The 54,963-nt window shown below is 69.9% G+C and carries 59 protein-coding genes and 1 tRNA gene (1 of these 60 running past the window's edge); 29 read left to right on the plus strand and 31 right to left on the minus strand.

What is annotated here, in order from left to right; genetic code table 11:
- Positions 1-126, minus strand: partial view of a TenA family protein gene (locus AB0I15_RS23275; RefSeq protein ID WP_358098993.1) — the beginning only. 480 nt of this gene lie to the left of the window's left edge; the window shows 126 of its 606 coding nt (coding positions 1-126); it begins with the start codon at positions 124-126; its stop codon lies off the left edge, out of view.
- 23 nt (positions 127-149) lie between these two features.
- On the opposite strand from AB0I15_RS23275, the gene AB0I15_RS23280 reads away from it, so the two are divergent.
- Entirely contained in the window at positions 150-794 is a 645-nt protein-coding gene (locus tag AB0I15_RS23280; RefSeq protein WP_358098996.1) for a GPP34 family phosphoprotein, read from the plus strand.
- Between the two features lie 54 nt (positions 795-848).
- On the opposite strand, the gene AB0I15_RS23285 is transcribed toward AB0I15_RS23280, so the two are convergent.
- On the minus strand, positions 849-2,123 hold the full coding sequence (locus tag AB0I15_RS23285; protein ID WP_358098999.1) for an LCP family protein: 1,275 nt from the start codon (positions 2,121-2,123) through the stop codon (positions 849-851).
- 244 nt (positions 2,124-2,367) lie between these two features.
- Here AB0I15_RS23285 and AB0I15_RS23290 point away from each other — a divergent pair, with 244 nt between their 5' ends.
- Together AB0I15_RS23290 and AB0I15_RS23295 are read left to right on the plus strand one after the other, a co-directional pair.
- Positions 2,368-3,714: a hemolysin family protein gene (locus AB0I15_RS23290; RefSeq protein WP_358099001.1), complete on the plus strand. Its 1,347-nt coding sequence runs from the start codon at positions 2,368-2,370 to the stop codon at positions 3,712-3,714.
- Positions 3,711-4,721 carry a hemolysin family protein gene (locus AB0I15_RS23295; protein ID WP_358099004.1) on the plus strand — a complete coding sequence of 337 codons (1,011 nt, stop codon included), beginning with the start codon at positions 3,711-3,713 and terminating at the stop codon, positions 4,719-4,721. Before AB0I15_RS23290 ends, AB0I15_RS23295 begins: the two co-directional genes overlap by 4 nt.
- A 294-nt stretch (positions 4,722-5,015) precedes the next feature.
- On the opposite strand, the gene AB0I15_RS23300 is transcribed toward AB0I15_RS23295, so the two are convergent.
- Positions 5,016-5,098, minus strand: a tRNA-Leu gene (locus AB0I15_RS23300).
- A 199-nt stretch (positions 5,099-5,297) separates the two neighbouring features.
- Here AB0I15_RS23300 and AB0I15_RS23305 point away from each other — a divergent pair.
- From AB0I15_RS23305 to pknB, 7 genes are all read left to right on the plus strand, one after another.
- Positions 5,298-6,038 carry a DUF3662 and FHA domain-containing protein gene (locus AB0I15_RS23305; protein WP_358099007.1) on the plus strand — a complete coding sequence of 247 codons (741 nt, stop codon included), beginning with the start codon at positions 5,298-5,300 and terminating at the stop codon, positions 6,036-6,038.
- A gap of 17 nt (positions 6,039-6,055) precedes the next feature.
- Positions 6,056-6,526, plus strand: a complete 471-nt coding sequence (locus AB0I15_RS23310; RefSeq protein WP_358099009.1) for an FHA domain-containing protein — start codon at positions 6,056-6,058, stop codon at positions 6,524-6,526.
- A complete protein-coding gene (locus AB0I15_RS23315; RefSeq protein WP_358099012.1) occupies positions 6,523-7,821 on the plus strand; it encodes a Stp1/IreP family PP2C-type Ser/Thr phosphatase in 1,299 nt (432 codons plus the stop codon). The genes AB0I15_RS23310 and AB0I15_RS23315 overlap by 4 nt, the downstream gene beginning before the upstream one ends.
- Positions 7,822-9,210 carry an FtsW/RodA/SpoVE family cell cycle protein gene (locus AB0I15_RS23320; protein WP_358099015.1) on the plus strand — a complete coding sequence of 463 codons (1,389 nt, stop codon included), beginning with the start codon at positions 7,822-7,824 and terminating at the stop codon, positions 9,208-9,210.
- Positions 9,207-10,667, plus strand: coding sequence for a penicillin-binding protein 2 (locus AB0I15_RS23325; RefSeq protein ID WP_358099018.1), 1,461 nt, complete (start codon positions 9,207-9,209; stop codon positions 10,665-10,667). The genes AB0I15_RS23320 and AB0I15_RS23325 overlap by 4 nt, the downstream gene beginning before the upstream one ends.
- A 21-nt stretch (positions 10,668-10,688) precedes the next feature.
- Entirely contained in the window at positions 10,689-12,062 is a 1,374-nt protein-coding gene (locus AB0I15_RS23330; RefSeq protein ID WP_358099021.1) for a protein kinase, read from the plus strand.
- Between the two features lie 83 nt (positions 12,063-12,145).
- Entirely contained in the window at positions 12,146-13,993 is a 1,848-nt protein-coding gene (pknB, locus tag AB0I15_RS23335) for a Stk1 family PASTA domain-containing Ser/Thr kinase (RefSeq protein ID WP_358099024.1), read from the plus strand.
- A gap of 218 nt (positions 13,994-14,211) precedes the next feature.
- Here the strand turns inward: pknB and AB0I15_RS23340 are convergent, their stop codons facing one another.
- The 3 genes from AB0I15_RS23340 to AB0I15_RS23350 are packed head-to-tail and all read right to left on the minus strand — an operon-like array spanning position 14,212 to position 15,597.
- Positions 14,212-14,784, minus strand: a complete 573-nt coding sequence (locus AB0I15_RS23340; RefSeq protein WP_358099027.1) for a gamma-glutamyl-gamma-aminobutyrate hydrolase family protein — start codon at positions 14,782-14,784, stop codon at positions 14,212-14,214.
- Positions 14,781-14,939, minus strand: a complete 159-nt coding sequence (locus tag AB0I15_RS23345) for a hypothetical protein (protein WP_358099030.1) — start codon at positions 14,937-14,939, stop codon at positions 14,781-14,783. The genes AB0I15_RS23340 and AB0I15_RS23345 overlap by 4 nt, the downstream gene beginning before the upstream one ends.
- 1 nt (position 14,940) lies before the next feature.
- On the minus strand, positions 14,941-15,597 hold the full coding sequence (locus AB0I15_RS23350) for a class E sortase (RefSeq protein WP_358099033.1): 657 nt from the start codon (positions 15,595-15,597) through the stop codon (positions 14,941-14,943).
- 99 nt (positions 15,598-15,696) lie between these two features.
- Here AB0I15_RS23350 and AB0I15_RS23355 point away from each other — a divergent pair, with 99 nt between their 5' ends.
- A complete protein-coding gene (locus tag AB0I15_RS23355) occupies positions 15,697-15,942 on the plus strand; it encodes a cell division protein CrgA (protein ID WP_138694473.1) in 246 nt (81 codons plus the stop codon).
- A gap of 35 nt (positions 15,943-15,977) precedes the next feature.
- Here the strand turns inward: AB0I15_RS23355 and AB0I15_RS23360 are convergent, their stop codons facing one another.
- Positions 15,978-16,862, minus strand: a complete 885-nt coding sequence (locus tag AB0I15_RS23360) for a rhomboid family intramembrane serine protease (protein ID WP_358099036.1) — start codon at positions 16,860-16,862, stop codon at positions 15,978-15,980.
- Positions 16,863-17,067: 205 nt separating this feature from the next.
- On the minus strand, positions 17,068-17,604 hold the full coding sequence (locus tag AB0I15_RS23365) for a peptidylprolyl isomerase (RefSeq protein ID WP_358099039.1): 537 nt from the start codon (positions 17,602-17,604) through the stop codon (positions 17,068-17,070).
- Positions 17,605-17,868: 264 nt separating this feature from the next.
- Here AB0I15_RS23365 and AB0I15_RS23370 point away from each other — a divergent pair, with 264 nt between their 5' ends.
- Together AB0I15_RS23370 and AB0I15_RS23375 are read left to right on the plus strand one after the other, a co-directional pair.
- Positions 17,869-18,261 carry a hypothetical protein gene (locus AB0I15_RS23370; protein WP_358099042.1) on the plus strand — a complete coding sequence of 131 codons (393 nt, stop codon included), beginning with the start codon at positions 17,869-17,871 and terminating at the stop codon, positions 18,259-18,261.
- 87 nt (positions 18,262-18,348) lie between these two features.
- Entirely contained in the window at positions 18,349-19,425 is a 1,077-nt protein-coding gene (locus AB0I15_RS23375; RefSeq protein WP_358099044.1) for a hypothetical protein, read from the plus strand.
- 5 nt (positions 19,426-19,430) lie between these two features.
- Here AB0I15_RS23375 and AB0I15_RS23380 read toward each other — a convergent pair whose 3' ends face one another.
- Positions 19,431-19,871 carry a hypothetical protein gene (locus AB0I15_RS23380; RefSeq protein WP_358099045.1) on the minus strand — a complete coding sequence of 147 codons (441 nt, stop codon included), beginning with the start codon at positions 19,869-19,871 and terminating at the stop codon, positions 19,431-19,433.
- A 123-nt stretch (positions 19,872-19,994) separates the two neighbouring features.
- Here AB0I15_RS23380 and AB0I15_RS23385 point away from each other — a divergent pair, with 123 nt between their 5' ends.
- Together AB0I15_RS23385 and AB0I15_RS23390 are read left to right on the plus strand one after the other, a co-directional pair.
- Positions 19,995-20,666: a response regulator transcription factor gene (locus AB0I15_RS23385; protein ID WP_358099047.1), complete on the plus strand. Its 672-nt coding sequence runs from the start codon at positions 19,995-19,997 to the stop codon at positions 20,664-20,666.
- Positions 20,663-22,024: a HAMP domain-containing sensor histidine kinase gene (locus AB0I15_RS23390; protein WP_358099050.1), complete on the plus strand. Its 1,362-nt coding sequence runs from the start codon at positions 20,663-20,665 to the stop codon at positions 22,022-22,024. Before AB0I15_RS23385 ends, AB0I15_RS23390 begins: the two co-directional genes overlap by 4 nt.
- Here AB0I15_RS23390 and AB0I15_RS23395 read toward each other — a convergent pair.
- The 11 genes from AB0I15_RS23395 to AB0I15_RS23445 form a co-directional block, all read right to left on the minus strand.
- A complete protein-coding gene (locus tag AB0I15_RS23395) occupies positions 21,947-22,963 on the minus strand; it encodes a GNAT family N-acetyltransferase (protein ID WP_358099052.1) in 1,017 nt (338 codons plus the stop codon). The two genes, AB0I15_RS23390 and AB0I15_RS23395, sit on opposite strands and share 78 nt — an antisense overlap.
- 9 nt (positions 22,964-22,972) lie before the next feature.
- A complete protein-coding gene (locus AB0I15_RS23400) occupies positions 22,973-23,356 on the minus strand; it encodes a hypothetical protein (RefSeq protein WP_358099055.1) in 384 nt (127 codons plus the stop codon).
- A 115-nt stretch (positions 23,357-23,471) separates the two neighbouring features.
- The gene (locus tag AB0I15_RS23405) at positions 23,472-24,044 is read right to left on the minus strand and encodes a PadR family transcriptional regulator (protein ID WP_358099058.1); all 573 of its coding nucleotides are present in this window, start codon (positions 24,042-24,044) and stop codon (positions 23,472-23,474) included.
- Positions 24,045-24,090: 46 nt separating this feature from the next.
- Positions 24,091-24,885, minus strand: a complete 795-nt coding sequence (locus AB0I15_RS23410; RefSeq protein WP_358099061.1) for an MBL fold metallo-hydrolase — start codon at positions 24,883-24,885, stop codon at positions 24,091-24,093.
- A 60-nt stretch (positions 24,886-24,945) separates the two neighbouring features.
- Positions 24,946-25,587, minus strand: coding sequence for a response regulator transcription factor (locus tag AB0I15_RS23415; RefSeq protein WP_358099064.1), 642 nt, complete (start codon positions 25,585-25,587; stop codon positions 24,946-24,948).
- Positions 25,588-25,627: 40 nt separating this feature from the next.
- Positions 25,628-26,797 carry a histidine kinase gene (locus AB0I15_RS23420; protein ID WP_358099067.1) on the minus strand — a complete coding sequence of 390 codons (1,170 nt, stop codon included), beginning with the start codon at positions 26,795-26,797 and terminating at the stop codon, positions 25,628-25,630.
- A gap of 106 nt (positions 26,798-26,903) precedes the next feature.
- Positions 26,904-27,446 (minus strand): hypothetical protein, encoded by a 543-nt coding sequence (locus AB0I15_RS23425; RefSeq protein ID WP_358099070.1) that lies wholly within the window; start codon positions 27,444-27,446, stop codon positions 26,904-26,906.
- 39 nt (positions 27,447-27,485) lie between these two features.
- Entirely contained in the window at positions 27,486-27,914 is a 429-nt protein-coding gene (locus tag AB0I15_RS23430) for a thioesterase family protein (protein ID WP_358099073.1), read from the minus strand.
- A gap of 3 nt (positions 27,915-27,917) precedes the next feature.
- Positions 27,918-28,562 carry a TetR/AcrR family transcriptional regulator gene (locus AB0I15_RS23435; protein WP_358099076.1) on the minus strand — a complete coding sequence of 215 codons (645 nt, stop codon included), beginning with the start codon at positions 28,560-28,562 and terminating at the stop codon, positions 27,918-27,920.
- Between the two features lie 29 nt (positions 28,563-28,591).
- Positions 28,592-29,038: a hypothetical protein gene (locus tag AB0I15_RS23440; protein ID WP_358099079.1), complete on the minus strand. Its 447-nt coding sequence runs from the start codon at positions 29,036-29,038 to the stop codon at positions 28,592-28,594.
- A gap of 58 nt (positions 29,039-29,096) precedes the next feature.
- A complete protein-coding gene (locus tag AB0I15_RS23445; protein ID WP_358099082.1) occupies positions 29,097-30,899 on the minus strand; it encodes an NAD(P)/FAD-dependent oxidoreductase in 1,803 nt (600 codons plus the stop codon).
- Between the two features lie 138 nt (positions 30,900-31,037).
- On the opposite strand from AB0I15_RS23445, the gene AB0I15_RS23450 reads away from it, so the two are divergent.
- The 4 genes from AB0I15_RS23450 (at position 31,038) to AB0I15_RS23465 (ending at position 33,728) form a co-directional block, all read left to right on the plus strand.
- Entirely contained in the window at positions 31,038-31,613 is a 576-nt protein-coding gene (locus AB0I15_RS23450) for an XRE family transcriptional regulator (protein ID WP_358099085.1), read from the plus strand.
- Positions 31,614-31,684: 71 nt separating this feature from the next.
- Positions 31,685-33,028 (plus strand): hypothetical protein, encoded by a 1,344-nt coding sequence (locus tag AB0I15_RS23455; RefSeq protein WP_358099088.1) that lies wholly within the window; start codon positions 31,685-31,687, stop codon positions 33,026-33,028.
- Positions 33,029-33,111: 83 nt separating this feature from the next.
- On the plus strand, positions 33,112-33,462 hold the full coding sequence (locus AB0I15_RS23460) for a winged helix-turn-helix domain-containing protein (RefSeq protein ID WP_358099091.1): 351 nt from the start codon (positions 33,112-33,114) through the stop codon (positions 33,460-33,462).
- Positions 33,462-33,728 (plus strand): hypothetical protein, encoded by a 267-nt coding sequence (locus AB0I15_RS23465; RefSeq protein WP_358099093.1) that lies wholly within the window; start codon positions 33,462-33,464, stop codon positions 33,726-33,728. The genes AB0I15_RS23460 and AB0I15_RS23465 overlap by 1 nt, the downstream gene beginning before the upstream one ends.
- Here the strand turns inward: AB0I15_RS23465 and AB0I15_RS23470 are convergent.
- From AB0I15_RS23470 to AB0I15_RS23490, 5 genes are all read right to left on the minus strand, one after another.
- Positions 33,712-34,167 carry a protein-tyrosine phosphatase family protein gene (locus tag AB0I15_RS23470; RefSeq protein WP_358099096.1) on the minus strand — a complete coding sequence of 152 codons (456 nt, stop codon included), beginning with the start codon at positions 34,165-34,167 and terminating at the stop codon, positions 33,712-33,714. The two genes, AB0I15_RS23465 and AB0I15_RS23470, sit on opposite strands and share 17 nt — an antisense overlap.
- Before the next feature lie 57 nt (positions 34,168-34,224).
- A complete protein-coding gene (locus AB0I15_RS23475) occupies positions 34,225-34,719 on the minus strand; it encodes a DUF6653 family protein (RefSeq protein WP_358099099.1) in 495 nt (164 codons plus the stop codon).
- Entirely contained in the window at positions 34,716-35,312 is a 597-nt protein-coding gene (locus tag AB0I15_RS23480) for a TetR/AcrR family transcriptional regulator (RefSeq protein ID WP_358099102.1), read from the minus strand. The genes AB0I15_RS23475 and AB0I15_RS23480 overlap by 4 nt, the downstream gene beginning before the upstream one ends.
- Positions 35,313-35,344: 32 nt before the next feature.
- On the minus strand, positions 35,345-35,926 hold the full coding sequence (locus tag AB0I15_RS23485; protein WP_358099105.1) for a cadmium resistance transporter: 582 nt from the start codon (positions 35,924-35,926) through the stop codon (positions 35,345-35,347).
- A 445-nt stretch (positions 35,927-36,371) separates the two neighbouring features.
- On the minus strand, positions 36,372-36,995 hold the full coding sequence (locus tag AB0I15_RS23490) for an NAD(P)H-binding protein (protein ID WP_358099108.1): 624 nt from the start codon (positions 36,993-36,995) through the stop codon (positions 36,372-36,374).
- Between the two features lie 98 nt (positions 36,996-37,093).
- On the opposite strand from AB0I15_RS23490, the gene AB0I15_RS23495 reads away from it, so the two are divergent.
- Positions 37,094-37,681 (plus strand): TetR/AcrR family transcriptional regulator, encoded by a 588-nt coding sequence (locus AB0I15_RS23495; protein WP_358099111.1) that lies wholly within the window; start codon positions 37,094-37,096, stop codon positions 37,679-37,681.
- On the opposite strand, the gene AB0I15_RS23500 is transcribed toward AB0I15_RS23495, so the two are convergent.
- Positions 37,671-38,123 carry an Lrp/AsnC family transcriptional regulator gene (locus tag AB0I15_RS23500; RefSeq protein ID WP_358099114.1) on the minus strand — a complete coding sequence of 151 codons (453 nt, stop codon included), beginning with the start codon at positions 38,121-38,123 and terminating at the stop codon, positions 37,671-37,673. The genes AB0I15_RS23495 and AB0I15_RS23500 overlap by 11 nt on opposite strands.
- A 62-nt stretch (positions 38,124-38,185) precedes the next feature.
- On the opposite strand from AB0I15_RS23500, the gene AB0I15_RS23505 reads away from it, so the two are divergent.
- From AB0I15_RS23505 to katG, 5 genes are all read left to right on the plus strand, one after another.
- Positions 38,186-38,998 carry an AzlC family ABC transporter permease gene (locus tag AB0I15_RS23505; protein WP_358099117.1) on the plus strand — a complete coding sequence of 271 codons (813 nt, stop codon included), beginning with the start codon at positions 38,186-38,188 and terminating at the stop codon, positions 38,996-38,998.
- An 8-nt stretch (positions 38,999-39,006) separates the two neighbouring features.
- Positions 39,007-39,336 (plus strand): AzlD domain-containing protein, encoded by a 330-nt coding sequence (locus AB0I15_RS23510; RefSeq protein WP_358099120.1) that lies wholly within the window; start codon positions 39,007-39,009, stop codon positions 39,334-39,336.
- An 86-nt stretch (positions 39,337-39,422) separates the two neighbouring features.
- On the plus strand, positions 39,423-39,743 hold the full coding sequence (locus tag AB0I15_RS23515) for a hypothetical protein (protein WP_358099122.1): 321 nt from the start codon (positions 39,423-39,425) through the stop codon (positions 39,741-39,743).
- Positions 39,744-39,810: 67 nt separating this feature from the next.
- A complete protein-coding gene (locus AB0I15_RS23520; protein WP_358099125.1) occupies positions 39,811-40,242 on the plus strand; it encodes a Fur family transcriptional regulator in 432 nt (143 codons plus the stop codon).
- Positions 40,243-40,266: 24 nt separating this feature from the next.
- Positions 40,267-42,498, plus strand: coding sequence for a catalase/peroxidase HPI (gene katG / locus AB0I15_RS23525; RefSeq protein ID WP_358099128.1), 2,232 nt, complete (start codon positions 40,267-40,269; stop codon positions 42,496-42,498).
- A gap of 80 nt (positions 42,499-42,578) precedes the next feature.
- Here katG and AB0I15_RS23530 read toward each other — a convergent pair whose 3' ends face one another.
- The 5 genes from AB0I15_RS23530 to AB0I15_RS23550 form a co-directional block, all read right to left on the minus strand.
- Positions 42,579-43,178, minus strand: a complete 600-nt coding sequence (locus tag AB0I15_RS23530; protein WP_358099131.1) for an ATP/GTP-binding protein — start codon at positions 43,176-43,178, stop codon at positions 42,579-42,581.
- Entirely contained in the window at positions 43,159-43,560 is a 402-nt protein-coding gene (locus AB0I15_RS23535) for a DUF742 domain-containing protein (RefSeq protein ID WP_358099134.1), read from the minus strand. Before AB0I15_RS23535 ends, AB0I15_RS23530 begins: the two co-directional genes overlap by 20 nt.
- Positions 43,557-43,988, minus strand: a complete 432-nt coding sequence (locus AB0I15_RS23540; RefSeq protein ID WP_358099137.1) for a roadblock/LC7 domain-containing protein — start codon at positions 43,986-43,988, stop codon at positions 43,557-43,559. The genes AB0I15_RS23535 and AB0I15_RS23540 overlap by 4 nt, the downstream gene beginning before the upstream one ends.
- Positions 43,985-46,408: a nitrate- and nitrite sensing domain-containing protein gene (locus AB0I15_RS23545; protein WP_358099140.1), complete on the minus strand. Its 2,424-nt coding sequence runs from the start codon at positions 46,406-46,408 to the stop codon at positions 43,985-43,987. Before AB0I15_RS23545 ends, AB0I15_RS23540 begins: the two co-directional genes overlap by 4 nt.
- Positions 46,409-46,756: 348 nt before the next feature.
- Positions 46,757-49,069, minus strand: coding sequence for a peptidase M6 (locus AB0I15_RS23550; protein WP_358099142.1), 2,313 nt, complete (start codon positions 49,067-49,069; stop codon positions 46,757-46,759).
- 322 nt (positions 49,070-49,391) lie between these two features.
- Here AB0I15_RS23550 and AB0I15_RS23555 point away from each other — a divergent pair, with 322 nt between their 5' ends.
- The 4 genes from AB0I15_RS23555 to AB0I15_RS23570 all read left to right on the plus strand — a co-directional run bounded on the left by AB0I15_RS23555 (position 49,392) and on the right by AB0I15_RS23570 (position 54,737).
- Entirely contained in the window at positions 49,392-51,644 is a 2,253-nt protein-coding gene (locus AB0I15_RS23555) for a penicillin acylase family protein (RefSeq protein WP_358099145.1), read from the plus strand.
- A gap of 161 nt (positions 51,645-51,805) precedes the next feature.
- Positions 51,806-52,726: a hypothetical protein gene (locus tag AB0I15_RS23560; RefSeq protein ID WP_358099148.1), complete on the plus strand. Its 921-nt coding sequence runs from the start codon at positions 51,806-51,808 to the stop codon at positions 52,724-52,726.
- 101 nt (positions 52,727-52,827) lie between these two features.
- The gene (locus AB0I15_RS23565) at positions 52,828-53,904 is read left to right on the plus strand and encodes an ATP-binding cassette domain-containing protein (protein WP_358099151.1); all 1,077 of its coding nucleotides are present in this window, start codon (positions 52,828-52,830) and stop codon (positions 53,902-53,904) included.
- A complete protein-coding gene (locus AB0I15_RS23570) occupies positions 53,901-54,737 on the plus strand; it encodes an ABC transporter permease (RefSeq protein WP_358099154.1) in 837 nt (278 codons plus the stop codon). The genes AB0I15_RS23565 and AB0I15_RS23570 overlap by 4 nt, the downstream gene beginning before the upstream one ends.
- Positions 54,738-54,963 lie beyond the last annotated feature (226 nt).

Genomic DNA, 54,963 nt, shown 5'->3' on the forward strand with positions numbered 1-54,963 from the left:
CTCCAGCCACGACCGGAACACCGGCTCGGGCAGGTCCCCCCGCCCGATCCCGGCCACCGTCGGGTGCTCGAGCTGGGCCCGCAGCAACGGACGGCCGATGGCGTGCAACTTATCCGCGATCGTCATGGCTGGGAGGTTAGTGTCGAAGCATGAGTGTGACGATCGCCGAAGAACTCCTTCTCCTCGCCCACGACGAGGAGAAGGGAAGGCCGCTCATCAACTCCATGCAGCTCGACCCGGCGCTCGCGGGGGCGATCCTGGCCGAGCTGGCCATCAACGACCGGGTGGAGCTGTCGGAGAAGAAGCTCACGGTCAAGGACCGCACCCCGCTGGGCGACGACGAACTGGACGCCACGCTGGAGCGCATCGTGGCCGACGGCAAGGACAGGAAGCCCACCTGGTGGGTCCAGAAGCTGCAGTCGCACAAACTGCGCCACCGCCTGCTCGAACGGCTGGCCGACTCGGGCGTGCTCACCGAGGAGCGCGGCAAGGTGCTGGGCATCTTCCCCACCAGGCGCTGGCCGGAGTCGCATCCCGGGGTGGAGGCCGACATCAGGGAGCGGGTGTCCGCCGTCCTGGCGGGCGCCGATCCCGACGCCCGCACGGCCGTCCTGATCGCCATCACGCAGGCGGCCGGCCTCACCCGGAAGATCTTCCCCGGCGCGAGCAAGCAGCGCGTCAAGGAGATCACCGAGGGCGCCTGGGCCGCCGACGCGGTCGCCCAGACCATCGCCGCCATCAACGCCGCCGCGATCATCACCGCGAGCACGGTCGCCGTGGTCGCCTCGAGCTGACAGCCGGGCGGGCACCCGCGACCGCGGGCGCCCGCCCGGGGCGGCGTCGCCGTCTCAGGCGGCGTCGAGGATCTCCTGCGGCACCGGCTTGTCCTCCTTCAGCGCGTTGAACAGCGCCAGCGCCTTCGTCCGGTCCCACTTGACCGCCGTGCCGCCACCCGGGATGACCTCGTTCCCGCCGAACGGCACCACCGTCGTCACCGGGCTGTCACCCATGGCCAGCCCCAGCGACAACATGTTGAACGCCCCGGTGCTCGAATCCACCTCGACCGCGTCCGTGGCGCTCATCGCCAGCGGGATCGAGGTGAACGGGTTGATCAGCACCCCGGGGCTGGCGGCCTTCTTCACGACCGCGCCCAGGAACTGCCGCTGCCGCTTGGTCCGCTCGAAGTCGGGCAGCGCGCCGCCCTTGCGGGTGCGTACGTAGCCCAGGGCCTGGGCGCCGCTGAGCACCTGCGTGCCCTTCTTCAGCTTGAGCCCGGCCTTCGGGTCGTTCACGGCGGCCCGCACGTTGATCTCGACGCCGCCGATGGCGTCGACGATGTCCACGAACCCGGCGAAGCCGATCTCCATGTAGTTGTCGACGTACACCCCGGTGACCGTCTCGACGGTGCGGACGAGCAGCTTGGGCCCGCCGATCGCGTAGGCGGAGTTGAGCTTGTCGCGCCCTCTGCCCGGGATGGTCACCGCCGAGTCGCGCGGCAGGCTGACCAGCGTCGGCTTGTCGCTGCCGTCGGGGATGTGCAGCAGCATCATCGAGTCCGTACGCTGCCCCGCGGCCTTGCCGGTGGCCAGCTTCTTGCGCTCGGCGGCGGTCAGCCCCTTGCGGCTGTCGGAGCCGACGAGCAGCCAGTTGGTGCCGGGGGTGTCGGCGGGACGGCCCTCGTAGTCGTCCAGCACGCCGTCGATGCCCGCCAGCCGCGAGTCGATCCAGAAGAACATGCCCACGGCGGCCACTAAGAGCACCACCAGCACCCCGGCGACGATCGTCGCGATGGTCTTGCCCGACCACTTCCTGCGAGGCCCCCTGGGGGGTTTCTCGGACGACCGCTCCGCCCGCGACTTCAGCGGCTTGACCGGGCTGCTGCCGGCGCGTTCGCGGCCGTAGACACGCGAGCTCCCCTTCGGCGCCTCACCCTGTGGGGCGGCCGGCGGCGGCTCGGGAACCTGGGAGGCGGCGGGCAGCTTGTGCGTCGGCGCTCCCGGCCCCCCTGCCGGGATCCGGTGAGCCGGCGCGCCCCCAGAGCGCGGGCCGTCACCGGGTCGAGGTGGCAGCGGTCGGCCATCGCCTGGTGAGCGCATGGCCCGCGTCCGGTCGTCCTCAGACACTTCGCCTTCTTCCCTTCGGTTTGTCATAAACGCTACGTCGAACCCCCCAGCAGTGAAGACGTTCCACCAAGGTTTTCCCAGGGAAAAGTACGCGGAACCAGCGGAGAGTCACTGCGGAAACATAGATGCCACCAGCGTCGTTACGGTTAGGGACGACAACTATCGAAGGGAAGATCGTGTCCGCTCCGGACCCGTGGAGTCTTTGCCCGTGCTTCGGCACGGGTTCCTCTGAGGGCTCACTACGGTGAGCGCTTATCTCGGGCTACTGGCCCTCATCCTCCTCACCGCGGCGACCGGCTACTTCGTCGCCCAAGAATTCGCCTTCGTCGCCGCCGACCGCGGGCTCCTGCGCGAGCAGGCCGCCGGGGGCGACGCGGCCGCCGAGAAGGCTCTCAAGGTCGCCTCTCGCCTGTCCTTCATGCTCTCCGGCGCCCAGCTCGGCATCACGGTCACGGCACTGCTGGTCGGCTTCCTGGCCGAGCCCGCGATCGCCTCGCTCGTACGCCCCTGGCTGACCGATCTCGGCCTGTCCGGCGGCATGGTCACGGGAGTCTCCGTGGCCATCGGCGTGTTCGTGGCCACCGTCGTCCAGATGGTGCTCGGCGAGCTGGCCCCGAAGAACCTCGGCATCGCCAAGCCCGAGGTGGTGGCCAAGTTCCTGGCCGGCTCGACGCTGGCCTACCTGGCGATCGTGGGCCCGGTGGTGCGGCTGTTCGACTCGGCGGCCACAGGGCTGCTCAGGCGCGTCGGCATCGAGCCCGTGGAGGAGGTGGAACACGGCGCGACCCCCGAGGAGCTCTCCCGCATCATCGCGGAGTCGACCCAGGCCGGCGAGTTGCCGCCCAGGCTGTCGGAGCTGCTCGAGCGCGCGCTGGAGTTCGGCGACCGCACGGCGGAGGAGATCATGGTCCCGCGTCCCCGCGTGGTGACCCTGCGGGCCTCCCAGCCCGTCTCCCACCTGCTCGGTGTCATGCGCGCGTGCGGCCACTCCCGCTACCCGGTGCTCAACGACGACGGCGACGTGGCGGGCGTGACAGGGGTCCGTGAGCTGCTCACCTCCGGCAAGGAGGAGGGCGCGATCTCCGACATCATCCGCCCGGCCCTCCTGGTCCCCGCCTCGGTGCCGGTCCCGGCCGTCCTCGACCGCATGCGGGTGGCCAAGGACGACATGGCCTGCGTCATCGACGAGTACGGCGGCCTGGCCGGCGTCATCACCGTCGAGGACCTGGCGGAGGAGCTCGTGGGCGAGCTGGTCGACGAGAACGACCCCGAGCCCGCCGGCGCCGTGGAGCACCCCGGCGGCGTCTGGGACGTCCCCGGCCGCCTCAGACTCGACGAGGTCGAGCGCGCGACCGGCGTGGCACTCCCGGAGAGCGACGACTACGACACCCTGGCGGGCCTGGTCCTGGCCAGGCTGGGCAGGATGCCGGACGAGGGCGACACGGTGACGGTCCCGATAACCCCGCACTCCGACCCGTTCACGGAGGACGACGAAGAGCACCTGGCGCAGCTCACGGTCATGTCGCTCAACCGCCGGGTCCCCGAATGGGTCCGCCTGGCCCCCGTCCAGCACGCGGAGGCCGCCCGATGACCATGATCATTCTCAGTCTCGCCCTCCTGGCCCTCAACGCCCTCTTCGTGGCGGCGGAGTTCGCCTTCGTCTCCTCCAGGCGCCATCGCCTGGAGGAGATGGCGTCGGGCGGCAACCGCCTGGTCAGGCTGGCGGCCAAGTCGGCGGTGGGCGGCAGCCGCCGGCTCTCGCTGATGCTGGCGGGCGCCCAGCTCGGCATCACCCTGTGCACGCTGGGCCTGGGCCAGGTGACGGAGCCGGCGATCGAGCACTATCTGGAGCCGGTCTTCGCCGCCGTGGGCCTGCCGGAGGCCCTGCGCCTCCCCATCGCCCTGACCTTCGCGCTGGCCCTGGTGACGTTCCTGCACATGGTCGTGGGCGAGATGGCTCCCAAGTCGTGGGCCCTGACCCACCCCGAGCGGGCCGCCCTGATCCTCACGTTCCCGTTCCGGGCCTTCACGACGCTGATGCGTCCGCTGCTCTCGACCCTGAACGGCCTGACCAACGTCATCCTGCGCCTCTTCGGCGTCCAGACGCGAGACGAGCTGGCGACGACGAGGACCCCCCGCCAACTGGCCCTGCTGGTGGGCGAATCCGGCCGGATGGGCCTGCTGGACCGTGCGGAACACGACCTCCTGACCAGGGCCCTGAGGCTCAACAGCCAGGGCATCGAGCACCTGATGGTGCCCCTCGACCAGGCGGTCACGGTGCCGCCTTCGGCCGGGGCGGAGGAGATCAAGGCCGCGGCGGCGCGGAGCGGGCACCTGAGGCTCCTGGTGACGGGGGCCGACGGCGTACAGGGGGCTCTGCACGCGAGAGACGCCCTCCTGAAGCCGGCCATGACGGCGGCGGAGCTGTCGAAGCCCGTCCCGAGGCTCACCTGCACGACCCAGGTCCCGGAAGCGGTCACGGCCCTCCAGGAGGCCAGATCCCATCTGGCCCTGGTGACGGATCACGACGGAAAGGTCATAGGAATGGTGAGCCTGACCGACCTCTTGAACGAACTACTGGACACAAGAGCGGCATAGATTGTGACCTAAAACACATAGGTCCCGGGTGGGGGCAAGTCAGCAGAAAGCACCTTGCAACCATCCGGGCCTACTGTCCGAAGGCGGCCACAGCCGTTACCAACAGGTTCTTGAAAAGAAAGACGGGACCCCTTGCGATCCGCCCGTCACTTCGCCAATGTGGCAGAGCACAATGCGGTAACCCCCATGAAGCCGTGCGGGGGGTTCCGGGGGGGTATCCCCCGGGCAGACATGACGAAGGGACCCGAGGGAGCAAACCTAAGGTCTGCGACCAAGAGTCCCCAGTCACCGAGGTGGGCGAGGAGGGATTTGAACCCTCACGTCCTTTCGGACACACGGACCTGAACCGTGCGCGTCTGCCGTTCCGCCACCCGCCCTTGTGGGTGCGGAAAGAACATTAGCACGGAACAGCCACTGGTACTGAACCCGGATACGATCGCATAAGACACGGGAGCGGAGGAGCTGGGCGCGACTGCTGACGAGCGCCAGAGACGCCGCGTCGTGGAACGAGCGGGAACCGGGCGCGAGGAGCGTCTGGGGGCCGCGATCATATGCACGGAGGAAGGGAGGTACCCGGTGGGAGTCCTTCAGCGCTTCGAGCGAAGGCTCGAAGGCTTGGTTGAGGGAGCCTTTGCGCGGGCGTTCAAATCTGACCTTCAGCCGGTCGAGGTCGCCAGCGCGGTTCAGCGGGAGATGGATGAGCGTGCGGCGATCGTCGCTCAAGGTCGCACGCTCGTGCCCAACGACTTCGTGGTCGAGCTGTCCACGACCGACGCCGAAAGGCTCGAGGTCTACGCCGACAGCATCAGCCACGAACTGGCCAACCTCGCCAGGGAGTACGCCAAAGAACAGGGCTACTCCTTTGTGGGACCGGTCCGGGTCCGTTTTGAGACCGCCGGTGACCTGGCTGTGGGTCTGTTCCGCATCCGATCCGGCGTCATCCGCGGCGCGACGGTCGAGCAGGACGAGATCCGCCAGCCGGCGAGCGACCTGCCCCCTTCGAGGCCTCATGCTTTCAACGGGCGGCCCAGGCTGCTCGTCTCCACTCAGGACGACCCGCAGGGCGACCGCTCCTACGAGCTCACCACTCCGGTGACCTTGCTAGGCAGGGGCACCGACTGCGATCTTCGTCTCGTCGATCCGGGCGTTTCGCGGCACCATGCGGAGCTGCGCGTCGAGGGCCAGCTCGTGGTCCTCGTCGATCTCGGATCAACGAACGGCACTTTTGTCAACGGCCAGCCGGTACGCAGGATCGAGCTCCAGAACGGCACGCGAGTGACGTTGGGTCGCACGACTCTGGTTTTCCGGCGCGATTAGAGGTAAACAGACGGTCCATGTCCGAGCTCACGCTGCTGCTGATCCGGCTAGCCTTCCTGGCGGTGCTGTGGTTTTTCGTCATTGCCGCAGTCGGCGTGATCCGGACTGACTTGTTCGGTTCACGCACGGCCGTCGCGAGTGCACGTAAGGCCGCGAAACCCGCGAAACCCGTGGCCAAGCCCAAGAGCAAGAAGGGCGAGCCACGCCAGCTCATCGTCACCGGTGGCCCCCTCCAAGGCACCACCATCGACCTTACGGAGATGCCCATCACCATTGGCCGGGCCAATGACGCCACGCTGGTAGTCACCGACGACTACGCTTCCAGCCGGCATGCCCGGCTCTTTCCCCAGGACGGTCAATGGATCGTGGAAGATCTTGGGTCCACCAACGGCACGTATCTCGACCGCTCGAAAGTCACCCGCCCGACCCCGGTGCCGCTCGGAGTTCCGATCCGCGTCGGCAAGACAGTCATTGAATTGCGCAAATGACCATCGCACTCCGCTACGCCGCCCGCTCGGACGTCGGCCTCCTCCGCGAAGGAAACGAGGACTCGGCGTACGCTAGCGGCCGCCTGCTCGCCGTCGCCGACGGCATGGGCGGGCACGCACACGGCGAGGTGGCGAGCTCTGTCGCCATCGCCGCCATGGCCTCTCTGGAAGAGGCCCAACAGGGGGGTGACCTGCTCAACGCCATCGAGGCAGCGGTACGCGACGCGAACCGCAAGCTGCACGAGATGGTGGGGCGGGATCCCAGCCTCAAAGGCATGGGCACGACTCTTACGGCCATGCTCTGGCACGGCACCCAGGTCGCCCTGGTGCACGTGGGCGACTCACGCGCCTACCTGCTCAGGCGCGGGGAGCTCTACCAGATCACGCATGACCACACACTGGTGCAGCAGCTCGTCGACGACGGGCGCATCACACCGGAAGAGGCGGCCACGCATCCGCAGCGCTCGATCCTGCTGCGCGCGCTCGACGGCAGTGGCGAGGTCGATCCCGACCTCACGCTCCGCGAGGCGCAGGTGGGCGATCGCTACCTGCTGTGTTCCGACGGCCTGTCAGGCGTCGTGAGCGCGGAGACGCTGCATGCCACGCTCACCAACATCGACGACCCGGAAGAGGTCGTCCGCCAGCTCATCGACCTGGCGAACAGAGGGGGCGGACCCGACAACATCACCTGCGTGCTGGCCGACGTGCTGGAGATCGCCGATGGGCAGCAGGTGCCCGTCGAGGCCGCAGTCGTCGGCGCAGCGGGCATGACCCGGCTGCACGGGAGTCCGCAGGAAACCTCGCCGGGGCGAGCCGGCGCGGTGACCGCACCCCAGCCGGTGCTCACCGATGACGAGTTCGAGGAGCCGGTCGCCCAGGCGACCCGGCGCCCGGGCAAGCGTCGTCGCGTGTGGCCCGTGCTGGTCACCGTGCTCGGTGTAGGCGTCGTGGTCGCCGGTGTCGGCGGCTACTTTGGATACCAGTGGACTCAGGACCAGTTCTTCGTCGGCGCCAGGGGCGGCGAAGTGGTCGTGTTCCAGGGCGTTCAGAAGGAGGTGGGGCCGTTCTCGCTCTTCCACGTCTCCAAGTCCACGGGCAGGCAGCTCTCCCAGCTGTCGGAGGCGGACCAGGCGCTCATCAAGAGCGGCATTCCCGTCACCACCGAGGCCGAAGGGATCACGAAGATCAACGGCTTGAAGTTCTCCCAAGACTCCAAGGACGACGGCGAGACCCCCACGGAGGCGTCCGCGTCTCCCAGCCCGTCCGCGTCCACGACCAAGACGAAACAGCAGTAGATGAGCGAAGCCGCCGTCACCCCCGTCCCGATGCCCGCAAAGCGGCGCGGGGCCCAGCTGATCATGCTCGCGCTCGCGGTGCTGATCGTCATGGGCGCCTACGCCAACGTGGGGCTGGCGCTCGACGGCACGATCCCCGCGGGCATGCTGACGTACGGGCTGGGTCTCGGCGGCCTGATGCTGGCCGCCTACCTGGTGCTCGCCAAGTTCGCCCCTTGGGCCGACCCTCTGATCCTGCCGCTGGTGACGCTGGTCAACGGCGTCGGCCTGGTGGTGATCTACCGCCTGGAGAACTCCGGCGCCCCGAACATGGCCGGCGCCTCGGCCACCAACCAGATCATCATGACCGGCATCGGCGTCGTGCTGTTCGCCGTGACGCTGCTGGTGCTGCGTGACCACCGGACCCTGCAGCGGATGACCTACACGGCCGGTCTGATCGGCGTGGTCCTGCTCATCTCGCCGCTGGTGCCCGGGCTGGGCAAGGAGATCAACGGCGCGCGCATCTGGATCGGGTTCGGCTCCGCCACCATCCAGCCGGCGGAGTTCGCCAAGATCGCGCTGGTCATCTTCTTCGCCGGCTACCTGGTCGCCAAGCGTGACGTGCTGGCGCTGGCCGGGCGGCGGCTGCTCTTCATCGATCTGCCCCGGGCCCGCGACCTCGGCCCCGTGCTGATCACCTGGGCGGTCGCGATCGGCGTGCTGGTCCTGCAGAAGGACCTGGGATCGTCGCTGCTGCTGTTCGGCGGGTTCGTGGTGATGCTCTACGTCGCCACGCAGCGCACGTCGTGGGTGCTGATCGGCGTCCTGCTGTTCGTCGGCGGCGCGTTCCTGGCCGGGCAGATCTTCTCCCACGTGGGCGACCGCTTCGACGTCTGGCTCGACCCGGGCAACCAGGCCTACTACGACCGCACCTTCGGCGGCAGCTACCAGATCATGCAGGGCCTCTACGGCCTGGGCGCGGGCGGCATCCTGGGCACCGGCCTGGGCCAGGGCCACCCCGAGCTGATCCCGCTGGCCTTCTCCGACTTCATCTTCAACGCCACGGGTGAAGAGCTCGGCCTGACCGGGCTGATGGCCATCCTGATGATCTACGCGTTGATCGTCGAGCGCGGCCTGCGCACCTCGCTCGCGGCCCGCGACCCCTTCTCGAAGCTGCTGGCGGGTGGCCTGTCGTTCACCCTGGCCTGGCAGGTCTTCATCATCGTCGGCGGTGTCACGAACCTCATTCCGCTGACCGGCCTGGTGACTCCGTTCATGTCACAGGGCGGTTCCGCGCTCCTGGCTAACTGGATCCTTATCGCGCTGCTGGTACGAACGTCAGATGCCGCCAGACGCCCCCCGCCCCAGGCGATCCAGAACGAAGGACTGACGCAGGTGTTCCAGCGATGAACGGCACTCTGAAGCGCGTGGCCGTGGCCGCCCTGGCCATGTTCGCGCTCCTGATGGTGAACGTGAACTACCTCCAGGCAGTGCGGGCCGAGGAGCTCCGCGGCGACTCTCGCAACACCCGCAACTACTACGACCGCTACGCCATCGAGCGCGGCCGCATCACGGCCGGCGGCAAGGTGCTCGCCCAGTCGGTCGAAACCGACGACAACCGGTTCAAGTTCGTCAGGAAATACACCGAGGGCAAGCTCTACGCGCACGTCACGGGCTTCTTCTCGCCCGAGAGCGCGAGCGCGATCGAGGCCAGCGAGAACAAACTGCTCGACGGCTCCAGCGCCGACCTGCTGCTGCGGCGTAGCATCGACCTGTTCACCGGCGAGCCGACCAGGGGCGCCAGCGTCGATCTCACGATCAACCCGAAGGCCCAGAAGGCCGCCTACGACGCGCTGCGGCAGAGCGGCAAGCGGGGGGCCGTGCTCGCCCTCGACCCGAAGACGGGCGCGATCCTGGCGATGGTCTCGCTGCCGACCTACGACCCGGCGGAGCTGTCGGGCACGGAAAAGGGACCGGTCTTCAAGCGCTATGACGAGCTGGCCAAGGAAGACAGCCAGCCGCTGCTCAACCGCACCATCGGCCAGACCTACCCGCCCGGCTCGACGTTCAAGGTCGTGACGATGGCGGCCTATCTGGAGGACGACTCCTCGCGCGGGCCGCAGAGCACCGTGGCGGCGCCGCAGCGGCTGCCGCTGCCCAACACGAACATCAGCCTGCCCAACTACGGCGGCTCGGCCTGCGGCAGCGGCCAGGTGACCCTGGTGTTCGCGCTGGAGAGGTCCTGCAACACGCCCTTCGGCAAGATGGGCATCGACCTGGGCTACGAGGCGATGAAGGATCAGACCGAGAAGTTCGGCATGGGCGAGCAGATCGCCGTGCCGATGTCGGTGGCGCAGAGCGACTTCGGGCCGAAGGAAGACCAGGCGGCGGTGGCGATGGCGGCGATCGGGCAGCGCAGCAACCGGATGACGCCGCTGCAGATGGCCATGATCGCGGCGGGCATCGCCAATGACGGGACGGTGATGAAGCCGTACCTCGTGAACAAGATCACTGACGCCAAGGGCGACGCGGTCGATGAGGCCAACCCCACCGAGTTGACGGATGCGGTCAGTTCCGAGACGGCGGGCAAGTTGCGCGAGATGATGGTGAGCGTCGTTCAGAACGGCACCGCGAACCTGGCGCAGGTCCCTGGCGTCCAAGTAGCGGGTAAGACGGGCACCGCGGAGACCTCGGACGGCAAGCCTCCGCACGCCTGGTTCATCTCATTCGCGCCTGCCGACGACCCGAAGGTGGCCCTGGCGGTCATCGTCGAGTCGGGCGCGGCGAACGTCGGCGCGGAGGCCACCGGCGGCCACACCGCCGCGCCGATCGCGAAGGCCGTGCTGGAGGCGGTGCTGAACAAGTGAGTGACGGTAACCTGCTGGGTCATGCGGCTCCGTAACCGCTACCTCCTGCTCTCCCGCATCGCCACGGGCGGTATGGGAGAGGTGTGGCGTGCCCGCGACGAGTTGCTCGGGCGCGAGGTCGCGGTGAAGATCCTGCGCAGCCACATCTACGCCGACCCCACGTTCCGCGAGCGGTTCCGCAACGAGGCGAGGCTCACCGCGGCGCTGGCCGACCCGGGGGTCGCGCAGATCTTCGACTACGGCGAGCAGAGCGAGCTGGCCTACCTGGTGATGGAGCTGGTGCACGGCGAGCCGCTGTCGGCCATCCTGGCCCGCAACGGCGCGCTGGGGCCCGAGGTGGCGCTCGACGTGGTGCACCAGACCGCCAAGGCGCTGCACGCGGCCCACTCCGCCGGGATCATCCACCGCGACATCAAGCCCGGCAACCTGCTGGTCACCCCCGAGGGGACCATCAAGGTGACCGACTTCGGCATCGCGCGGGCCCTGGAGGCGGCGCCGGTGACGCAGACCGGCACCGTGCTGGGCACGGCCCAGTACGTCAGTCCCGAGCAGGCGCAGGGCTTTCCGCTCACGCCGTCGACGGACCTCTACTCGCTGGGCGTGGTGGCCTACGAGTGCCTGGCGGGGCGCACGCCGTTCCGGGCCGACAGCCAGGTGGCGATCGCGCTGCTGCACCTCAACGAGCAGCCGCCGCCGCTCGGCGTGGACGTGCCCGCGCCGGTGCGGGAGCTGGTCATGGCGCTGCTGGCCAAGGAGCCGGCGCAGCGCCCGGCCTCGGCGCTGGAGACCGCGGACCGGTCCTACGTGCTGCGCGAGTCGCTGGCCGGCGTCGATCCGGGCGCCGGCGCCGAGCTCAGCATGCTCACCGACCCCGGAGGCTTTCGCGTACGCGAGCCGGCCCCCGAGGACGAGCGGCAGACCGACAACCTCGACCCGGCCACGGCGATGCAGGAGCGCACGGTCACCGGCCGGCGACGCAAGGGTGCGAGAACACTGGCCCTGGTGGCGACGGCGGGTTGCGTGGCCGCGGTGGGGCTGGCGGCGGTCACGTTCGCCAACCGGCAGAGCCCGGCACCGGCGCCTGACGTGGCCGAACCGTCCACGCCGCCCGAGTCGGCCGCTTCGACGCCGGAGCGGATCCGGCCGACGAAGACCAAGACACGTACGCGGCAACCTCCACTTGTTCCGGTGAAGTCGCAGAGGCCGATACCCTCACGGTCGGCTACGGTAAGCAAGTCGGCTACTCCCACCAAGAAGCCGACACCGAAACCGACCCGTACCACCCGGACCCCGACACCCACTCCGACCCCAACGCCCACCACTACCCCGACAACTCCGACACCTACCGCCTCGCCGGACCCGGGTGACACAAACCCGCCTAAGGAGGAGACGTGATGCGCTATGGGGTCGATGATGGACACCGGCGGCCCCCCGAGCAGGCCGGTACCCAAGATGAACGGTAAGGGACAGTGCAGGAAATGACTCAGCCTCGGCTACTCGGAGGTCGTTACGAGCTCGACGGTGTCGTCGGGCGCGGCGGCATGGCCGAGGTGTATCGCGCCCGAGACATCCGGCTGGACCGCATAGTCGCGATCAAGACCCTCCGGTCCGACCTGGCGCGAGACCACACCTTCCAGGCCCGCTTCCGCCGTGAGGCGCAGTCCGCGGCCTCACTGAACCACCCGGCCGTCGTCGCGGTCTACGACACCGGCGAAGACGTGTCCGAGGGCGCGCCCGTGCCCTACATCGTCATGGAGTATGTCGACGGCAGGACGCTGCGCGACCTGCTGCGCCAAGACCGGCGGCTGCTGCCTGAGCGCGCCACCGAACTGGTCGACGGCATCCTGCGGGCGCTGGACTACAGCCACCGCGGCGGCATCGTGCACCGCGACATCAAGCCGGCCAACGTGATGATCACGCGTGCCGGCGACGTCAAGGTGATGGACTTCGGCATCGCGCGTGCGATGGCCGACTCCGCGGCCACGATGACGCAGACGGCGCAGGTGATAGGCACCGCCCAATACCTGTCGCCCGAGCAGGCGCGGGGCGAGCGGGTCGACGCGCGCAGCGACATCTACTCCACCGGCTGTGTGCTCTACGAGCTCCTGACCGGCCAGCCGCCGTTCACCGGCGACTCCCCGGTCGCGATCGCCTACCAGCACGTGCGCGAGGAGCCGATCCCGCCGTCGCAGATCGATCCCGAGATCCCGGCGTGGGCCGACGCGATAGTGCTGAAGGCCATGGCCAAGGATCCGGCGCACCGCTACCAGAACGCGTCCGAGATGCGGGCCGACATCCAGCGGGCGATGTCCGGCATGCCGGTCGACGCCCAGACGATGGCGATGACCGGCAACCACCACCAGGGCACGCGCATGATGACGGCGACCCAGGCGGCTCAGGGCCCGGCCACGCAGCGCGCCGGCGCGATCCCCCCTTACGAGTACGACGGTGACGGGGGCGGCCGGGGTGGCCGGCGCAGGGCCGGCGGCGGTGGCAACAATGCCGTCAAGACGGCGCTGTGGATCATCATCCCGCTGCTGATCATCGGCGCGTTCGTCACGGTCGGCTACGTGGTGTTCAGTGGCAAGGACACACCGGCCGACACGCAGGTCACGATCCCGTCCCTCGCCTCGCAGGAGAAGAAGTTCGCGGAGGACCAACTCACGGGCCTCGGGCTGAAGGTCCAGGTCGTGCAGGAGTTCAACTCCGACGTGGACAAGGGCGCCGTGATCAAGACGGTGCCCGACGAGGGCCAGAAGGTCGACAAGGAGTCGACGGTCCAGCTCTTCGTCTCCAAGGGCACCGAGAAGGTCAAGGTGCCCGACGGTCTCATCGGGCTCTCGCAGGCCGACGCCACGGCGCTCCTCGAGAAGGCCGAGCTGCGCCCGGCCATCAAGACCAAGGCCTCGAGCCAGAAGCAGGGCACGGTCATCGACACCAGGCCCAAGGCCGGCGAGTCGGTCGAGAAGGGCGGCACGGTCACCCTCTACGTGCCCATGGAGCTGGGCGAGGTGCCCAGCGTGATCGGGCTCACGGTGGCGGACGCGAAGGCCCAGCTCAAGGCCGCGGGCTTCAGGACCAAGGTCCAGGAGCAGCCCAGCGACCAGGCCGCGGGCACGGTCATCCAGCAGAACCCGGGTGAGGGCACCCCGCAGGTGCCGAACACGACGGTCACGATCGTGGTGTCCAGCGGTCCCGAGGACACGGCGCCGCCGCCCACGACCGATTTCCCGACGGAGGAGCCGCCGCCGGACGACCAGACGGACTTCCCGGACGAGGAGCCGACGGAGGAGAACCCGATCGGTGACGAAGGCCTCGGCGGCTGAGGTCCACTGAGGTCCACTGAGGTCCACTGAGGTCCACTGAGGTCCACTGAGGCTCACTGAGGCTCACGTACGAAAGAAGGGCCGCCCTTCCCCCTCGGGGGACGGGCGGCCCTTCTCGTTCTGCCGCACGAAATGCCGCTCCACACAGAGAACGCCCCCGCCGCTCGGGGGCAACGGCGGGGACGCTCACCTGTACGTCGCTCTACGCGAGTCGTTTGTTACACGATTCCGCGCAGCCAATTCCGCAGCAGCCGGTGTCCGTGTTCGGACAAGACGGACTCGGGGTGGAACTGGATGCCTTCGATGGGCGCCGAGCGGTGGCGCAGGCCCATGATGACGCCGTCTTCCGTGCGGGCGGTCACGTCGAGCACCTCGGGGACGGTCTGCGGCAGCACGGCCAGCGAGTGGTAGCGGGTCATCCGCACGGGCGAGGGCAGCGTCTCGAACACGCCCTTGCCGTCGTGGACGATGGCGCTGGTCTGGCCGTGGAAGAGCTCGGGGGCGCGGGTCACGGTGGCGCCGTAGGCGATGGCGATGGCCTGGTGGCCGAGGCAGACGCCGAGCAGCGGCCGGTGGTGCTCGGCCGCGTGGTGCACCAGGGGGACGCTCACGCCGGCCGCCTCGGGCGTGCCGGGGCCCGGGCTGATGAGGACGCCGTCGAAGCCGTCGGCGTCGCTCACGCGTACGTCGTCGCGTGGGCGGACGTCGCAGTCGGCGCCCAGCTCGCGCAGGTACTGGACGATGGTGTGGACGAAGCTGTCGTGGTTGTCCACGACGAGCACGCGGCTCATTTCCTTACGGTCACCTCGTCCAGCGTCACGGCGGGCTCGAGTAGCGGGAACACGGCATACCAGAGTACGGCCACCGCCACCGCGACCAGCGCGGCGGCCGTCAGGAACCGGGTGCGCGGGGGGCCGGGCAGCTTGCGCCAGAGCCAGGCGTACATGTCACTCCTTGCGTGGTTCGCTCTTTTTGAGCACGCCGTAGACGATGAGCCGTTCGGCGGCCGAGTATTCGGGGTGGCAGGTGGACAGCGTGATGAAGGCGCGGAGGGGGCGGATGTCGGGCTTGCCGGGCACGGGGGCGAGCACCTCGATCTCGTCGGGGCGCACGATGTCTTGCGAGGTGACGCGGTAGGTGTAGCGGGCCTCGCGGGCCTCCACGATGATCTCGTCGTCGCGTTCCAGCTTGTCGATCTCGTTGAACGGGGCCGCGTACGTGGTGCGGTGTCCCGACAGCACGAAGTTGCCGATCTGGCCCGGCATGGCGCTGTCGGGGTAGTGTCCGGGGCCCTTCTTCAGGTGCTCGGCGCCGACGCCCTCGACGACGGCGTAGCGGTAGTCGCGGCCGAGCCTGGGGATGCGCAGCAGCGCCAGGGCCGTGCCGAGCTCGATCCGGTCGAGCCGGCCGCGCTCCTTGGCCGCCAGCTCGCGCTGGAGCAGCGCCTGCTGGCTCTGGGTGTAGGCGCCGGTGCCCCAGAGCAGATAGGCGCAGAAGAGCATGAGGATCAGGCCCGCGGTGATGCTCGTCTCCCCCACGGCCCGCAGCGTGGCCCGCATGTGAGAAGCGTATTCGGCCACGATGCGGCCCCTGGGGATCGCCATGTCATGCGCGTGGCGACTATCCTGGACCACGCTTCAACTACGCTTAACGAAGAGCCTGTGGACGATCCGGATGCCCAGGCCCTCAGCAGGAGTTATCCAGTGCCCAAGTCCAAGGCTCGCAAGAAGGCGGTTTACACCCCGCCGCAGAGATCTCAGCAGGTCAAGGTCAGCCCGCGCTGGCTGGCGCCCACGATGGTCGTCGCATGGATCATCGGCATCCTGTGGATCGCGATCTACTACGTCGCACCGCAGGCGCCGTTCTTCAGCGACCTCCAGAACTGGAATCTGCTGATCGGGTTTGTTTTCATCATCTTCGGTGTGGTGCTTTCCACCCGCTGGCGTTAGTTCTTTCCACAGTCTTTTCCACAGCCTGGGGAAGCTCAGGCGACCATGCTGACAATCGCTGGGACGCGGACCAGAACGAGCACCACGAGCAGGACCAGCGCTCCAGCGATCGCCAGCCATTGCCACAGCGACCTGTTGCTCTTCGGGGCGTAGACCAGCGCCGCGCACAGCAGTGTGCCCGTGACCAGGCCGCCGACGTGGCCGGTCCAGCTGATGCGGACGCCGGAGATCGCCGGCAGCACGAACGTGATGGCCAGGTTGAGTGCGATGATCACGGCGATGCCGCGCACGTCGAGGTTGAGCCTGCGCCCGACGATGAACACCGCGCCGAACATCCCGAAGACGGCCCCCGACGCGCCCAGCGTGGTCACGTTGAGCGGGTCGAGCCAGAGGCCCAGCACCGAGCCGCCCAGTGCGCTGAGCAGGTAGAGGGCCAGATAGCGGGTGTGTCCGAAGGCTCGCTCGAGATAGGGGCCCACGACGTAGATGGCCCAGGAGTTGAACAGGATGTGGATCAGGTCGCCGTGGAGGAAGGCGGCGGTGATCAGCCGGTAGTACTGGTCGAGCACGGCCACGCCGGGAGACCACATGACCAGCTCTTCGGTGATCCTCCCGCCCGTGAGGTATTGGGCGCCGAAGACCAGCACGTTGATGACCAGGAGCGCGTACGTCACGACAGGCGTTCGCACCACGTTGCCGCCGAAGGCGGACGTGGCCTGGCGGATGCCCTTGTTGCCCTCGGCGACGCACTCGGGGCACTGGAAGCCGACCGCGGCGTCACGCATGCAGTCGGGGCAGATGGGACGCTCGCAACGCTGGCAGCGGACCCAGGTTTCCTTGCTGGGATGCCGGTAGCACGTGGGCACCGACTCAGCGGGCTGCTCGGGCTGAGGGGGCGGGCTGGGCGGCTGGCTGGTCATGACCGAAAGCCTATGGCTTGCGTGGGCGTCCCGCGTGGCCCTGTGGCGCCCGCTGAGACGGCCGGACGGGCTCTCCCACGTGCCCAGGCGCCCCCGAGGGCGCTCTCACACGGCACGGAAGCGCTGCCCGCCCCTGCGGGCGCCCCCCGCGCCCTGCACGGCCCTGTGGGGGTGCACGGCGGGGGGAGTGCCTCGCGTCGGCGGGTCAGGCCGGGACTCGGTCGAAGGTGACCGACTCCAGGATGACGTCCTCGGCGGGGCGGTCGCGTCGGTCCGTACGGGTCTTGGCGATCTCGTCCACGACCTCCTGACCCTCGATGACCTCGCCGAAGATGGTGTGCTTGCCGTTGAGGTGCGGCGTCGGCACGACCGTGATGAAGAACTGCGAGCCGTTGGTGCCCTTGCCGAAGCGGATGCCCGCGTTGGCCATGGCCAGCAGGTAGGGGCGGTTGAACCAGAGCTCGGGGTGGATCTCGTCGTCGAACTCGTAGCCCGGCCCGCCGATGCCCTGGCCGAGCGGGTCACCGCCCTGGACCATGAAACCGGAGATCACCCGGTGGAAGATCGTGCCGTCGTAGTAGCGGTCGGTGCTCTTTTCCCCGGTGCCCGGGTGAGTCCATTCGCGGGTGCCCTCGGCGAGCTCCACGAAGTTCCGCACCGTTTTCGGGGCTCTGTTGGGAAAGAGTTCCACCTTGATCGTGCCGCGGTTCGTCTTCAGGTTAGCGATCAGCTTCTCAGCCACGAGACAGCTGCCCCCCTCTATGCACAGGGTTGGTTTTGTGATGTTTTGAGGTCTATGGCCGTTCGGCCCCTCGGAGCCATCCTCCCACGGCCCGCCATGATTGAGCCGCCTTGTCCAGGGAAGCAGAGGCTCGGGGCCCCAACGACAGGGGAGGTTGTCGTGTCCCTGACACATAGAAGACGCCGCGTGGCCATAGAGGTTCCCGCCACGTGGATGAGCCGTATGAAGGCTCGGGCTGTGCAAACAGGCCACCGTATGGCGCCGATGGCCGATCACGCCAAGGTGGTCGCCGCACAGCGCATCGAAGACGCCCGATACTGGGCGGCGCCGCGGCTGGAATCCGCGGCGCACGGGTTCGAGGATCAGGTCGCCCCCAAGGTCAGCTCGATGCTGACCACGGCGGCCAGGAGAATCGATCCCAAACCGTCACGATCGCGTCGCTGGCCGATGCTCGTGCTGTTGAGCGGACTTGCGGTCGGGACGATCGGCTACATGTTCTACCGGCGCAACGCTCAGCAGTGGACCGAGCACATGAAGGACTCGGCCTCCGACGCTTCACGATGGGTCGACGAGAAGGCGGACCGGGCCTCCCAGGCCTCGGATCGCATGGCGGCCGACGTGTCGCGCAAGGCGGATGAGGCATCTCGGAAGATGTAGCGAGTTCGCTGAGAAGCGCGCCCCCGACGTGTTCGGGGGCGCGCTTCTCGCGTTGACGTGAGACCAAGCGCTTGCTAGAAACCGGGCATGGCGCTGTCACCGCTCGACGACTACCCCATTCACCAGGCCCCGCAGGTCATGCGGCACGTGGCCACCAGCGACCGCAACTTCTACGACCGCTACTACTTCAACTGCCACGCCAGGACCGACGAGCTGATGCTGATCGTCGGCCTCGGCCAGTACCCCAACCTGGGCGTCACCGACGCCTTCGCCTGCGTACGCACCCCCGGCCTGCACCGCGTCGTCCGGGCCTCCCGCGAGCTGGGCCTGGACCGGATGGACACGCGGGTCGGCCCCTTCCGCGTCGAGGTCGTCGAAGGGCTCAGGCGGCTCAGGGTGATCCTGGAGCCGAACGAGCATGGCCTGTCCTTCGACCTCCTGTGGGAGGGCACGATCCCGGCCACGCTGGAGCCCCGGCACTTCCTGCGGTGGCAGGAGCGGGTCATGTTCGACTCGGTACGCCTGGCGCAGACCGGCCAGTGGTCCGGCACCATCAGGATCGGCGACGAGGAGCACCCGGTCACCCCCGACCGCTGGATGGGGACGAGGGACCGCTCCTGGGGCATCAGGCCGGTCGGCGAGTCGGAGCCCCCTGGCATCCAGGTCAAGAACGCCGGCACGTTCTACTGGCTGTACGCGCCGATGCGCTTCGACGACCACGCCATCCTCTGCATCGTCCAGGAGGACGAGCGGGGCCGCCGGATGCTGGAGGAGGCCGTACGCGTGTGGTCCGACGGGCGGGAGGAGGAGTATCTCGGCAGACCGGACTATCACCCGGTCTACGCCCCCGGCACCCGTGACGCCGTCGAGGCCACGATCACCTTCTCCCCACCCGGCGGCAAGCCGATCGAGGTGCGCTGCACGCCGCTGCTGCCGGTTCACCTCATGCTCGGCACCGGCTACGGGCTGGAGCCGGAGTGGCGGCACGGGATGTACCAGGGCGCGGAGCCCGTCGTGCAGGGCGTGACGTACCGGTTGCCCGACGACGCGGCCCGGATGTGGGGCATGGTGGACGCCGTCGGACGCTTCGAGTACGACGGGCTCGTCGGCTACGGGCTGTACGAGTACTGGGCCCTCGGCCCGCACCCGTCATTCCCGGCGTGAGCCTCCTACTCGGGCTTCTCGCACATGATGCTGACGGTCTTGGCCTGGGCGCCCTCGGCCGGGACCGTGACGGCGATCGACGGGCCGGCCACGCCGGGCTCGGCGGGCAGGACGGGCAGGGCGGGCACTGCCTCCGTGAATTCCCCCTCCGGGACCGGGAGCGCCTTGCCCGTGACCGCTTCGGGCAGGTCACCGTCCGGGACGGACTCGATGTCCACCTTCTCGCCCGGCTTGATCAGCTTCACCTTCCCGTCACGCGTGGCCACCCGGCTCTCCGCGTCCGCCGGCAGCGCCTTGGCGAGGGCGACGACCTTGCCGTCGCTGGTCGTGCAGATGACCTCGGTGCCGGCGGGGACGGGGGCCTCGTCGGCCAGGGCGGAGCCGGCCAGACCGGTGATGGCGAGTACGGCGGCCGCACCGAGCACCGCGAGACGACGCTTGAACATGAATTCTCCTCACAGAGGTCGATCGAACGTCTCAGAGCGTGCTCCCCCGCACCTGAAGTGATCCTGAAGACGACCTAAATGATCTTCAGGTTGGCTTTAGGTGATCTGAGGCACTCTGGGAGCGTGCGAGTGCTATTGGTGGAGGACGAGGAGCGGCTGGCCGATCTGGTCAAGGGCGGGCTGGCCGGCGAGGGCTTCGCGGTGGACGTGGCGCACGACGGGCGCGACGGGCTGTGGATGGCCACCGAGAACGCCTACGACGTGATCGTCCTGGACGTCATGCTGCCCAGGCTCAACGGCTACGCGGTCTGCTCCAAGCTGCGCGAGGCCGGCGACTGGACGCCGATCATGATGCTCACGGCCAAGGACGGCATCTACGACGAGGCCGAGGCACTGGACAACGGGGCCGACGACTACCTGGCCAAGCCGTTCTCCTACGTGGTGCTGCTGGCCCGGCTCCGCGCACTGGTACGGCGGGGCGGGCGCGAGCGGCCCGTGTCGATCACCGTCGGCGACCTGGTGATCGATCCGGCCGGACTGCGCTGCCGCAGGGGCGAGGTGGGGATCGGGCTGACGCCGAAGGAGTTCGCGGTGCTGCACGCGCTCGCGCGCCGGCCCGGCGAGGTGGTCTCCAAGAGCGAGCTGCTGGCCCAGGCCTGGGACTTCTCCTACGACGGCGACCCGAACATCGTCGAGGTCTACATCAGCGCCCTGCGCCGCAAGATCGACCTGCCCTTCGGCAAGACGACGCTCATGACGGTCCGCGGGGCCGGATACCGGCTGGAGGCGGCGTGAAAGGCTATTCGTCCGTACGGGTGCGGGCCACGGTGGCGGCGACTCTCGTGGTGGCCATCGCCCTGGGGCTCGCGGTGCTGGTGCTGGTGCTGGCGCTGCGGGGCACCCTGGCCAGCAGCGCCGACGCCGAGGCGGTCAGGAAGGCCGTGGCCGCGGCGCCGTACGCGGAGACGATGGCGATCCGGGCCGTCGAGCCGATCCCCGCGAATGAGGTGAGCACGCCGGTCCCCACGGAGCCCGGCAAGAGAGGCGTCGCACAGCCCGGCAAGATACTCGAGGGCAAGGTGCACCTGCAGGACGGCACGATAGCCACCGTCGCCGACCCCGACATCCTCCTGACCAAGGACCGGCAGGCCACCGCCGAGGCGTGGGCGCTGCCGGGCCGGTACGCGGTGGCCCAGCTCGAGGTGGCCACCACGGCCGGGCCGACCACGGTGTGGTCCAGGGTGTCCCTGGACATCGCGGAGCAGGCCCTGGGGACGCTGAACAGCGCGCTGCTGCCCGGCGTGCCGGCCCTGCTGCTCGTGGTGGCCGGGATGACGTGGGTCTCGGTGGGCCGCGCGCTCAACCCGGTGGCCGCCATCAGGGCCAAGGTGGCCGACATCACGGCCAGCGACCTGCACCAGCGTGTTCCCGTACCGACGTCGAAGGATGAGATCGCCGCGCTGGCCACCACCGTGAACGGCACGCTCGACCGGCTGGAGACGGCCGTGGAGCGGCACAAGCGGTTCGTCGCCGACGCCGCGCACGAATTGCGCAGCCCCATCGCGACCCTGCGCGCCCGGCTGGAGCTGGCCGAGCCGAGCGAGCTGACCGAGGAGGCCCTGGCCGACGTCGAACGCCTGCAGTCCCTGGCCGCGAACCTGCTCCTGCTGGCCAAGCTGGACGCGGGCGAGCCGCTGCGCACCAGCGAGCTGGACCTCGGCCAGGTGGCGGCGGAGGCGTCGCTGCGCGCCAGGCGGAGGCCCGAGGTGCGAGTGGAGCTGGACATCGAGCCGGACGTGGTGATGACCGGGTCGAGCGCGCACCTCGACCGCCTGGTGACGAATCTGGCCGACAACGCCGTACGGCACGCCGCCTCGACCGTGCGGGTGCGGGTGAGCGCCGGGTCCGACCAGGCCGTGCTCGAGGTGAGCGACGACGGGCCCGGGATCCCGCCCGAGCAGCGGGAGGCGGTGTTCGACCGGTTCACCCGCCTGGACGAGGCGCGGGCCAGGGACGCGGGCGGCGCCGGGCTGGGCCTGCCCATCGCCCGCGACATCGCGCTCCTGCACCGGGGGTCACTCGTGTACGCCGGCTCCGGATTCGTCGCGACGTTCCCCCTGCGGGAGGCGTGGGGCCCCTTGCGGGAGACGTAGGGCGTAGTTCCGGCTGCGCTGGGTGATCGCGAACCCCGCCCGCGTGTAGACGCCGAGCGCCCCCGTCGGGTTCTCGGTGTCGACGCTGAGCACCGCGCTCTCGTACCCCTGCCCGGCCAGGACGTGGAGGGCGTGCGCGAGCAGCGCGCTCGCCACACCCTTGCCACGCCACTCCCTCAGCGTGCCGATGATCGAGATCACCGCCTGGCGCACGCCGATCCGGGCGCTGTGGAGGTCGTGGAAGTGCGTGATCAGCACGCCCACCGCCCGGTCGCCGGCCAGGGCCACGAACGAGGCGTCGGGGCGGAAGCTGCGCGAGCCGGCCGCGTGGCCCCGCCAGCTCTCGCGCGTGTGCGGCACCGTGCCCCAGTGGTCGCGGAACGACTCGTTGCGCACGTGGCGGGCGCCGTCGTCCAGCTCGGGCGACCACGTGGCGATCGACACGCCCCCGGGCGGCCTGGGCTCGGGCAGCTCGCCCGGCAGCGTGCGCTCCATGCGGGCGAACGTGCGCACCGCGGCGAACCCGGCCCCCTCCGCCAGCGCGGCGAGGCCGGGGTTGCCGTCGTGGACGTTGAGGCGGAGCTCCGGCGGCACGCCGGGAAACGCCCGCTCGCTCAGCCCCGGCGCCGTCGTGATCGCCCAGTCCAGGAGGCGCCTGCCGTGGCCGCGCCCGCGGTGGGCGGGATGCACGCCGCCCCACAGGCGCATCGGGTGCGTCTCCGCGGCGGACGGGCGGACCGGCAGGTAGCTGAAGGCCGCGATCCGGTCGCCGTCCCTGGCCGCGAGTGTGCCCGCGGCCAGGTCGATCCCGTGGTGGGCGAGCTGCTCCACCACGTCGTCGACGCCGTGGCTCTCGCCGGTGCGGTCCTCGGCCTCCACCGCGGCCCAGAACTCCGCCAGCGACCGGGCGTCCTTCCGCGTCACCGGTCCCCACTCCATGAGGGCAGCCTAGGTGAGCCGGCTGGAGCCTCCCAGCCGGTCGGCGATGCGGGTCAGGCCCGCGGCGAACGACGCTCGGGTGGTCGCGGCGAACCCGATGAAGAACCGGTTGGCCAGCGGCACGCCCCAGCGCGCCCATTCGGCCACGTTGTAGACGGAGTGCACCACCCGCGTGCCCTCCGGGTCGGGGAAGACCGACCATTCGCCGCGATACCACCAGCCGCCCTGGTAGGCCAGGGTGTGGTCGCCGGCCTCCCAGTTGGGGAGGTCTTCGCGCAGGACCCGCCACACCTGCTCGACAGGCGCGGTGACCACTCCGGAGACCTCGGTGATGAGCTTCTTCCGCACGGCCCGCCCATCCGGGCGTCCGGGCGCGGGAATCTTTTCGGACATGGCGCAACTCCCATGGTCGCGGCGCCTATCCTGTGAACGCGAAAGTTCGAGACAGGGATATGACGCCTTGCTTCGGATCACGGCCGCCGGGGTGTTGGCGCACCCCGGCGGCCTTTCACATGTCGATGGAGGTCGCCCAGTCGAGCTCCCCCGTGTCCAGGCGGTCGAGCAGCCCGCCGATCCAATCCAGCTCGGCCGCGTAGAGCGACCGCTCGATCTCGACCTCCAGCGTGAGGATCGCGGGCAGGCCGCTGTCGGCCACGGCCTTCATGTGGGCGCTCATCCCGGTCAGGAGGCCCTCGATCGTGGCCGCCCTGGCGCGCAGCGCGCGCTGCGCCTCGGGCAGCGGCAGGCAGCCGATGAGCGAGACGGCCGCGACGAACGCGCGCCTGTCGGGCTCCGGCTTCTCCAGGAGCCGGCGCAGCCGGGTGCGCAGCTCCTCCCTGCCCTCTTCGGTGATCTCGTAGACCGTGCGCTCGGGCCTGCGCCCTTCGCGCCCGGTCCCCGTGGGGACGATCAGCTCGTCCTTGGCCAGCCGCTCGACCGCGTGGTAGAGGCTGCGCGGCAGGCCGGTGATGTAGTCCTTGTGCGTGTCGACGATGATGCGGTGCAGCTCGTAGGGATGGCCGGCACGCACGCTGAGCAGGGCCAGCACGGTCAGGCCGACCAGGTCATGGCGTCGCGCCATAGCGCCTCCCCCTATATTGCACTTTGCAATATAGCTTTCTTGGGCGCTAGGCGTCGAGCTGCAGGAAGGCCCGGTCGATCGCCTGCCTGGTCACGTCCTCGGGATAGGGGAAGAGCTTGATCAGGTCGCGCAACCCCTCCACGTGGGCCCGCTTGGCCAGCTCGGCCACGAGGACCAGCTCGGCCTGCTGCGCCTGCGCGTACGCCCGGTCCACGACCGCGCCGTGCCCCGGCACGATCACCTGCTCGGGCATCTCCGCCAGCATCGCCGCCACGGTCTCGGGCCAGTCGATCGGGTACGAGTCGCTGAACGCCGGCGGCGCCCCCTCCTCCACCAGGTCACCGGCGAACACCACACCCGCGTCCGGCACGTGCACGACCACGTCGTTGCTGCTGTGCCCGAGCCCGAAGTGCCGCAGGTTCACGATCCGGCCGCCGATGTCGAGGCCGGCCGCGGAGGTGAACGTGTGGTCGGGCGGCACGATCGTGACCTCCTCCAACTCCTCGTGGCGGTCGGGCAGGGTCTTGAGGACGTTGGCGCGGTGCTGCTCGCCGTACAGGTCGATCTCCTCGGCGCACCTCGAATGGCCCCAGATCTCGGCGCCGCGGAAGAGGGCGTTGCCGAAGTAGTGGTCGAAGTGGGAGTGGCTGTTGACGACCGTCCACGGGTAGGCGGTGATCCTCCGGATCGCCTCGATCAGGTCCGCCGCCTCCCTGTGCGAGGTCCGCGTGTCGAGCACCAAGCAGTGCCCATCGCCGACGACCAGGCCCACGTTCATGTCGAACGACCGGTGACGCCGGACGTAGACCCGGTCACCGACCTCCTGCCACTGCTCGTTCATGCCAACGAACCCTACTTTTAGGAGCGGTTCGTGGCATACGACTTCCGGATCACCGGCGGATCAGCCCCGCAGATACGCCAGCACCGCCAGCACCCTGCGATGCCCGTCGGCGGCGGGCGGCAGGTCGAGCTTGGTGAAGATGTTCGCGATGTGCTTGGCCACGGCGGCCTCGGTGACGACCAGCTCCTTGGCGATCGAGCCGTTCGACCGTCCTTCGGCGATCAGGCCGAGCACCTCCTGCTCGCGCGGGGTGAGCCGGGCCAGGGGGTCGCGCCGCCGCCGCAGGAGCTGGCGCACCACCTCCGGGTCCACGACCGTGCCGCCGGCGGCCACGCGGTCGAGGGCGTCGACGAACTCGCGTACGTCGCCGATGCGGTCTTTCAGCAGGTAGCCGACGCCGGCGCCGGCGCCCGACCCGAGCAGTTCGGCGGCGTAGGTCTGCTCCACGTACTGGCTGAGCACCAGCACCGCCGGCTCGGGCCGCCGCGCGCGCAGTTCGAGCGCGGCCCGCAGCCCCTCGTCGGCGAAGCCGGGCGGCATCCGCACGTCGGTCACCACGGCGTCAGGGCGGTGCTCGGTCACGGCCTCGATCAGGGCGGGCGCGTCGCCGACCGCGGCGACCACGACATGGCCGAAGCGTTCGAGCAGCCCGACCAGGCCCTCCCTGAGCAGGACGGCGTCTTCGGCGATCACAACCCGCACGTGCTCTCCTTCGCGATGCGTCCGTCGCCCGGCACTTCGCTCACGCGCACGGGATCTCCACTCTGACGAGGGTAGGGCCGCCGGCCGGGCTCGACACCGACAGTCTCCCGCCCACCACGGCCAGCCGATCCGCCAGCCCGGTCAGCCCCGTCCCCTTGCCCGGGTCGGCTCCTCCGACGCCGTCGTCGCGCACCTCGACGAGCAGCGTGTCGCGCTCGACCCGGCCGGTGACCGAGCCCCTGGTGGCCCGGCTGTGCCTGGCCAGGTTCGTGAGGGCCTCGCTGACCACGTAGTACGCGGTGACCTCCACGGGCGCGGGCAACCGCCCGGCCAGCTCGACGTCCACGTCCACGGGCACCGGTGAACGCCCCGCCACGTCGTGCACCGCCGCGCCGAGCCCCCGGTCGGTGAGCACCTGCGAGTGCACGCCCCTGATCAGCTCGCGCAGCTCGGCCAGCGCCCGTTTGGCCTCGTCGTGGGCCAGCCCGATCAGCCGCGCCGCGGACGCGTCCTCGGGCAGGTCGAGCTTGGCGATGCCGAGGGTCATGGACAGCGAGACCAGTCGCTGCTGGGCGCCGTCGTGCAGGTCCCGCTCGATCCTGCGGCGCTCCATCTCGAACGCGTCCACCAGCCTGGCCCGCGACCGCAGCACCTCGCCGAGCTCCGACGACTGCGGCGCGAGCACCGCCCGCGCCATGGCCCCTCTGGCGCCGCCCCAGGCGGTGATCGTGTACGCGGCGACGGGCAGCAGCAACAGGCCCGCGATGGAGGCCAGGGTGCCGACGAGCGGGTGGACCGCGGGCTGGACGACCGGGGACAGGATCAGCACCAGCGGCCCCACGATCGTGAACAGCAGCATGACCAGGTCGATCCACCACAGCGCGAGCACGGTCATGAGCGCCAGCCCGGCCTCCCGCCTGCGCCTGTCGGGGGTCATGGGGACGGGGACGGTGTCGACCAGACGCAGGCGGAGGCGCTCGAACCGGGCGACGAGCGGCATGGACAGCGCGAACGCGGCCAGGCCCGTCACGACGCCCAGCACGGTGGTGACGAGCGCGCCGCTCATGGCCGCGGCCGCGATGGCCCCGGCCGCCGCGCCCGGGACGGCGCTGGCCACGAGATAGGCCGCACAACGCCACGGCCAGGCCGAGCCGAGGAACGGCAGCGGGCGCTGGGTGAGCGCTTCCAGCGCGGTCCTGTTGAGCATCATGCGACCGTATCCGCTGGTGGCGAAGGTGAGCAGTAGTGCTGGGTGTAGCTTTTCCGGCGAAGCGGCGACGCGGGCCGCCGTTCATGGAATTTCCGGGACGCCGCCCTCACCCATAGGGCTCGTAGTCCACCCGCTCGTTCTCCTTCTCCGATACGAGCCGGGCGCTTACTCGGGAATTATGGCGAATTCCGGCGGACTTTCGGATGTGCGGGAGAACGCCTATCTGGAAGTCGTCCTCGTAGATGATCGTGCCGGGGTCGGGCGAGCGTACGACATCGTAGGGAACGTCGTAACGGTGCAGCAGGGCTTCCAGAGGGGCGAGGGCGGCGATGAGGGCGGTCGCGTTCGGCTTGAACCAGGGGACGGCGCGGATGGTATTTCCGTCGGCGTAAAACGGCGGATATGGCAAACGCGCGAAAAACCAGTCGTCCACCTCCGTGAACAGGTCATCGTCGGCCGGTGTGAGGCGGCCGTCGCGGCGAAGATGGTGACAGGCGGCGAAGATGCCCACCGGCACGCCCAGCCGTCCGTAATAGCGGACCTGGAACCGTACATAAAGGCGGGCGTCGCCTTGACTCAGGGGTTTTCCATTTCCATTGGTCACAGTTCTGGTTTTACCCCGTCGGATCGCCGAGCGCACGAAACGCATACCCTTCGGACATGCTTGTCGAACGCCGCGGTCAGGCCTTTAAACGGTCACGGCGGGCAGAAGGAGGGGTTCGGCGGCGGCACGGAGTTCGGAACTGAACGGCGCCGGGCGGAAGGTGGCGGGGTCGAGGTTGACGTTCACGCGATAGCCCTCCGCGTGCACGGTCGAGCGATCCGGCGACAGGACGTGGAAGCCGTACACGCCGCTGGTGCGGCCCATGCGGTCCATCCAGAAGTCCACCAGGACCTCGCCCGCGCCCACGATGGGCGCGTTGTAGGTGATCTTGAACTCCCGCACGGCGAGATAGACGTCCTTGAAGCGGGAGATCGCCGGGTCGAAGTTCCAGCCCCGCTCCGCCCAGAAGGCCGAGATGGCGCGCTCGACGAGCAGGGCGTAACGCGAGTTGTGCAGCAGGCCCATGGCGTCGAGGTCGTCGAAGTGGACCTGGGCGAGGCGGGTTTCCGGCAACGTTCAGTCCTCCGGGAGGAGTGCGGGGTCGGGGGTCAGGGCGCGCAGCCGCTCCAGCACGGCGCGGCGGGCCCGGTCGTAGACGATGGTGTCGCCGCCCAGCAGGCGGGCGTGGGTGATCGTGGCCTCGCCGAGCGCGTCGACCTCGTACGCGAGCTGCGCCGCATCGATGTCGCCGGGCAGCTCGCCCAGGTCCATCGCCTCCCGCACCGCCCGCTCGACCAGGCCGAGCCAGTCGGTCATCGCCTTGGCCACGCGCTCGCGGACGGCCCCGGGGCGGTCGTCGAACTCCACCTGCGCCACGAAGAAGAAGCACCCGCCCGGCAGCACCTTCGCCTCGTAGAAGCGCAGGCGGGCCTCGTGGAGCGCCAGGACGCGCCGCACGCCGGGCGGTGTGCGCAGGGCGGGCCTGACGATCTCGTCCACCCACTGGCCGCTCGCCCATTCGATGGCGTCGAGCTGGAGCTGCTCTTTATCGCGCCAATGGGCAAAAAATCCGGACTTGCTCACTCCGGCGGCGGTCGCCAGCCTGCCCAGAGTGAGCCCGTCGAGCCCGTCCACCGAGGCCAGCGACACCGCCTGCGCGAGTATCGCCTCCCGGCTACGCCGGCCGCGCTCACGGCGGCCGTCTTCCCTGGTGTCCGTCACAGGGCCAGCTTACATGTACGACCGATCGTTCATATACTTTGGCCCGCCCCCTCCCGCCGCCCGAACCGGTCCGCCATCGCGTCGAACATCTCCACCGCCCGCCCCAGATCCGCCACCTCGGCCGACGGCAGCCCGAGCTGCGGGTCGAAGCACTCGAACCCGGTCTCGCGCTCGACCACGGACGCCACCTCGTACAGCAGCCCGAGCACCCGTCGCGCCTCGTCACCGTGGGTCCAGTAGGGGGCGCTCATCTCCCAGCCGCCCTCCCAGTGGTTCACGGAGATGCCGGTGCCCTCGTGGTCCATCTCCCAGTTCGGCGGGTATTCGACGATGCGCACCTCGCCGAGCAGCTCACGGGTGCGGGTGACGACGGCGGACCAGGCCGCCAGGTCGGGCGGGAGGGGCTCGGCCCGGTCGAGCGCCTCGTCCCAGCTCTGGCCGGGCTCGCGGCGGGTGAAGTAGAGGTCGTAGCTCATGCTGGACGAAGGTACTAGCCGGGGACGGTCCTGCGGATCTTGGCGCCGCCTCGGTACGTCAGGCGTCGCGGAACTCCAGGCCCTCGAAGGCGCTCGACGTGCGCCACTCGTCGATGTAGGCGAAGTAGGCCATCGCCCCGTGCGGGTAGCCGACGTTGAGGCGGCCCCTGCGGCCCAGGTCCTGGCCCTCGTTGTTGTAGTAGCCGGGCGTGCAGTCCGGGGAGCCCAGGAGCATGCCCGGCCCCGACAGCAGCAGGTCGACCCAGAACTCCTCGGCCTCCTTCGTGGCCTCGACCTCGATGTGGCCGTGCTCCAGGGCGTGCCCGACGATGACCGCGATCGTCCTGCCCGCCTCCGTCAGGTTGTGCGGGATGTTGGAGATGAGGTTGGCGGCCTGCGTCGGCTGGACGAGGAAGGCGTTCGGGAAGCCGTGCACGTGGATGCCGTGCAGGGTGCGCATGCCCTCCGCCCAGTGCTCCGACAGCCTGACCCCGTCGCGGCCGATCAGGTCGTAGTTGGCGCGGCGGGTGTAGTCGGTGCCGACCTCGAACCCCGAGGCGTAGATGACGCAGTCGACCTCGTACTCCCTGCCGGCCGCCACCACCCCGGCTTCGGTGATGCGCTCCACGCCCTTGCCGTCGGTGTCGACCAGGTGGGTGCCGGGGACGTTGTACGCCTGCAGATACTCGTCGTGGAAGCACGGGCGTTTGCAGAGCTGGCGGTACCACGCCTTCAGGCTGCGCGCCGTCTCCGGGTCGGCGACGATCGTGTCCACGCGGGCGCGGATCTCCTCCATCTTCTCGAAGTCGGAGTCCTCGAAGGCGGCCAGCATGTTGGGCCGGGTGAACTCCTCCGGCGGCAGGGCCATGATCCTGGCGCGGACGCGGCGGGCGAGGTCGGTCCAGCCGTCCATGACGAGGTCCTCGTCGGTCTGGCCGCCGGTCTGGTTGGCGGTGAAGTTCTCCAGCCAGCGCCGCTGCCAGCCCGGTGTCGCGATCGTGGCGAACCAGCCGGGGTCGGTCGGCCGGTTGTCGCGTACGTCCACCGACGAGGGGGTGCGCTGGAAGACGTACAGCTCCGCGCAGGCCCGCGCGAGGTGCGGCACGCACTGGACGGCCGTCGCGCCCGTTCCGATGATGGCCACCCGCTTGTCGCGCAGCCGCTCCATCGGCGCGCCCGACGGGTCGCCGCCCGTGTAGGCGTAGTCCCAGCGGCTCGTGTGGAAGGCGTGCCCGCGGAACTGCTCGATGCCCGGGATGCCGGGGAGCTTCGGCACATGGAGGGGGCCGATGCCCATGACGACGAACTGGGCGGTGAACGCGTCGCCGCGGTTGGTGCGCACGAGCCAGCGGCCGCCGAGCCATTCGAGCCCCAGCACCTCGGTGTGGAAGAGCGTGTCGTCGTAGAGGCCGAAGTGCTTGCCGATGCGGCGGCAGTGTTCGAGGATCTCGGGCGCGTGGGCGTACTTCTCGGTGGGCATGTGCCCGGTCTCTTCGAGCAGCGGCATGTACACGAACGAGGCCGTGTCGCACTGGGCGCCCGGGTAGCGGTTCCAGTACCAGGTGCCGCCGAAGTCGCCGCCCTTCTCCACGACGCGCACGTCCTCGACCCCGGCCTCCTTCAGCCGCGCGCCGGTGACGAGCCCGGCGAAGCCGCCGCCGATGACCGCGACCGTCACGTGGTCGGTCTTGGGCTCGCGCTCGGTCAGCGGCGTGTACGGGTCGTCGAGGTAGTGCGCGAAGCGGCCGGTGAGGCGGAGGTACTGGTCGTTGCCGTCGGGGCGCAGCCGCTTGTCGCGTTCTTCGCGGTATTTCCGGCGCAGGGCCTCTTTGTCGATGCTGGGGCGGTCGTCGACGGTCATGCGTCCCTCCGGAGACGGGGCCTGAATTCCAGAATCGCATTCGGTAATGACGGCGGCAAGACTCGGCCGACCGGATTCTGCCGAGTCCTGACGGCAACGCGAGTTGCCGTTTTCGGGACGATCCCCTGCAATGGAGGCGTGGACGCATCGGCCCTCACCCAGGCACTCACCGAGGTCGGCCCCCGGCTCAAGCGGCTGCGCACCGAGCGTGGCGTCACGCTGGCGGCGCTCGCCGAGGTGACCGGCATCTCCAAGAGCACCCTTTCGCGGCTGGAGTCGGGGCAGCGCCGGCCCAGCCTGGAGCTGCTGCTGCCCATCTCCCAGGCCCACCAGGTGCCGCTGGACGAGCTGGTCGGGGCGCCCGAGGTGGGCGATCCGCGCATCCGGCTCAGGCCACGCCGGGTGAACGGCAACGTGGTGCTGCCGCTGACCCGGCAGCCGGGGCCGCTGCAGACGTACAAGATGGTGATCCCGGCCACCAGGTGCGTGCCCGAGCCCACCACGCACGAGGGCTACGAGTGGCTCTATGTCCTGTCCGGGCGGCTGCGGCTGACGCTGGCCGGTCGTGACCTGGTGCTGGGGGTGGGCGAGGCGGCCGAGTTCGACACGCGGTTGCCGCACTGGTTCGGCAGCACCGGCGAGGGGCCCGTCGAGATCCTCAGCCTGTTCGGCCGGCAGGGCGAGCGGATGCACGTCCGCGCCAGGCCGAGCTGAGCCCAGGCTGCCTGCTTGGTGACCGGAACACCCACTATTGTGGTGGCCCGGACACACGAGGAAGCGGATTCATGCTGGCCCATCGCGCACTGGTCATCGCCATGTTGCCCGCGATCGGGCTGCGGGTCCTCACCATGCTCGGCTTCCCGCCGGCCATCCTGTTCTACGGCGACTCCTTCGCCTTCCTGCGCGAGGAGCTGACACCGGGAACGGCCAGGCCGTCCGGCTACTCCCTGCTCCTGGCGCTGCTGCGGCCCGCCCACAGCCTCGCGCTGGTGACGGTGCTGCAACACCTGCTGGGGCTGGCGCTCGCGGTCGCCGTCTACGCCCTGCTGCGGCGCCGCGGCCTGCCCGGCTGGGGCGCCACGCTGCTGGTCACCCCGCTGCTGTACGACGAGTTCCTGCTGCTGCTCGAGCACATGATCATGGCCGACGCGATCTTCATCGTCCTGGTCACGGTCGCCGTCACGCTCCTCGTCTGGCGGGTCACCCCGGCCACGGCCGCCATCGGCGGAGCGCTGCTCGGCCTGGCCGGGATCACCAGGACGATCGGCCTGCCGCTGCTGCTCCTGATCGCCGCCTACCTGCTGATCAGGCGCTACGGCTGGCGCCCGCTGGTGGCGCTGCTGGTGGCCGGGGCGATTCCGTTGGGCGCGTACGCCACCTGGATGAAAGTGGAGAAGGACAAGTTCGGGTTCACCGAGGCCGACGGGAACTTCCTGTGGTCCAGGACCATGAGCTTCGCCGACTGCGGGGTGATCAAACCACCCGAACGGCTGGCGGTCCTCTGCCCGACCATGCCGGTGGAGCAGCGGCCGTATCCGCCGCACTGGTTGTGGGAGAGCTTCTCGCCGCTGCTCAAGGTGCCCGGCACGGCCAACCGCAACCAGCTCGCCGGGGAGTTCGCCAGGCAGGCCATCCTCGCCCAGCCGGGCGAATATCTGGGCGCGGTCGCGACCGACCTGACGCAGTTGCTGCGCTGGGAGCGTACGGCGGTGGACGAGAAGACGCCGTACAAGTTCCCGGCCGCCGAAAGGCCCCTGAGCGAGTCGGTACGCGACGTCGCCGAGTCCTACGAAGGCGGCCCGGCCGCCACACGGGTGGTGGAGCCGTTCGCCGGGTGGCTGCGGGCGTACCAGCGGTTCGGCTATGTGCCGTTCCCGCTGCTCGCGCTGGCCCTGGGCGGGGCCCTCGTGGCCGCGCTGGTCAGGCGACGGTGGGACGCGCTGCTGCCCGGCCTCGTCGCGCTCGCGCTGGTCGTGTCGCCGCCGTTCCTCGCCGCCTTCGACGTGCGCTACGTGATCCCGGCCATCCCGCTCGTCTGCCTGGCCGTGGGGCTGACCCTCGGCACCGCGACGCCGTTCAGAGGCGCCCGGAGCGCCGGCAGGCAGCGGGAACCGCTCAACGTGGCCTAGGGTCCAGTGAGCCGATCATTGCCGGTGCTCGGCGCTTAATGTTACGGTTTCATGTGTAAAAGGAAGCTTACAGGTGAGACGTTATGACGGTGGCCGGGCCGACGGGTGACGACCTGGTCGAGATGCTGGCGGCCCTGGCCAACCCGCTGCGGCTGCGTATCGTGGCGGAGCTGGCGGGCGGTCGCGACTACGTGAGCCATCTGGCCCGCGTGATAGGCGTGAGCCGTCCCCTTCTTCACATGCACCTGCGCAAGCTGGAGTCGGCCGGCCTGATCACCGGCAGCCTGGAGCTGTCCGATGACGGCAAGGCCATGAAGTACTACGAGGTCACAAACTTCAGCCTGCACCTGACCGCCTCGGCCGTGGCCGAGGCGGCGAAGACCCTCAGCAGGCCGGACCCGGAGGAGGGTCCTGGATCCAAGGAGCGCTCCTGATGGCAATGTCCTGGCCCGAGGTGATCTTCTACCTTGGCGTGCTGGTGCTGGTCACCTTCCTGATCAGCGTGGTGATCGTGGGGGTGTTCGACAACCGCAAGGCCAGGCTGCAGGCCGATCAGGCCGAGGACCTGCGCCGGCTCGTCCGCCGGTTCGAGCAGCTCGCCGAGAACACCATGGACGCCCAGCAGCGCGTGGCCGCCGACGTGGCGGAGTTACGGGCGCGGACGGTGTCGATCGAGCAGATTCTCAAGACCGTCGAGTAGCCGGCCCTTCGCGCTCGAACCAGGCGATGAAGCGGCGTTGCCAGGGGGTTTCGACGGCCTGCTTGGCGTAGTGCTCGCGTACGTAGGCGATCGCCTGGTCGGCGGGCACCCCGTCGAGCACGGCCAGGCAGGCCAGCGCGGTGCCGGTGCGCCCGCGCCCGCCGCCGCAGGCCACCTCGACCCGCTCGGTCGCGGCCCGCTCCCACGCCTCGCGCATGGCCTCGACGGCCTCCCGCCGGTCGGACGGAAGCCAGAAGTCAGGCCATCGCACCCATCGGTGCTCCCACTCGACGGGCGGGGGACGGCGGCCGAGCAGGTAGAGGGCGAAGGCGGGATGCGGGCCCGGCGGAAGCGGATGTCTCAGGCCCCGGCCGCGGACGAGGCGGCCCGAGGGCAGGCTCAGCACCCCTGCGGCGGTGGGCTCCCAGGTTGCGGTCATGGCCGGAGCCTAGTTCGGGGGCTGCCGGGGTGGACGAAGGTTCCGCTTTGGGCTGACCTACGGCCGGCTCGCCGAGTCGCCGGCCGTGTGCGCCAGGTAGAGCTGGCCGAGCCGGTCGATGCGCCAGAGCTGGCCCACGACGATCAGGGTGGCGCCGAACACGGTCGGCCAGATCTCCAGCGCGACCAGACCCCAGCCCAGCAGCGCGAACCCGGCCGTCCCCACCGCGATGAGCAACCGCTGCACCTTGCGGTGGTCGCCGGTGACCAGGGACCGGTCGTGCAGCCACAGCTTCTCGCCGTAGATGCCCCTGGCCGACCAGCTCTCGGGCCGCTCCACGGCCGGGAAGACGTGCGGGTTGAGCGCCAGCCAGGCCACGACCAGCCCCACCGGGACCAGCGCCCACCAGCCGATCCACTCCCTGCTCCAGATCGCCACGATCATCAGCGGGATGGCGGCGAACCTGGTCCAGACGCTCCAGGGGTTGGCGTGGCGCTTCCAGGCCTCGTCGGACATGCCGACGGCGCCCGCGTACCGTTTCAGGACACTCATGCGATCAGCCCTCTCGCCAGCGCGTTGACGGTGGCCTCGACCACCTGCTCGTGGTCGGGCCCGAACCTGTCGCGGTTGAGCACCAGCAGCCCCGCCGTACGCAGCACGCCGACCAGCACCTCCGGCGCGACGCCGGCCACGATCACGCCGTCGGCCTGACCCTGGGCCAGATAATCGACCAGCGGGGTGAGCAGGTGCGGCGTGACGCGGGCGACCTCCTCGGCCCCCACCCTGCGCGCCACCGCCTCCAGCTCGCCGGGGTGGGTGAGCAGCCGCCGGTAGAACGGGTCGGTGGTGAGCACCTCGATCATGCTCCGCATCAGCCCGGCCAGCGCCTCCGCGCTCGGCGGCCGGTCGAGCGCGGCGGCCAGCAGCTTGCCCATGAGGGGCGCCCTGCGGACCATGACCTCCTTGTACAGCTCCTCCTTGGACTCGAAGAACGCGTAGAAGCTGCCCTTGGCGATGCCCGCCGGGGCGACCAGCTCGTCGAGCGAGGTCTTCTTCAGCCCCTGGGCGGCGAAGAGCTCTTCGCCGGTCGCGAGCAGGGAGGCGGTGATGCGGTCCCGGTCGTCCGCCGTGAACGCGACGGCCATGCTCTATCCCTATGACTCGATCGTATATTGAGTCATAGCCTAGCACCGCCCTCGAGGAGGATGAGGAGGCCCAGGCCGATGAGCACGACGGGGAGCAGGACGTGGCCCCACCGGCTGAGGGCCCTGGCGATCAGCGGGCGGGTCGCGAAATACCTGCCCGCCAGGCACCAGACGGCGACCAGGACGAGGAAGACGCCCACGTAGACGGCCACGTGGGCCAGGCCGCCCGACGTGGCGAAGACCGGCACGTAGACGCCGATGTTGTCACCGCCGTTGGCGAAGGTGACGGCGGCGACCTCCAGCGCCCCGGGCCCGCCCGGGGACCTCGGCTCCTCCTCCCTTGCCTCGTCTCGGCGCCTGAGCGCCCAGGCGGCCTTGAGGCCCAGGGCCAGGGGGAGCAGGCCGAGCCACGGCAGGACGGAGGCGGGCAGGAACGTGGCGCCCAGGGTGGCGGCGATGGCGACGGCGAGGATGGCGACGAAGCCCAGGTACTGGCCCAGGACGATCCTGACGCCGTTCTTCGCCTGGGCGAAGAACAGGGCCAGGATCACGAGGTCGTCGATGTTGGTGACGGCGAACAGGGCGGCGGCCTGGCCGATGATGCCGGCGTTCACCGGGGGTCCTGCCGCCGTGCGTCGTTCCCGCCCGTGCGCGGAGCCTCGCCTCGTGCCACGAGATCGTCCTCCATGCCGTCCCTTCCGGTCCTGCCGCCGCGACAGACCTTGTCAGGGTTTGACGCGGGTGGGAAGCCGGTGGACGACGAGGTCGGTGACGAGGGCGCCGCCGGCCAGCCGCCGGTTGACGTCGGTGTCCAGGTCCTCGCCGAGCGGGGGCAGGGACGTCGTTGGTGCCGATCAGGATGGTGACCGCGGCCGGCCGGAGCGCCACGGTGTCGGCTTCGACGCTGTCACCGGCCGCGACGACGCGCGGGCGTCCGGGTCGCCGGGCACGGGCGGCGGGCGGCGCGTTGTCGGGCCGGCGCAGGAAGGCCGGATACGCGACGAGACCCAGCGCGCCGAGCGCGAGGCAGAGGAGGGCCGCGATCAGTGTCCCCACGGTTCAGTACCCCAGCGCGATGCTGTGGCCGATGGTGGCCGGGTCGTCCAGGGCGGCGAGCGTCGCGTGAGCCAGGTCGGCGCGGCCGATCGTGATGCCGCCCCGGACGTTGCGGTCGACGGCGGTCCGGTACGCGCGGCGCGCACCGTCGGTGAGCCGCGGCGGCCGCATGATCGTCCAGTCGAGCCCGCTGCCCCGGACGGCCTCGTCGGTACGGGCGAAGTCGGCGAACCCCTCCCGGAGCAGCCGTCGCAGCAGCGGCTTGACCACGGCCCGGTTGAGCAGGTCGTCCCCCTCGTCCACGACGTGGCCGGCGGCCGTGACGACGATCAGGCGGTGCGGGCCGGCGACGGCGTGCATGGCGGCGATGATCGACCGCGCCCCCTCGGCGCAGACGGATCCGGCGCCCCGGCCGCGCGGCCCCAGGGCCGAGAGCACGGCGTCCCGGCCGTCCAGGCTCTCCTCGATCGCCTCGGGGTCCATCACGTCGGCGACCACCTGCTCGAGCCCGTCCGTCTCGGGCACCCGCCGCCGGACCACCGCGGTCACGGAGTGCCCGGCCGCGAGGGCCTGCTCCACGAGATGCCGCCCGGTCCCGCCGGTCGCGCCGAACACGGTGATGTCCATCTACACTCCCCAGGGTGAGTAAACGCTCGTTAACGATGCGAAGGTTAGTGAGCGCTTACTAACCACGTCAAGCGAGAGACTCTCAGGAGAGGCGGGCAATGGGCACCAGGGACGTGATCCTCGACGCGACGGCCAAGGTCATGGCCGAGCAGGGCCTGGCCAACGTGACCATCCGGCGGATCGCGCGGGCCGCCGGATTCACGGAGGCGGCCCTGTACAAACACTTCAGCAGCAAGGCCGACCTGCTGGTGGCGGTGATCCGCGAACGCTCACCCGGCTTCACCCAACTGGCCCAGGCGTTGCGGGGCGGCGGGGACCTGATGGACGACCTCACAGCGGTGGCCCGGGCCGCCATCGACTTCTACCGCGCGGGGTTCCCCATGTTCGCGTCGATGTTCGCCGACCCCGACACCCTGGACTCGCACAAGGAGGAGCTCCGGCAGCAGGGCGCGGGCCCGCACAAGGCCAACGAGGTGGTCGCCGCCTTCCTGCGCGCCGCGCAGCGGTCGGGCCGGTTGTCGAAGGAGGCGGACGTGGATGCCGCCGCCGGACTCCTGCTCGGCGCCTGCTTCCAGCACGCGTTCCTCGGCCACATGGCGACGCCGGGGCAGCGCGACGACGGGGAGGCGGCGGCGGCGTTCGCCCGTACGCTGCTCGAACCTCTGGTCGCCGGGGTCAGTCCTTGATGCGTTTCATGGTGAGGTGCGAGTCCACGCGGGACACCGCGCGCAGCGGCAGGATGCGCTCGCTGAGAAACTTCTCGTACGCGATCTGGTCGGCGACCGCCACCCGCATGTAGTAGTCGGGCCGCCCGAACATCCGCCGGAACTCCACGACCTCGTCCATCGCCGCCACCCGGGACTCGAAGTCCTCCACGGTCTGCAGGTTGTTGACCGCGATCTCCACCGACATGACCACTTCGAGCGAGCGCCCCAGCGCCTCGGGAGAGATCTGCGCCCGGTATCCGGCGATCACGCCGGCGTCCTCCAGCCGCTTGACCCGGCGCAGACACGGCGGCGGCGTCAGCCCGACCCGCCGGGCCAGCTCGACGTTCGACAGTCGCCCGTCCTGAGCCAGATGAAACAATATTTCGCGATCAATGTAGTCAAGGCTGATTTCATTGCTCATTGGCCTCACCATCGCTAACGCAGAGAAATCATATTATGCGATATACGCACTAAAATTGCTCCATGCGTGCGATACGAGCAAGGGGCAGGTCGCGGGACTTCGCGGCGGCGGTGGCCGACACCGCCTCGGTGGGGTTGAGCCTGTTCCCCCTCGGGATCAGCTTCGGCGTCCTGGTGGTGCACAGCGGGCTGGACTGGTGGTGGGCGACGGTGTTCACCGCCGTGATCTACGCCGGGTCGCTGGAGTTCCTGCTGCTCGGCCTGGTCGCCTCGGTGACGCCGCTGGGTCAGATCGCCGTGACGGCGCTGCTGGTGAACATCCGGCACCTGTTCTACGCGCTGTCCTTCCCGCTGCGCCAGGTCCGCCCGCTCGGCCGCGTCTACGCCACGTTCGCCCTCACCGACGAGGCGTACGCCCTGACCGCCGGCGGGCGCGCCCGCTCCTGGAGCAGCGCCCGCATCCTGTGGATGCAGGTGCTGTGCCAGGGCTACTGGGTCGGCGGCGCCACCGTCGGCGCGCTCGCCGGGTCATTGATCCCGCTCGACCTGCACGGCCTGGACTTCGCCCTGACCGCCCTGTTCGTGGTCCTGACGATCGACGCCTGGCGCGCCCAGCGAGACCTCCCCACCCCGCTGCTGGCCGCCGCCGCCTTCGCCCTCGCCGCGCTCCTGGCCCCTGGCCAGGCCCTGCTGGTGGCGATGGTCCTGTTCACCACCGGCCTGCTCATCCGGTACGCCCTGCGCCGCCGCGCCACCCCCACCCCGCCCGACGACCCCGGCCGTCCCATGCCCACCACGACCGCCCTGACCACGACCGCCCTGACCACGCTCACCACGACCGCGCTCACCACGACCGCTTCGGCTCGCGAAGGCTAGAACCGCACATGCCCACCCCGCTCTACCTGGCCGCCGCCGTGGCCGTCAGCACCGCGATCACGTGGGGCCTGCGCGCCCTGCCCTTCGCCGTCCTCACCCCGCTGCGCCGCTCGGCCGTGCTGCAGTACCTCGCCGTCCAGATGCCCACGGGGATCATGCTGATCCTGGCCGCCTACACCCTGTACGAGGCCCGCCCCACCACCTGGACGACCGTCGTCCCCACCCTGCCGGCCCTGGCCGTCGCGATCGGGCTGCACCTGAAGACCCGGAACGCGGTGATCAGCGTGCTGGGCGCGACGGCCGTACACGTGCTGCTGTCGACCCTCCTGCAGCCCTAAGGCCGCTCAGCGCGGTCGGCGGGGAGCCGCTGTGAAGGGGCGGTCGAACGCTGTACGCGTGCCCGCCGAAGTGGCACCCTGAGGCCGTGCGCGTCACCGGGTGGAACAACGGCAGCCATCGCGCCGACGGGTCCGGCTACGGGCTGCGGATCTCCAAGGCGGACCGGGATCGGTTCTTCGACCGCGATCGGCACAGCCTGATCCTGGAATTGGGAAATGATGAGAGCGTCGTGGTCTCCGTCGCACCCTCCTTCTGGGCAGGCTGTACAGAGCTCCGGAGTGCGCGCATCGGCCGCTGGCTCATCGGTCAGGGCCTGGCTCCGTGGCCCGCGGGACAGCCGCCGGTGCTGGTGATGGAGCAGGTGGAAGCGGGCAGGTTCGCTGTCCGGATCTTGGGCGTTGCCTGACGAAGTCCAACACTTGGGTTGTTCGTTATCTTGTATCGTTCATGTTTATGACGCTAAGTTTGGCGGCATGACCGCATCCAGGACTCCGACCACCGCCGAGGAGCTGCGCGGTGCGGGCCTGCGGGTGACCGCCGCTCGCGTCGCACTGCTCGAGACCGTCCGGCATGGTGACCACCTCGGCGTGGAGGAGCTCGCCTCCGGGGTGCGCGATCGCGTGGGGCACATCTCGCTCCAAGCCGTGTACGAGGCCCTCCACGCCTTGACCGCGGCCGGGCTCGTACGCCGCATCGAGCCGGCGGGCAGCCCGGCACGGTTCGAAGGGCGGGTGGGCGACAACCACCACCACATCGTGTGCCGATCGTGCGGCGCGGTCGCCGACGTCGACTGCGTGGTCGGCCATGCTCCGTGCCTGCACGCGTCCAATGATCACGGCTTCTCGATCGACGAGGCCGAGGTCATCTTCTGGGGCCGATGCCCCGATTGTTCAAGCAGCACCTGACTCGCCACATCCGGAAGGATTCCCATGTCTGAGAACCATGATGCAATCGTCACGGACCCGAAGCCGGAGAGTGAAGGCGGCTGCCCGGTCGCGCACGAGCGCGCCCCGCACCCGACTCAGGGTGGCGGGAACCGGCAGTGGTGGCCGGAGCGGCTCAACCTGAGGATCCTCGCCAAGAATCCGCCCGTCACCAACCCTCTCGGCGAGGAGTTCGACTACGCGGAGGCGTTCAAGACCCTCGACCTGCCCGCCGTCAAGCAGGACATCCTCGAGGTGCTGACCACCTCGCAGGACTGGTGGCCGGCCGACTTCGGCCACTACGGCCCGTTCATGATCCGGATGGCGTGGCACAGCGCGGGCACGTACCGGATCAGCGACGGCCGCGGCGGCGCCGGTGCGGGCCAGCAGCGTTTCGCCCCCCTCAACAGCTGGCCGGACAACGGCAACCTCGACAAGGCCCGCCGCCTGCTGTGGCCGGTCAAGAAGAAGTACGGCCAGAAGATCTCGTGGGCCGACCTCATGATCCTCACCGGCAACGTCGCCCTGGAGTCCATGGGCTTCAAGACCTTCGGCTTCGCCGGCGGTCGCGCGGACGTCTGGGAGCCCGACGAGGACGTCTACTGGGGCCCCGAGACCACCTGGCTCGACGACCAGCGCTACACCGGCGACCGGGAGCTGGAGAACCCGCTGGGCGCGGTCCAGATGGGCCTCATCTACGTCAACCCGGAGGGCCCGAACGGCAACCCCGACCCGCTCGCCGCGGCCCGCGACATCCGTGAGACGTTCCGCCGGATGGCGATGAACGACGAGGAGACGGCCGCCCTGATCGTCGGCGGTCACACCTTCGGCAAGACCCACGGCGCGGGCCCGTCGGAGCACGTCGGCCCCGACCCCGAGGCCGCCCCGATCGAGGCGCAGGGCCTCGGCTGGAGCAACACGTTCGGCACCGGCAAGGGTGGCGACACGATCACCAGCGGTCTCGAGGGCATCTGGACGAACACCCCGATCACGTGGGACAACAGCTTCCTCGAGATCCTGTACGGCTACGAGTGGGAGCTGTTCAAGAGCCCCGCCGGCGCGCACCAGTGGAAGCCGAAGGAGGGCGCGGGGGCGGGCACCGTACCCGACGCCCACGACGCGTCGAAGACCCACGCCCCGACGATGCTGACGACCGACCTCGCGCTCCGCGTCGACCCGATCTACGAGCAGATCACGCGGCGCTGGCTCGAGAACCCCGACGCGCTCGCCGACGCCTTCGCCAAGGCGTGGTACAAGCTGACCCACCGCGACATGGGCCCGATCGTGCGCTACCTCGGCTCGGAGGTCCCGGCCGAGACGCTGCTGTGGCAGGACCCCCTCCCGGCGCTGACGCACGAGCTCGTCGACGCCGGCGACGTCGCCGCGCTCAAGGCCCAGGTGCTCGCCTCCGGCCTGTCGGTGTCCGAGCTGGTGTCCGCCGCCTGGGCGTCGGCCTCGTCCTTCCGTGGCAGCGACAAGCGCGGCGGCGCCAACGGCGCGCGCATCCGTCTCCAGCCGCAGATCGGCTGGGAGGCCAACGACCCCGACCGGCTGGCGACGGCGCTGGGCACCCTGGAGGGCATCCAGAAGTCCTTCAACGGCACCCAGAACGGCGGCAAGCAGATCTCGCTCGCCGACCTGATCGTGCTCGCCGGCGCCGCGGGCGTCGAGCAGGCCGCCAGGAACGCCGGCTACACCGTCGAGGTCCCCTTCACGCCGGGCCGCGTGGACGCCTCGCAGGAGCAGACCGACGTCGAGTCGTTCGCCGCGCTCGAGCCGACGTCCGACGGGTTCCGCAACTACCTCGGGAAGGGCAACCGGCTGCCGGCCGAATACCTGCTGATCGACCGGGCGAACCTGCTCACGCTCAGCGCCCCCGAGATGACGGTCCTCGTCGGCGGCCTGCGCGTCCTGGGCGCCAACTCCCAGCAGACGCAGGTCGGCGTCCTCACCTCGACCCCCGGCTCGCTGACCAACGACTTCTTCGTCAACCTGCTCGACCTGGGCACGGAGTGGAAGGCGACGTCCGAGGACCAGAACACGTTCGAGGCCCGCGACGCCGTCACGGGCGCGGTCAAGTGGACGGGCAGCCGCGTCGACCTCGTCTTCGGCGCGAACTCCGAGCTGCGGGCGCTCGCCGAGGTGTACGCGAGCGACGACGCGAAGGAGAAGTTCGTCAAGGACTTCGTCGCGGCGTGGGACAAGGTCATGAACCTCGACCGGTTCGACCTCGTCTGATCCCTCTCGTTCGAATCTGACGTCCAGGCCGGCCCGCTCGGGTCAGGAGAGCCGGCCGGCCTGCCGGCAGGAGCACCGCATCACGCCACGGGCGACGGTGCGGTGCGGGTCTGGGCGGCCATCAGGTGGTCGATGAGCGCCAGCAGCACGTCGCGGGCCGCCTTGCGGTCGCGGGCGTCGCAGAGCACCAGCGGGACCTGCGGATCGAGGTCGAGCGCCTTGCGGATCTCCTCCTGCGTCCGGTCCTTGACGCCGTGGAAGCAGTTGACGCCGACCACGAAGGGGATGCGGCGGCTCTCGAAGAAGTCGATCGAGGCGAAGCTGACGTCCAGCCGGCGGGTGTCGACCAGGACGACCGCGCCCATGGCGCCGTTGACGAGGTCGTTCCACATGAACCAGAAGCGTTCCTGGCCGGGGGTGCCGAACAGGTAGAGCACGATCTCGCTGTTGATCGTGATGCGGCCGAAGTCCAGCGCGACGGTGGTCGTGGACTTGCCGCTCACCCCTTCCAGGTCGTCGACGCCGACGCTGGCATGGGTCAGGTACTCCTCCGTACGCAGGGGGGCGACCTCGCTCACCGCGCCCACCATGGTCGTCTTCCCGACGCCGAAACCACCGGCGATCAGGATCTTCACTGCCAGGGGAGCGGCGTCCCCTTGGTCAGAGCTTGCGTAGCCCATCCCTCACCGCCTCAAGGATTGTCATGTCGGGCCTACCGCCGCCCGCCTGCGCGAAGGCCAGGGGTGGCCGGGCCCGCATCTGACCGGTCTCGATCAGGTCGCCGATGAGGATCTTGGTCACGGAGACCGGCAGGTTCACCGCGGAGGCGACCTCGGCCACCGCCAGGGGCCGCTTGCACAGGGCCAGGATCGTACGGTGCTCCGGCTGCATTCTCCTCAGCCCGCGCCGGGTCTCCGCCGAGACCCGGGAGATCGCCGTCACCAGGGTGATCAGCGTGAGGTCGTCCATCTCGGGCGTGGTGCGGCCACCGGTGATCGTGTAAGGACGGACAAGGGACTCGTCGGCGTCATCGTCGTCGAACCCCTCCGTCCAGTGCTTCATCCGTGTCTCCCCACATCATCGGGGCGCGGGTTACGCGTGTCGGTGCCCAGCTTCAGGCCGACCTGCTGGATGAGGGTGTGCATCGCGACGGTCATCAGCTCGGCGTCGACCTCCTGGGAGGCGACCACGGCCAGGTGCGAGCCCCGGCCCGCGGCGGTGATGAACAGCCACAGATCGGCCATCTCGATGATGACCTGGTGGACCGGGCCGCCGCTGAAGAGCTGCCCGACACCGCGGGCCAGGCTCTGCTGGCCGGTGGCGATCGCCGCGAGGCGCTCGGCGTCCGCGCGCTCGATCGTGCGGGAGCGGCTGATCACCAGGCCGTCGTCGGAGAGCACGATGGCGTGCCGAGTGCCCGCGACCTGATCGACCAGGGCGTCCAGGAGCCAGTTCAGGTCGATGTTGGTGGCGGTGGTTCGCTGCGTCATCTTGGTTCTTCCGTCGTAGGGGAACCGGGCTCGGCGGATCCGTCCGGCCCGGGCTGGGAGGCGTCGTCGCCGGCCCGGCGCCTGCGAGACTGCCTCTGGAACGCACCGATCGTGGCACTGGATCGGGTGGGCTGGTCACGTACGGCCCAGATCTCCTGGTCGGCTTGTTCGTCCCGGTCCACCGGAGCCTGGAGCTCGGTGACCAGACTGGCCTGGCGCACCCGCTGCGGCAGCGGTGGCCGGCCGGACGACGATGGTGGGTCGTCCTGGTCCGGCGATCCGGCGGATGCTGTCACGTGTGCCATCGCGCGCCCCCTGGAGCGTGTCGGCAACTCCCCGTCCTCTTGGGCCGGGCGGGGATCGACGGTACGTACCTGCGGATCGGTGGCCTCCTCCGGGAGGGCGACGGGCTCGGGTTCCGTACGGGGCGGCTCCACCGCCAGCGACTCCGGGAGCAGCACGACGACACGGGTGCCGCCGAAGGCCGACGACCGCAGCTCCACCTTCAGGCCCAGGCTCGCCGAGAGGCGGGCGACCACGTACAGGCCGAGCCGCACGTCGTCGGCGTGGGTCATCACGTCGAGCCGGGGCGGCTTCTGCATCAGGGCGTTGGCGGCGGCGTACTGCTCCGGCTCCATGCCGAGGCCGCGGTCCTCGATCTCCACGGCGATGCCCCGGCTGACCGGCGAGGCCCGTACCTCGACGGGGGTCTGCGGCTTGGAGAAGGTGGTGGCGTTCTCCATGAGCTCGGCCAGGACGTGGACCAGCGGTCCCACGGCGCGCTCGGCCACCCACGGTTCGCCCTCGACGTCGATCGTGATCCGGCGGTAGTCCGCGACCTCGCCCTGCGCGGCGCGCAGCACGTCGAGCAGGTGCACCGGCTTGCGCCAGCGGCGCTGCGGCTGCCCGCCGCCGAGGATCACCAGGTTCTCCTCGTAGCGCCGCAGGCGCGCGGTGAGGTGGTCCAGGTCGAACAGGCCCTCCAGCACCTCGGGGTCCTCGTGCCGGCGTTCGAGCTCGTCCAGCTTCTTCAACTGCAGGCCGATGAGGATCTGGGTGCGGCGGGCGATGCGCTGGAGCATGCGCTGGAAGCCACGGTGCTGCTCGGCCTGCCGTACGGCGGTGAGGACGGCGCTGCGGCTGGCCAGGTTGAGGGCCTGCCCGAGCTCGCCGAGCTCGTCGGGGGTGGGCTCGACCATGCGTACTTCCGCGTCCACGTCGACGTCCTCGCCGCGCTCCAGCCGGGCGACCACCTTGGGCAGCCGCTTCTGGAGCTCCTGGGCCTCCTCGCGCAGGTGCAGGATGCGCCGGCGGAGGATGGCGGTGAGGCGCCAGCTCGTGAAGATCACCAGGGCCACGGCGAGCAGGCCCACGGAGGTGACGCTGAGGAAGACCGTGAAGAGCATGTCGGTGTGGCTGGTGCCGACCTTGGAGACGTTCTCGAGCCGGAGGCGGAGGAGCTGCCGTACCTGCTCGGTGGCGGCCTCCACCGAGGCGCGCCACTCGGCGCCGTCCTGGCGGAGGGTGGCCTGGTTGCTCCCCGACGTGGCCAGCCGCCCTTCCAGGGTGGTCATGGTCTTCCACGCCTTGCCGGTCGTCAGCGTCCGGTACGGGCTCTCGTTGTCCGTGAGGCTGGGGATCACCCGGGCGTGCATCAGGTGCTTCCTGGTGCCGATGGCGTCGGTGACGAGGCCGTACTCCTCCCTCGTCAGGCGGCCCGTCTCCCAGCCGCGCGCCAGGATGGCGTCCTCCCGGCCGATCATGTCGACGACCCAGAAGAGGTCGACCATGATCTGCGCCTTGCTGTTCACCGCGGCATAGTCGGTGTGGCTGAGCGCGGTCATCACGCCGAGGTCGAGCTCGAGGAGGCCGCTGTAGTAGTCGTACGTCGACTGCGGGCCGGAGGTGCCGGCGTCCACCGCCCGGCGCTGCTGGTCGAGGGAGCGCAGGCCGCGGTCGGTCCGGGCGATGGCGTCGGCGAGCCCCTCCTGCGCGTCGCCGGACAGGTCCGTCGTCATCAGGGCGTGGAAGACGGTCGCGGTCTTGTCGGTCGCCGCGCGCTGCTTGGCGAGCTTGTCGCGGGAGGTGCCACGGGAGCCGGACTGCACCTCGGCGGTGAGCCGTCGCTCCTGATCGAGGCTGAAGAACAGGGCGGCCGCCGGCTGGCCGACGGTGGTGGTGGCCAGGTCGAGCTGGGCCTTCTCCCCCCGCCACTGGCCGAAGAGCTGGGACATGCCCGAGGCCAGCAGTGGGGTGAAGGTCAGGCTCGGCACGAACACGACGATGAGCAGCACGGTACGCAGGGGCAGCCGCCGGACGCCGGTCAGCCGCCGCGGCTTGTCGGCTGCCGGTTCCGCTAAGCCGTTCGCGTCGCCCGCGGACTCTGTTCGTCGTCGCCCGACCCTGCCCAATCCAGCCACGTGCAGGACACTCCTCATCGATCGGTGCGCTCTTGACGAAACTCGCCAAGGTAGACGATTTGGTGCCTGATAGTAGCCATCCGGCAGATGACTCGAAAGCCCCCTCGCCGCCGCCCCCTTTTGGATCCTGACCGGCGATCGCATCATGATCGGCCTCATGCAGCAGGGCGTCTCCTGCGAGGTCATCTCGGGACTGATCGACAACGGGTTCGTCGAGGACGCCGACGCGCCGCTGCCGGGCGATCTCACCGAGCCCGAGGCCAGGGTCTGCCTGCTCGGCATCGGCGCCACGGTCTCGCTCACGCCGGTCGGCCTGAGTCGCGGGTCTTGGCCGGGGCGGGCGCGGGGTCAGCGGCCGGTGTCCTGGGTCCTCACGTCGCAGGTGGCGGTGGCCGTCCTCCTCGGGTTGCTCACCGAGGTCGCGGTCAGCTCGACCGTGGCGGAGCGGGCGCCGCCCGGCGTACGGGTCACCCGGACCGGGACGTCGACCGACCGGCCGAACGCGGCCGTGGCCAGGTTGTTGGGCAACCGCGCCGACCAGCCCGCGCCCGTGGCCGAGGCCGACAGCCGGTAGATGTCGTTGCGCAGGTGGGCGCGCTCGTCCTGCGGATGCAGAGCCGGGTCGGTGGCGGCGTCCCTGCCGGTGTTGGTCAAGCTGAAGGAGCAGGTGGTGGCGTGCGCCGGCGCCCTGCCGTCCGGTCTGCCCCGGCTCACCGCCACGCCGCGCTGCTGCGGTCCCGCTTCTGCCGGGTTCCGCACGCCGATGACGTAGTGCAGGAGGCCCTTGGCGTCCCTGTAGGTGTTCAGGACGTAGAAGTGCAGGCCGTTCGCGGCGTCGACGTACTCGTTCGCCGAGCCCGAGTTCGTTCCGGCGTGGAAAAGGGCGTCGTTGAGCTGCCGGTAGTCGCCGATCGTCCGCATCACCTCGGTGCCGTCGGGCCGCTTGTAGTCCAGCATGCCGATGTCTTCGGGATGCGCGTCCACCACCCACGTGAAGCAGTTGTAGCCGCAGGTCGCGCCCTCCTTGCCATCGCCTCCGGGCTCATAGGCCTTGTTCTTGGCGATCAGCACGCCGTTGTCCGGCTGGAACGAGCCGTACCCGATCCGCTGGACCGTCTCCAGCGTGTAGTTGCTCCACCCGCCGGAGGGGCCGCCGCCGTCGCACAGCGGGTCGGTGCCGACGTCGCAGGCCGGCGAACGGTCGACGGGCGCGGCGCCGTCCAGCAGCACCTGGACACCCGCCCGGGTGCCCTGCGGCAGCGGGCCGGCGTTCACCGCCCTGGCGATCACGTCCACGACCGCGAGGCCGGACTTGGCGAGCCCGTCACGGTTGAGCCGCAGCACCGAGGAGTAGGGGACGAACCCCATTCCGATCTTGTTCCGCAGGGTCTGCTCGGCTCCCATCGAGGCGCCCTGCTGCGCGGGCACCCGCCAGCGGTTGTGCGGACCGCCCGGCCCGTTGAACGAGCCCCGATCCATCATGTCCCACGGCCCAGACCCCGCCCGGTGGTACGGCTGGACGTACGGATTGTTGTTGTTGTCGCCGATGCTGAAGAAGAAGTGGCTCAGCTCGTGCGTGATCGTGCCCGAGCTCTCGCCCTGCCGGACCGTCGACTGGCCCCACAGTTGCGAGCCGGCGAGCCAGGAGGTCCAGGGGACGTAGCGGCTCTGCACCGCGTTGGGCAGCGCCGGGTTCGGGTTGCCCCAGACCTCCCGCGGCACGTCCTGCGGCGAGTTGAACCTCATCTCCCCGAACTCCTGCCACACCGACGTCTCGTCGTAGCCGGCGTAGATCCGCAGGACCACGTCGTAGCCGCAGTTGCGGGTGCAGTCCGCGTCCTCGTGCCAGAGCCTGTCGGCGTCGGTCTCCAGGCGGGTCCCGGCGCAGTTGTTGATGCCGGCCTGGTCGGTGACCGTGACGGTCGCGTCGAGGGTGAGGTGGGTGCCGTCCGGGATGGCGGTGACGACCCGCTGCCCCGACGGGGAGACCCCCGCGATCGTGATGAGGTCGCCGACCTTGAGGAACTCGGCCGACTTCACCGCGATGGTGGACACGGCGGCCTGGTTCCCGGTGACCGTGGTCTGGCCGGGGCAGCCCTGCTGCTGCGGCTGGCCGATGTCGTTGAGGCCGTACTGGGAGGAGTTCTTCGGCATCCGGTACGGCCCGAAGGCCGTCACCGAGGAGATGCCCACCCTGCCGCCGCTCTGCTCCATCCAGTACCCGTTGATGGTCTGGGAGTGGTTCACCGGGCTCGGCGTGTTGAAGAAGTCGGCGTAGAACTGCGCGACCTTGTCCCGGGCGACGGGGTCGATCTGCGGGTTGCCGAACGGGTCCGACTGCTTCGGCTTGGTGATCACGAACGGCTGGTCGGGGAAGTCGACCGCGACGAGCGCCACCCGGAGCGCCCGGTCGGTCGGGACCGCGCCGTTGGTCGCCCAGCTCACCCCGGGAATCGGCGTGTAGTCCTGCCAGGTCATGTCCTGCTGGTCCCGCACCCGCTGCGGGTCGATCGGCTGCGGAGCGGGAAGGTCCTGCGCCGTGGCGGTGGCCTGGCCGGTCTGCGTCATGGTGAGCGACAGGCCGAGGGCGAGGACACAGAGCGCCGACAGCGTCTTGGCCGACGATCGTCGGGATGGGCGACGTCCGCGATTCAAGAGCACAAAGAGCACCTTCCTTGACGAACCTGCCGATGTGGAACGCTACGACGCCAAAGCGTCCTCGTCACGGTGCAGATGACGAAAGCGATCGGCCGGGGTTCCCGACGTCTGTCGGGAACCGCCGATCAGGCCCTTCGCGCACAGGTGACCGCCCATCGCCCTCTCTTGCCGGGCGCCGGAGCGGGTGGTACGAATTTCGCAGCAGATTGATCACCAAGCGCCACTCGACGGTACATGTTCGGGAATCCGTGGCCCGCGGTGACCGCCTCGGCAGTCGACGTACCTGCCGCACCGGCCCTGGCCTCTGAGAAAGGTGGGCTGACTCGTGAACCACCCGCAGAACGAAGGGCTGACCCGGCGCCGCGTCCTGGGCGGAGCAGCCGGACTGGCCGCCGGAGCCGCGGCCGTCGTGGTGGGAGCGCCGCCCGGTGCGGCCTCCGCCACGTCCACGCGTACCGTGCCCGACCTCGTCCGCTGGCGGGGGCAGGCGGCGAACGTGACGATCACCCGCGACGACTGGGGCATCCCCCATGTGGTGGGCCGGACCGACGCCGACGCGGTGTTCGGGATGATCTACTCCCAGGCCGAGGACGACTTCAACCGGATCGAGCGGAACTACCTGATCAGCCTCGGCCGCCTCGCCGAGGCGGAGGGCGAGGCCGAGAGCGCGATCTGGCAGGACCTGCGCCAGCGGCTGTTCATCGATCCCGAGGCGCTGAAGCGCGACTACGCGAAGTGCCCCGCCTGGCTGCGCAAGCTGATGCGGGCCTGGGCGGACGGGCTGAACTACTACCTCGCGACCCACCCCGAGGTACGTCCGCGCGTGCTCAGGCGTTTCGAGCCGTGGATGCCGCTGAGCTTCTCCGAGGGCAGCATCGGCGGCGACATCGAGCGGGTGCCGCTCACCCAGCTCGAAGCCTTCTACGGCGGCCGTCAGGTGGAGATGACCGACGAGGAGCTCGGGCTGCTGTTCGGCGAACCCAAGGGCTCGAACGGCTTCGCCATCGCGCCCCGCCACACGAAGAACGGCCATGCGCTGCTGCTCATCAACCCGCACACCAGCTTCTTCTTCCGCTCCGAGCAGCACGTGACGAGCGGCGAAGGGCTCAACGTCTACGGCGCGGCCACCTGGGGACAGTTCTTCGTCTACCAGGGCTTCAACGCGCACGCGGGCTGGATGCACACCTCGAGCGGCGTCGACAACGTCGACGAGTTCGCCGAGACGATCGTGACGGGGCCCGACGGCAGCCGCTTCTACCGCTACGGCGACGCGCTGCGACCGGTGACGACGAAGACGATCACGTTGGCCCAGCGCACCGCGGACGGCGGGCTGGTGCGGCGCGGCTTCACCACCTTCGCCACGCACCACGGCCCGATCGTGCGCGAGGCGGATGGCAGGTGGATCGCGTTCGCGCTGATGAACAAGCCCGTCGAGGCGCTGCAGCAGAGCTTCCTGCGTACGAAGGTGCGCGACTACGCGGGCTTCCTCAACGTGGCGGCCTTCAAGGCCAACAGCTCGAACAACACGCTGTTCGCCGACTCGAAGGGTGAGATCGCCTTCCTGGTGCCGCAGTTCATGCCGGTCCGCGACGATCGCTTCGACTATCGCAGGCCCGTCGACGGCAGCGATCCGGCGACCAACTGGCGCGGGCTGCACAGCCTCGCCGGCCTGCCGCAGGCGGTGAACCCGAAGAACGGCTGGGCCTTCAACACCAACAACTGGCCCTGGACGGCGGCCGGCGCCGACAGCCCCAAGGCCGCCGACCATCCACGCTATTTCGACCAGGCCGGCGAGAACCCGCGCGGGCCGCAGGCGATCCGGGTGCTGACCGCGCGGCGCGACTTCACCCCGCAGACGCTGATCGCGGCCGCTTTCGACCCCTACCTCACCGCCTTCGCCCGGCTCCTGCCAGGGCTGGTCGCGGCCTGGGACGAACTGCCCGAGGACGACCGGCTCAAGGCGCGGCTGAGCGGCCCGATCGGCCTGCTGCGCGGCTGGGACCATCGCTGGGGCGCGAACTCGGCCCCGACCTCGCTGGCCGTGTTCTGGGGCGAGGCGCTCTGGGCACGCTCGGTCCAGCCCGCGAGAGACGCGGGCATGTCCGTGTGGGACTACATGGCCGAGCGCGCCACCGACGCGCAGCGGCTCGAGTCGCTCAGGGAGGCGGCGGATCGGCTGACGCAGGATTTCGGGAGCTGGCAGGTGCCCTGGGGCGAGATCAACCGCTTCCAGCGTAACGACGGCAAGATCGTCCAGGAGTTCGACGACGCCAAGCCGAGCACCCCGGTGCCCTTCACCTCCGCGCAATGGGGCTCCCTCGCCTCGTTCGGCGCGCGGCGCTATCCCGGGACGAAGCGCTACTACGGCACCAGCGGCAACAGCTTCGTGGCGGTCGTGGAGTTCGGCCCGAAGCTGCGCGCCTGGGCGGTGACGGCGGGGGGCGCGAGCGGGCACCCCGGCTCACCCCACTTCAACGACCAGGTCGAACGCTATGCGAGCGGCAACCTCCGGCCGGTCTACTTCCATCCCGAAGACCTCAAGGGCCACGTCGAACGAAGCTACCGGCCGGGCAGGTAGGGCACCGGGCTACCGCAGCCCCGATGCCACCTCAAGCTGCCCGTCGCCGGTAAGGCAGGGCGGGGTCACCGGATGCGCAGGACGGAGGGAGGTCGGGCGAGTGGCGGATCGTCTACGCCGTCGGCATCCCCTCGACCAGCGCTCCTCCTAAGATCGCGCCTATGAGCAAGGACGACATCGCCGGTATCGCCGGATGGCTGTGGCGTGAGGTGGAGCCCGGCGACTGGTCCGGTGAGGTGTTGCGGCCGCTGGTCGAAGAGCGGGGCCGGTTGGTGCCGGTGCAGGATCACGAGCGGCGCTACGCCGGTACGCGAGAGTTTCGCGGTCTCGTCGTCCCCATTTCCTTGGAGGGAGAGCCGGTCACCGCGTTCCGGCGGCATGCCGAGGCGGTGGAGGAGGCGATCGGACCTGCTGACAGTGTCGGCGGTCACGGCCCCATAGGCCCCTGGTACGAGCGGTCGCCGGATTGGGGAGCCCCTTTCCTGCGCTGGCGGCGGCCCGGCAGCGAATCGCTCGAATTGCGCGCCACCGAGACCGGCGCGGAGCTTTCCCTGCAGCCGACGGAGCCGTATGAGGAATGGCGGCAGGCCTCCTTCGAATGGGGCGAGCCGGCGCAGTTGCCGGGTGGTTTCGTCATCGAATATCTGAACGCCGCCAACGAAGGGCTCAGCACGCCGGGCGGGTGGCGGGTGCCTCGGTGGGCGGCGCTGCCGCCTCTGCTGTCCGCGTTCCTTCATACGCTGCCCGCCGAGACGTGCGCGACCGGCAGAAGCGTGAGCGTCACCGTGTTCGGGGGGAATCGCGAGGTTTTCACCATCCGTTCTGCCGAGCGGCTGACCGTCGTGGGCCGGTTCAAGTATTTCTCGCCGGATGAAGGATCGGGCTGGTCGCAGCGGGTCGAGCGGACCGTGCGATCGTGGACGTTCGACGCGGGCGGCCCTGGCGAGGTGGATGGCGACCGGCTGGCACGGCACCTCGTCGAGGTTCTCAAGACGGAGAAGGTGTCGTCCATGACGAAGCTGGGCAAGCGCGTCCACAGCCCGGACGACGCTCACACGGTGCTCCTCGGCCTGGGGTTCTAGCGACTTCCGCTTTCGCAGGGTTGCCGCCGGAACCGCGCGGTGCGGCAACCGGTGAAACCGGCCGAGGGTGCCGTGAAACCGGCGTCGCCGAGAGTAATGCCATGACCATTACGAAACTCGGACGCACCGGGGGCGGCCCGGCCTCCGACGGAGGCGCCGATCTGGCCGTACGCGCGGAAGGGCTGGTGAAGACGTTCGGCGAGCACCGTGCCGTAGACGGGATCGACCTGGACGTACGCCCCGGCGAGATCTTCGGCGTTCTCGGCCCGAACGGCGCCGGCAAGACCACCACGCTACGCATGCTGGCCACCCTGTTGAAGATCGACGCGGGCCGGGCCGAGATCTTCGGGGTCGACGTGGCCGCCAACCCGCACATGATCCGCCAGCTCGTCGGCGTCACCGGACAGTACGCCTCCGTCGACGAGAACCTGACCGCCCGCGAGAACCTCTGGCTCTTCAGCCGCCTGCAGGGCATCGCCGCGCCACGCGCCCGGCGCATCGCCGGCGAACTGCTGGGCCAATTCGAGCTGGAGGAGGCCGCCGACAGGCCGATCGCGCAGTTCTCCGGTGGCATGCGCCGCCGCCTCGACCTGGCGGCCAGCCTGATCACCAGGCCGCCGCTGATCTTCCTCGACGAGCCGACCACCGGTCTCGACCCACGTACGCGCGGCCAGATGTGGAAAACCATCCGCGGCTTGGTCGCCGACGGCTGCACCGTGCTGCTGACCACGCAGTATCTGGACGAGGCCGACCAGCTCGCCGATCGCGTCGCCGTCATCGACCACGGCCGCAAGGTCGCCGAGGGCACCCCCGACGAGCTGAAGACGGCGGTCGGCAACTCCACCCTCCAGTTGCTGCTCGCCGAACCGGGCGAGGTGCCCACCGCCGTGGAGGTCGTACGGCGTGTCCTCGGCTCCGAGCCGGTGCTCAGCCCGGCGCAGGGCCGCCTCAACGTCGCCCTCGACCAGGCCGGCCTGGCCGCGGACGTGCTGATCGCGCTGCGCACCGCCGGGGTGTCGATCACTTCGGTCAGCGTGGCCAAGCCCAGCCTGGACGAGGTGTTCCTCGCCCTCACCGGCCACGAGACGGACAGCCACGAGACGGACGAGAACGACACGATCGACACGATCGGCATGAACGGCATGAACGGCACGATCGGCACGGAGGAGAACCGATGAGCACCATGACCGCACCCACCCGCGAGGCGGTCCGGGCCGCCGATCGCGTGGCGGCCGCCCGGAGGCGCATCTCCATGGGCGAGACGCTCGCCCAGACCCTGACGATGGCGTGGCGGGCGCTGAAGAAGATGCGCCGCAACCCGGAGCAGTTCTTCGACGTGGCGCTGCAGCCCATCCTGTTCACCGCGATGTTCGCCTTCATCTTCGGCGGCGCCATCGCGGGCGACGTGCAGAGCTATCTCCCCCTGATGATCCCCGGCATCCTCGCCCAGACCGTGCTGACGACGTGCATGGCCACGGGTACGCAGCTCCGCGAGGACATGGAGAAGGGCGTCTTCGACCGGTTCAAGTCGCTGCCGATCGCCCGGATCGCGCCGCTGGCCGGCCCGATGGTGGCCGACCTGCTGCGCTACACGATCGCAGCCACGCTGACGTTCGGCATGGGCCTGGTGATGGGTTATCGTCCGGGCGGCGGAGTGGGCGGCGTGCTCGCCGCGGTCCTGCTGTCGATCTTCACGGGCTGGTCGCTGGCGTGGGTCTTCACCTGGGTCGGCACGATCGCCCGGAGCGCCCAGGCCGTGCAGGGCATCTCTATGATGATCTTGTTCCCGCTGACGTTCCTGTCGAACGCGTTCGTCCCGGTCGAGACCCTGCCCGGCTGGCTGGCCTCGTTCGTCCGGATCAACCCGGTCTCACACCTGGTCACGGCCACCCGCGACCTCGCCAACAGCGCCCTCGTCACCGGCGAGGTGGCCTGGACGCTCCTGGCGTGCCTGGTCGTCATCGCGATCTTCGCGCCGCTGTCGGTACGCAGTTACAAGCGGCACATGTGACCCCCGCCCGTCACGCCCGGAGACCCGCTCAACGAGCGCCTTCGCCTCGTCGAGCAGGTCGGGGCCGCGCCGGTCGCCGTACTCGGCCCGCACGGCCGCGATCAGCCCGGACGCGGCCCGCTCCGCGTACGGTTCGATCCGCTCGAAGGTCATGCAGGGCATGGCGCTGTTGTACGCGAACCGCTCGGCCAGCACCAGCAACCTGATCGCGTCACCGGACGCCAGC

The sequence above is a fragment of the Nonomuraea sp. NPDC050643 genome, from assembly GCF_040654715.1.
Taxonomy (GTDB): Bacteria; Actinomycetota; Actinomycetes; order Streptosporangiales; family Streptosporangiaceae; genus Nonomuraea.

Excerpts from the sequence above, each read along its gene's own strand:
- AB0I15_RS23280 (WP_358098996.1), top strand. The coding sequence starts at position 150 with ATGAGTGTGACGATCGCCGAAGAACTCCTTCTCCTCGCCCACGACGAG.
- AB0I15_RS23295 (WP_358099004.1), top strand. The coding sequence starts at position 3,711 with ATGACCATGATCATTCTCAGTCTCGCCCTCCTGGCCCTCAACGCCCTC.
- AB0I15_RS23310 (WP_358099009.1), top strand. The coding sequence starts at position 6,056 with ATGTCCGAGCTCACGCTGCTGCTGATCCGGCTAGCCTTCCTGGCGGTG.
- AB0I15_RS23315 (WP_358099012.1), top strand. The coding sequence starts at position 6,523 with ATGACCATCGCACTCCGCTACGCCGCCCGCTCGGACGTCGGCCTCCTC.
- AB0I15_RS23320 (WP_358099015.1), top strand. The coding sequence starts at position 7,822 with ATGAGCGAAGCCGCCGTCACCCCCGTCCCGATGCCCGCAAAGCGGCGC.
- AB0I15_RS23325 (WP_358099018.1), top strand. The coding sequence starts at position 9,207 with ATGAACGGCACTCTGAAGCGCGTGGCCGTGGCCGCCCTGGCCATGTTC.
- AB0I15_RS23330 (WP_358099021.1), top strand. The coding sequence starts at position 10,689 with ATGCGGCTCCGTAACCGCTACCTCCTGCTCTCCCGCATCGCCACGGGC.
- pknB (WP_358099024.1), top strand. The coding sequence starts at position 12,146 with ATGACTCAGCCTCGGCTACTCGGAGGTCGTTACGAGCTCGACGGTGTC.
- AB0I15_RS23340 (WP_358099027.1), bottom strand. The coding sequence starts at position 14,784 with ATGAGCCGCGTGCTCGTCGTGGACAACCACGACAGCTTCGTCCACACC.
- AB0I15_RS23345 (WP_358099030.1), bottom strand. The coding sequence starts at position 14,939 with ATGTACGCCTGGCTCTGGCGCAAGCTGCCCGGCCCCCCGCGCACCCGG.
- AB0I15_RS23350 (WP_358099033.1), bottom strand. The coding sequence starts at position 15,597 with ATGGCGATCCCCAGGGGCCGCATCGTGGCCGAATACGCTTCTCACATG.
- AB0I15_RS23360 (WP_358099036.1), bottom strand. The coding sequence starts at position 16,862 with ATGACCAGCCAGCCGCCCAGCCCGCCCCCTCAGCCCGAGCAGCCCGCT.
- AB0I15_RS23370 (WP_358099042.1), top strand. The coding sequence starts at position 17,869 with ATGGCCGATCACGCCAAGGTGGTCGCCGCACAGCGCATCGAAGACGCC.
- AB0I15_RS23375 (WP_358099044.1), top strand. The coding sequence starts at position 18,349 with ATGGCGCTGTCACCGCTCGACGACTACCCCATTCACCAGGCCCCGCAG.
- AB0I15_RS23380 (WP_358099045.1), bottom strand. The coding sequence starts at position 19,871 with ATGTTCAAGCGTCGTCTCGCGGTGCTCGGTGCGGCCGCCGTACTCGCC.
- AB0I15_RS23395 (WP_358099052.1), bottom strand. The coding sequence starts at position 22,963 with ATGGAGTGGGGACCGGTGACGCGGAAGGACGCCCGGTCGCTGGCGGAG.
- AB0I15_RS23400 (WP_358099055.1), bottom strand. The coding sequence starts at position 23,356 with ATGTCCGAAAAGATTCCCGCGCCCGGACGCCCGGATGGGCGGGCCGTG.
- AB0I15_RS23405 (WP_358099058.1), bottom strand. The coding sequence starts at position 24,044 with ATGGCGCGACGCCATGACCTGGTCGGCCTGACCGTGCTGGCCCTGCTC.
- AB0I15_RS23410 (WP_358099061.1), bottom strand. The coding sequence starts at position 24,885 with ATGAACGAGCAGTGGCAGGAGGTCGGTGACCGGGTCTACGTCCGGCGT.
- AB0I15_RS23420 (WP_358099067.1), bottom strand. The coding sequence starts at position 26,797 with ATGATGCTCAACAGGACCGCGCTGGAAGCGCTCACCCAGCGCCCGCTG.
- AB0I15_RS23425 (WP_358099070.1), bottom strand. The coding sequence starts at position 27,446 with ATGCGTTTCGTGCGCTCGGCGATCCGACGGGGTAAAACCAGAACTGTG.
- AB0I15_RS23440 (WP_358099079.1), bottom strand. The coding sequence starts at position 29,038 with ATGAGCTACGACCTCTACTTCACCCGCCGCGAGCCCGGCCAGAGCTGG.
- AB0I15_RS23445 (WP_358099082.1), bottom strand. The coding sequence starts at position 30,899 with ATGACCGTCGACGACCGCCCCAGCATCGACAAAGAGGCCCTGCGCCGG.
- AB0I15_RS23455 (WP_358099088.1), top strand. The coding sequence starts at position 31,685 with ATGCTGGCCCATCGCGCACTGGTCATCGCCATGTTGCCCGCGATCGGG.
- AB0I15_RS23460 (WP_358099091.1), top strand. The coding sequence starts at position 33,112 with ATGACGGTGGCCGGGCCGACGGGTGACGACCTGGTCGAGATGCTGGCG.
- AB0I15_RS23465 (WP_358099093.1), top strand. The coding sequence starts at position 33,462 with ATGGCAATGTCCTGGCCCGAGGTGATCTTCTACCTTGGCGTGCTGGTG.
- AB0I15_RS23470 (WP_358099096.1), bottom strand. The coding sequence starts at position 34,167 with ATGACCGCAACCTGGGAGCCCACCGCCGCAGGGGTGCTGAGCCTGCCC.
- AB0I15_RS23475 (WP_358099099.1), bottom strand. The coding sequence starts at position 34,719 with ATGAGTGTCCTGAAACGGTACGCGGGCGCCGTCGGCATGTCCGACGAG.
- AB0I15_RS23480 (WP_358099102.1), bottom strand. The coding sequence starts at position 35,312 with ATGGCCGTCGCGTTCACGGCGGACGACCGGGACCGCATCACCGCCTCC.
- AB0I15_RS23490 (WP_358099108.1), bottom strand. The coding sequence starts at position 36,995 with ATGGACATCACCGTGTTCGGCGCGACCGGCGGGACCGGGCGGCATCTC.
- AB0I15_RS23495 (WP_358099111.1), top strand. The coding sequence starts at position 37,094 with ATGGGCACCAGGGACGTGATCCTCGACGCGACGGCCAAGGTCATGGCC.
- AB0I15_RS23500 (WP_358099114.1), bottom strand. The coding sequence starts at position 38,123 with ATGAGCAATGAAATCAGCCTTGACTACATTGATCGCGAAATATTGTTT.
- AB0I15_RS23505 (WP_358099117.1), top strand. The coding sequence starts at position 38,186 with ATGCGTGCGATACGAGCAAGGGGCAGGTCGCGGGACTTCGCGGCGGCG.
- AB0I15_RS23510 (WP_358099120.1), top strand. The coding sequence starts at position 39,007 with ATGCCCACCCCGCTCTACCTGGCCGCCGCCGTGGCCGTCAGCACCGCG.
- AB0I15_RS23520 (WP_358099125.1), top strand. The coding sequence starts at position 39,811 with ATGACCGCATCCAGGACTCCGACCACCGCCGAGGAGCTGCGCGGTGCG.
- katG (WP_358099128.1), top strand. The coding sequence starts at position 40,267 with ATGTCTGAGAACCATGATGCAATCGTCACGGACCCGAAGCCGGAGAGT.
- AB0I15_RS23530 (WP_358099131.1), bottom strand. The coding sequence starts at position 43,178 with ATGGGCTACGCAAGCTCTGACCAAGGGGACGCCGCTCCCCTGGCAGTG.
- AB0I15_RS23535 (WP_358099134.1), bottom strand. The coding sequence starts at position 43,560 with ATGAAGCACTGGACGGAGGGGTTCGACGACGATGACGCCGACGAGTCC.
- AB0I15_RS23540 (WP_358099137.1), bottom strand. The coding sequence starts at position 43,988 with ATGACGCAGCGAACCACCGCCACCAACATCGACCTGAACTGGCTCCTG.
- AB0I15_RS23560 (WP_358099148.1), top strand. The coding sequence starts at position 51,806 with ATGAGCAAGGACGACATCGCCGGTATCGCCGGATGGCTGTGGCGTGAG.
- AB0I15_RS23565 (WP_358099151.1), top strand. The coding sequence starts at position 52,828 with ATGACCATTACGAAACTCGGACGCACCGGGGGCGGCCCGGCCTCCGAC.
- AB0I15_RS23570 (WP_358099154.1), top strand. The coding sequence starts at position 53,901 with ATGAGCACCATGACCGCACCCACCCGCGAGGCGGTCCGGGCCGCCGAT.